Source organism: Klebsiella sp. K5-306 (assembly GCF_051835185.1).
Classification (GTDB): Bacteria; Pseudomonadota; Gammaproteobacteria; order Enterobacterales; family Enterobacteriaceae; genus Klebsiella; species Klebsiella oxytoca.
The window spans coordinates 228,668-286,338 of sequence record NZ_JAIFJY010000005.1 but is presented as its reverse complement, the minus strand read 5'-3'; the positions used below and the strand labels follow the sequence as shown (position 1 = coordinate 286,338).

Here is a 57,671-nt window from a genome sequence, read left to right as displayed (position 1 = left end):
CATCGCATGCGGCAGTAAAGCTAAGCAGGTGCACAACTTTACGCTCAATTTTAGGCAGACAGACAAAAGTCCCCTTCCCCTGCTTTTTCACCAAATAGCCTTCGGCTACCAGCTCTTTCACTGCGTTGCGCACCGTAATGCGGCTGATATTGTAAAGTTCGCTGAGCTCAATCTCGGTGGGGATTTTCTCTCCTTCAGCGAGTTTCCCGGACGAGATATCGCTGAGGATTTTATCTTTAAGCTGCCTGTATAACGGTACGGAAGTATTCTGTTGCAGTCCAAAATTCGACATAAAAGAGGTACCAGCACGGCCATTGATGCGAAGCAGGATTATAATCGAAGCGCGCCCATCAAACTACGACGGCGCGCATATCCCTTAGACCCAGGCCGAAATCGCAGCAAACACGGCGCTGACTATCCACAGCACCGGAAACAGCGGCGCAATCGCCTTTAACCACTGACCAAATCCAATGCGCGCAATAGACAGCCCGGCCAGCAATACACCACCGGTAGGAGAAACCAGGTTCGTCAGGCCATTGCCAAATTGATAAGCCATTACCATCGCCTCTTTATTGATACCCACTAAATCGCCTAATGGCGCCAGCACGGGCATAGTGAGCGCAGCCTCGCCCGAAGAGGAGGGGACAAAAAAGGTGATGACGTTATGCCCTAATAGCATCAGAGTGGTGAATGCGTACTGCGGCAACCCTTCCAGCATTTCCGACAAGCCAAAGAGCAACGTGTCGATAATTCGTCCGTTCTCCGCCACCACCAAAATACCGCGCGCGAGTCCTATCACTACGGCGGCGTAAACAAACTCTTTACACCCTTCGACAAAGCTGTCGGCCATCCCGCTAATACCCATGCGCCCGACGATCCCAGAAAATAGCCCCAGAGCCAGGAACACGGAGCCGATCTCAACCATGTACCAGCCACGCGTGATTAACCCCCATGAGATGATGGCCAGCGCCAGCACAAAAGCGATGATAATCACTCGATCGGCGATGGAAAAATGGACCGACGTATCCTGTATCGACAAAAACTGCTCACGGTTGCGGCAATCACTCTCATATACCGGCGACTTTTGTGGAGTGCGTTTAACACGATGTGCGTACCACATGGTGTAAGTCATCGCCAGCAATGTGAAGACCAGCCATGCGATGGCACGCAGCCAAAGCTGCGGATTTCCCTGAATACCCGCTACGCCCTGGGCAATGAGTACAGAGAACGGATTGGTCATTGCGCCAACATAGCCAATCTGGGTTCCCAGAAAAAGAATCAGGATCGCGGTCATTGAGTCATAACCCAGCGCGAACATGAGGGATATAAAGATCGCATAAAGCGGGATCACCTCCTCGCTCATACCAAAAGTTGCGCCCCCCAGGCTAAACAAGGTCATTGCGATAGGGATAACCAGAATCCCTTTACCAGCCAGACGTTCAGCCAGCGCCACCAGCCCCCGCTCAATAGCGCCAGTACGTAAAATAACGCCAAAAGCACCACCAACAATGAGTACAAACGCCACTACGTCGGCGGCCTTGATAATTCCCTCCATCGGCGCGGCCAGTACGGCGGCAATACCCTGACGTAAATCGCCCTCGCTGCTGACTTTTTCCAGCAGATGATAAGACCCCGGGATCACTAATGTTTTCGTTTCACCGCCGGGTAAAGTCACTGAGTGATAATCAAAACTGCCGCTGGGAATACACCATGTCAGCAGCGCTACTAATATAATAATGAAGAAAATCAGAGCGTAGCAGTGTGGCATCGCCCACTTTATTTTTGCAATACGCATAATCCGCCTCGGTAAGATGTTTATATTATGTTCGCCGTCATTCGGCATTTTTAGAGTCACAGAAGTTCATGGGTAATACGGCCATCCACCAGGGTCAGTACAACGGTGGAAGTCCGTAACTCATCATTCGGGCAGCTCAACAAATTACGGTCAAAAACCGCGATATCCGCACGTTTTCCCGGCTCAAGGCTACCGGTCATATCTTCCATGCCGTGATGTCGAGCACTATTCAGCGTCCAGGCCGTTAAGAGCTGCTGTCGCGTCATTCCGCGTTCGCGGTACCAGCCATTCACGGGTGAACCATCAGGGAACTGGCGACAGCAGGCGGCATACATCGCGTCAGGAACAGAAGGAATAAACAGGGGCAGATCGGTACCAATAGTGACCGTTACGCCAGCCCCGAATAGTGCGGCATAATCGTAGAATTGCGCTTCGCGCTCTTCGCCATAGCGTTCGCGCATATAGGCTTCGGCTTCGCAGGGGTTAAGGAGCAGAATTTGTGCATAAACTTCGGCAAAGAGGCCGAGCTCAGCCATTCTGGGAATATCGTTTGGATGCGGGCATTCCAGATCGCTCAGAGAATGTCTGATCACACTCTGCGGGTGACGCTGACGGCATTCGGCAAAAATATCTATACAGCGGCGAATTGCGGCATCGCCCTCCGCATTCATACAGCAGTTGAATCCACGAGCATCAGCCAGCAAAACCTGCTGGCGCAGGGCATCATAGTCAACGGGCCTTTCATTGTTCGTGCCGGGACGATCGGCATAGGGGTAAATCATATCGCCGGTATGATCGGCAATAACGCCATCGACCATAAATTTAAAACCATGAAACCGCAGCCATGGCGAATGAAAGCGGCGTCGGGCCTGTTCACCGAAAGCAAGATCGACAGGCGCAGATACGGGCTGAGAAACAATGCTCACCCTCAGCGACAGCGCATCCTCTTTTTCCAGTTCATCCCAGGCATTCATCAACCGCGGCGCATCGTTGAAACAAACGTCTTTTATCGCCGTGATTCCCTGTCCGGCAAGTCGGGTCATAAATGCCCGCATTTCTTTTTTTAACTGTGCGGTATCAGCCAGCATCTCATCCAATAATGCGATTCTCGCCTCCGCGCTGCACTCTTCAGCGGTAAAGCCATAAAGCTCCACGGCGGCACGGTTCATCCAGCAATAGCTTTTGTCATCGTTAATGGCGACAACCGGCCTCTGCGGGAAAGCGTCATCCAGTAACCTGGCATCAGGCACCGCTCCCCAACGGGCAACAGACCAGCCCCAGCCATAGAGGCTTTTCCCCTCAGGGAGAAGATTTTCTGCAGCCTGTAGTAGTTCAAGAGCATGATTACTGTCGCGGGCGGCATGGAGATCGACGCCACGCCGCATGCTCATATAGCCGGTAAAAAACGTGTGATTATCGCAAAATCCCGGACAAATCAGGCGATCGCCAAGTTCGATAAAGCGAGTACTTTCACCTCTCCAGGGTTGAATATCTTCCCCATTCGCTATCATCGCCGCGATAGCGCCATTTTTAATGACGACATATCCGCTAAATAGCTCATTTCTGGCAGCAGTAAAAATAGCATCAGAACGTAAAATCAAATCAGCAGCTTCACTATGCATATTTCTTTCCTCACGGAAAAAGCGCACAAATCCCCGTTTCCGCCCGGCAAGCGGACGGAAATCAGTACGGAAAAATGAGAGAGGGCGTTATAGGTTAGTAGTGAGTCCCGTAGCCAAACGCCCCTTCTTTCAGGCAAATTTGTGCCGAGAAAGCTGCTGCTTTTTGCAGGCTATTGGTAATCGCTTCGCGCTTGTTACCCGTAGGTTGGGCCAGAAAATGGCAAACGAAAGCGGTAATAAAAGCATCACCTGCGCCCATTGTATCGACTGGAGTGACGTAATCGGGCGCCTGCTGATACCAATCCTGCCCGTCAAATAAAATCGCGCCTTCATCCCCACGCGTCGCGCAGACAATGCGACTCCCGCTGGCCTGCGCCTGTTGCACAATTTCACGCGTTTGCGCCAGGCTGTAGTCAGCGCATGAGAAGAATGCGAAGTCGACGTAGCGGCACAGCAGCAGCGCCTGCTCCAGTACAAAGTCATCTGAAAAATCGAAAGAGACAGGAATGTTGAGCTTGCGTAACTGAGGTAATTGCATCTCCATGTAGCTGTAACAACCGCTATGGATCAGATCAAACTCACGCAGGTATTGCTCATGCTGAAAAATAAAATCCATCGAAGTTGTCTTACGAATCCCCCCGGCGTTCGAACCAAGAAATATCCGTTCTCCCTCTTCGATTTTCAGCTGCGCACAGCCGTTCTCCCCGGCCACCTGCAGACAGTGGGGCCACTTGACGCCAACTTTATCCAGCACCTGCATAACGTGCTCCGCAGCGGCATCATTACCAAAAATCCCCAAATAGGCCGCATTGTGTCCCAACATGGCCGCATAAGTGGCAAAGTTCAACGCATTTCCACCGGGATACATGGTCTGAGTATGGGCGTATTTATCGACGACGTTATCGCCAATTCCAATCACATTCATCATAATTCCCCTTAGTATTCCACCAGCCCCATATAGCGGCGGGTATCCAATGGATGCTGACGAATGTCGGCAAGCGCAGAACGATATTCACACATGATGCTGTAAAACAGCACCGGGTTGAAAAACTCCACGACTGACGGAGGGAGAACCCCGATACCCAGTTCTTTAGCATCAACGACTTCCACTTTCTCTGCGTACTTGGTGAGGAAGACCAAAGCTCGCTCATCCATCGCCCGCGTACGGCCTTCGTTCATTAATAAAATAAACGGCGTCTCTTTATCCGTAACTTCGAAAGGCCCGTGGAAGTACTCACCGGAGTGAATAGGTGCGGCATGTAGCCATTGCATTTCCATTAGTGAGCAGATAGCAAAACCATAAGCATGGCCGTAAGAAGCTCCGCTGGAGAGGATATAGAAGAGTTTTTCATCCTGATATTTTTGGGCAAAACGCTGGCAGCGATCCGCAACCTGCTGACGGCCATGAGCAATGACGCCGTTAATTTGGGCCATTCCCTGTTGGAAATCAGCGTAATTATCGAAACCTTCAACCTGCTGCAGCGTATCAACGCACAGATTGAGGATAATCGCCATCGGATTATCGACCACATTGGTATCGTTACCCCAGGCATAGAGAATGTTGTGGCTGGCGTATTCGATCAGCTGTGCCTGAGCGTTGTGAGTCAGCGTAATAGTATGCGCTTGATGCTGCTGTGCAAGCTTAGCCGCAGCGACGGATTCTGGCGTGTTGCCCCCGTGCGAACAGACGATAACCAGCGAATTCACCCCCAACGTTTTTGGCGTCGCGTAGACAAACTCATTGGCGGTATACATGCCGACATGAAGCGTTGTCGCCTCGCTATCAAGAAAGTATTTAGCCGGATACATATCCACTAATGACCCGCCGCAGGCCACAAGGAACACCTGGCGGATTCCGCCTTTATCTTCTATCTCTTTCGCAACGGCATTAATTATTTCTTTAGTATTCATATAGTAATAACTCCACATCTCACTATTGATTGTTCAAATTAACGGAAACAACATTAATACGTTATATAACGTATTAATGAGATCGCCATCAAAATTTGCACAATGCGCGCGGTATGAGCATTTGGCTGAAGCATCAAATGAGAGGGAATAAGAAGTAAAAAATTGGGAATAGCTAGAAAAAACAAAGGCTAACAATGGTCACAAGACGACAATTGCTAGCCTTGGGTAAAAATACGCTCGTCAACTAAACCATCAGCATCTTCACAACCGCTTTGCGCACCTTCGCCGGTGCGCCAACCGCGCATAGCGGCTTATGCACTTCGCCGGGATAGAACACGACAAAGTCGCCTTCGCTGAGAATCACGGTTTTTTCCTGCGCCCCTTCAGCCAGGAAAGCGATGTCTTTATCCGCCAGCCAGTCGGTATCCGGCTCGCCGGCAGGGAGAACGCTAAAGGTCATGCCCTCCTGACCTTTCAATACAATCTGGATGTCCAGGTAGCGGGCGTGATACTCGGCGCGGCGGTCGGCCATCGGCTCGGTAGTATCTTCAGAAATGAGATAAAACAGATTGTTACCGTCAATATCATGTTTACCCAGCGGCGTCGCGTCGGTGACATGGGCTTTCACGTATTCAATAGCTTTGCGCAGAGGCTCCGGCAACCCGCTTTGCAGATGGTGAATATTTCCAACGATCATAGTAACCTCAAATGTAAAACAGCTTTTCATTTTCAGGTTTTATACCCCCCTTCTGACTGCCATACCACCACTTTTTACGGGTTTTTTGCGTTAACGCATGATTACCCAGGCAAACGTTTACCTGTTTGTGGATTAATCGCTTGATCCGAAAAATGAGCTGCGTATAATGCCACCCGTTTTGCCGGGAGGAATTATGGTTCAGTGTGTACGACATCGCGTCTTACCGCGTCTGAAAACAGACGCTGGCCTGCCGTTTTTCCTTTCCGTTGCATCCGTATTCGTAAAGCCCCTTTTTTAAGGGGCTTTTTTTTTGCCCAGGCGTCAGGAGATAAACATGGCTAACCCGCTATTCCAAAAACATATCATTTCCATAAACGATCTCAGCCGCGAAGACCTTGAACTGGTACTGGCGACCGCTGCAAAACTGAAAGCAAATCCACAGCCGGAGCTGCTCAAGCATAAAGTGATTGCCAGCTGCTTTTTTGAAGCGTCGACCCGCACACGCCTGTCTTTTGAAACCGCCATGCACCGCCTGGGCGCCAGCGTGGTCGGTTTCTCAGACAGCAGCAACACCTCGCTGGGCAAAAAAGGCGAAACCCTGGCCGACACCATCTCGGTCATCAGCACCTACGTCGATGCTATCGTGATGCGCCACCCGCAGGAAGGCGCGGCGCGCCTGGCGACCGAGTTCTCCGGCGGTATTCCGGTACTCAACGCCGGCGATGGCGCTAACCAGCATCCGACGCAGACCCTGCTCGATCTCTTCACCATTCAGGAGACGCAGGGCCGTCTGGAAAATCTTAACGTGGCGATGGTCGGCGACCTGAAGTATGGCCGTACCGTCCACTCCCTGACGCAGGCGCTGGCGAAATTTAACGGCAATCGCTTCTACTTTATCGCGCCGGACGCGCTGGCCATGCCGCAGTACATTCTCGATATGCTCGACGAAAAAGGCATTGCCTGGAGCCTGCATAACGCGATTGAAGAGGTGATGGAAGAGGTGGACATTCTGTATATGACTCGCGTACAGAAAGAGCGTCTCGACCCGTCAGAATATGCCAACGTCAAGGCGCAGTTTGTTCTGCGCGCCGCCGACCTGGAAGGCGCCCGTGAGAATATGAAGGTGCTGCATCCGCTGCCGCGCATTGACGAAATTACCACCGATGTTGATAAAACGCCGCACGCCTGGTACTTCCAGCAGGCGGGCAACGGCATCTTCGCGCGCCAGGCGTTACTGGCGCTGGTACTGAATAGCGATCTGGCGCTGTAAGGGGAAATAAAGATGACACACGACAATAAATTACAGGTAGAAGCCATCAAACGTGGCACCGTTATCGACCATATCCCGGCGCAGGTCGGTTTTAAGCTGCTGACGCTGTTCAAACTAACCGAAACGGATCAGCGCATCACCATCGGCCTGAACCTGCCGTCAGGCGAAATGGGCCGTAAGGATTTAATCAAAATTGAGAACACCTTCCTGACCGATGAGCAGGTCAACCAGCTCTCCCTGTATGCGCCTCAGGCCACGGTGAACCGCATTGATGAGTATGAAGTCGTTGGTAAATCCCGACCGAATCTGCCGGACCGTATCAATAACGTGCTGGTATGCCCGAACAGCAACTGCATCAGCCACGCCGAGCCGGTGTCCTCCAGCTTTGCGGTGAAGAAACGTGAAAACGATATCGCGCTGAAGTGCAAATACTGTGAAAAAGAATTTTCACATCATGTCGTGCTGGCAAACTAAATTTATTAGCGTCATCAGGAGCAGCCCCGAAAAGGGGCCTGTTCCTGAAAGCATCATATACATTAAACGCGCGGCTGCCATTTCAATGTTCGTTTAAAAAGGCATCACTCTGTCTCAGTTTATTATCATTTACGATCGTTTCACCTCATTGCTAAAATGAGTCATTATTTATATTCATCATTAAATATCATCGATATTGCTCCGGTATTTTTCGCTTTATACACTGCATAAACGCTTTCCAATAATTAATCATTGTTCACTGGATGAATTATGCAACTGAAGAAATTATCGATATATACCGCCGCATTATTATTTACCTCCTCGGCGTTGGCTCATGGCTACGTGGCGTTTCCGCCCAGTCGGGCCTATCAATGTAATACAGGCAAAAACAGCGACTGCGGCTCAGTACAGTGGGAGCCGCAAAGCGTTGAGCAAGCGAGCGGTTTTCCTGAAGGCGCAATGCCGCCGGACGGTCAACTGGCCAGCGCGGGTAAAGCCAACTTCTCGCAGCTTGATAGCCAGAGCCCGACTCGCTGGGCTAAAAGCGCAATAAAGAGCGGGGAAAATAACTTCATCTGGCACCATTCTGCCCCCCATAAAACTACCAACTGGCGTTATTACATAACCAAACAGAACTGGGACCAAAATAAGCCGCTGACGCGCAGCGATTTTGAAAGTAAGCCCTTCTGTCAAATTGACGGTAACGGCATGACGCCGGCTATTGAGGTCACCCACTCATGTAATGTGCCAGAGCGTACCGGTTATCAGGTTATTTATGCAGTCTGGGAAATCGCCGATACGGCAAATAGTTTTTATCAGGCCATTGACGTCGATTTTGGCGGTACCGGCGATGACGCTGAGAACAGTTCCCTCTGGACAACGCAGCTTACCGGTCAGCTGAGCGGAAAAGATCTTCATGCTGGTGATAAAGTCATTGCCCATTTCTTTAATGCCAGCGGAGAGGTTCATTCGCTGCAAACGGAATTGACTATTGCCAGCGAAGCGCAAGGGAAATCCAGCCAATGGTCTTACGATTTGGCGGAAGTCATTAATACCGCACACCATGATAGCCTGCGTGCCGGAGTAAAAGACGGCAGTGGCAACATTAATCCCATCTATGGCGTTAACCAGGTGTATGCGCCGCAAGGCAGCGCGTTGCAAAGCGTCACGCTGAGTTATAGCGAATCGCAAGCGGACGATACCGCGAAAGAATCCCTGAGCCTCAGCAACGTCGCCGTAACCCCCATCGAAAACGGCAAAGCAACGGTGACTTTCAACGCCGCGGCCAAAGGCGAAATGCATCTCACCGCCGTCGTCAGCGATCATGCGGGTGCAGAGAAAGGGAGTCTCCAGCAAACGATAGATAATCGCTCTCTGCCGTTATCGATTCCACTGACCAACGTTCAGGCAGGCCATCATATGCTGCGCTACTCAGCCAGTAATGCGCAGGGCGCCATCATCAGCCAGGGTGTGATCAACCTGATGCTGGAAGAGAAGAGCGAGCCAACGCCAGCGCCTGCGGGAAACTACGATTATACCTTCCCGGATAACATGAAAAGCTATACGGCGGGGACGAAGGTCATGCAGCCTAAAAATGGCAAAGTGTACCAATGTCGTCCGTTCCCCTACAGCGGCTACTGCGTACAGTGGAGCCAACACGCCAGCCAGTACGAGCCGGGGGTTGGCTCTGACTGGGCGATGGCCTGGGCCGAAGTCGCCCAATAATTTCTCCCGGCGGCTCACGCCTTATGCGGATAGCGCCCTGCGTTATCCGCTTTTCTCCTTCGCAAAATGCGGCCTGCTTAATGATAAAGCAGCCAGCACTCTTTATAATGGCCCACGCCAGTCTGATTACATTTAAATATTTCAGGAGAACTCATGTCTAAAACTATCGCGACGGAAAATGCGCCAGCAGCCATCGGCCCGTACGTTCAGGGCGTTGATCTGGGTAACATGATCATCACTTCCGGGCAGATCCCGGTAGACCCGAAAACCGGCAGCGTGCCGGAAGAGGTTGCTGCTCAGGCGCGTCAGTCGCTGGAGAACGTGAAAGCTATCGTCGAAGCCGCGGGCCTGAAAGTGGGCGATATCGTTAAAACCACCGTTTTCGTGAAAGACCTCAACGATTTCGCAACCGTTAACGCTGCGTATGAAGCCTTCTTCACCGAGCACAACGCCACCTTCCCGGCGCGCTCCTGCGTAGAAGTGGCGCGTCTGCCGAAAGACGTGAAGATTGAGATTGAAGCGATCGCCATTCGCCGCTAATCATAGACAGTATGAACAAAGGCAGCCCGTGGCTGCCTTTGTTGTTTCTGCTCTTAAAGCGCCTCGCTCACTGCCAGCCGTAGCGACGGCTGTAAAAGCCCTTAACCATTTGGGTCAGGGTCATATAGCCCGCCAGGATAGCAATCAGCCATGGGAAGTAGCTTAACGGCAGCGCCTGAAGCTGTAGATACCCCGCCAGCGGTGAGAACGGCAGCGCTACCCCAACCACCATGACCAGCAGCGTCATCACGATCAGCGGCCAGGCCGCGCGGCTCTGGATAAAGGGGATCCGCCGCGTGCGGATCATATGCACGATCAGCGTCTGTGACAGCAGGCCCACCACAAACCAGCCGGACTGGAACAGGGTCTGATGTTCCGGCGTATTGGCGTGGAACACCCACCACATCAGGCAGAACGTCAGAATATCGAATATCGAACTGATCGGCCCAAAGAAGACCATAAAGCGCCCGAGATCCGCCGGGTTCCAGCGCTGCGGTTTACGGATCTGCTCATCGTCAACGTTATCAAACGGAATGGCGACCTGGGAGACATCGTACAGCAGATTCTGGATCAGCAGATGCAGCGGCAGCATCGGCAAAAACGGCAGGAAGGCGCTGGCCACCAGCACGCTGAACACGTTGCCGAAGTTGGAGCTGGCGGTCATTTTGATGTATTTGAGCATATTAGCGAAGGTCCGGCGGCCTTCAATAACTCCCTCTTCCAGCACCATCAGGCTCTTCTCCAGCAGGATGATATCCGCCGCTTCACGAGCAATGTCCACGGCGCCGTCGACGGAAATACCGATATCCGCCGCGCGCAGCGCCGGGGCGTCGTTAATGCCGTCGCCCATAAATCCCACCACGTGTCCTTCGCGTTTCAGCAGAGTCACGATACGCTCTTTGTGCAACGGCGCCAGGCGCGCAAACAGGGTGGTACGTTTTGCCAGCTCGGCCAGTTCATCATCGCTCAGCGCTTCAACCTGGCTGCCGATCACCACGTCCCCCGCATCCAGACCTACTTCGTGGCAGACTTTGGCCGCCACCAGCTCGCTGTCTCCGGTCAGGATTTTGACCGTAATACCGCTGGCCTTCAGCGCTTTCAGCGCCGGGGCTGTGGTCTCTTTAGGCGGATCCAGAAAGGCGATATAGCCTTCAAGGATCAAGTCGGATTCATCCGCGCGCTGGTAGTCGCCTTCGCGGGCGGGCAGATACTTCGTCGCCACCGCCACCACGCGCAATCCCTGACGATTGAGGCTGTCGGTCACCCGACGGATGCGCCGCAGCATGGTGTCGTCCAGCGGTACGATGTCGCCGTTATAGCGCACTTGGGTCGAGACGTTGAGGATCTCCTGCAGCGCCCCTTTGCAGATCAGTTGATGAACGTTGCTCTGCTCCTGCACCACCACCGACATGCGGCGACGCTCAAAATCGAACGGGATCTCATCCACTTTCTGCCAGCGTTCCGCCAGCCCGCGCGCCGACTCCTGTTCAACGCCTTCCAGCACTGCGGTATCGAGCAGATTCTTCAGTCCGGTCTGATAGTGGCTGTTCAGCCAGGCCGTATGCAGCACGCGTTCGCTCACCTTGCCGGAGACATCGGTGTGGTTCTCCAGCACGATTTTATCCTGCGTCAGGGTACCGGTTTTATCGGTGCACAGAATATCCATCGCGCCAAAGTTCTGTATCGCGTCGAGGTGCTTGACGATCACTTTCTGTTTTGACAGCTTCACCGCCCCGCGCGCCAGGGTCGAGGTGACGATCATCGGCAGCATCTCCGGGGTCAGACCCACCGCGACGGAGAGCGCGAACAGCGCCGCTTCCCACCAGTCGCCTTTGGTATAGCCGTTAATCAGCAGCACAACCGGCGTCATCACCAGCATAAAGCGGATCAGCAGCATGCTGACCCGGCTGATCCCTTTCTGAAAGGCGTTCGGCTCGCTTTCCTGCTCGCTAACGCGGCCAGCCAGTTGACCAAACCAGGTACCGCCGCCGGTGGCGAAAACAATCGCCTGCGCCGAACCGCTCACCACGTTGGTGCCCATAAAGCACAGAGTGTCGCACTCCAGCGGGTTCGTCTGCAGCGGGTCGCGGGTGCGGGCGACTTTTTCAACCGGCAGCGATTCACCGGTCAACGACGCCTGGGCGACAAACAGATCGCGCGCCTGAATAACGCGCAGGTCTGCGGGGATCATGTCTCCCGCCGATAGCTTAACGATATCCCCCGGCACCAGCTGGTCGATGGGCAGCTCGCACCAGCGGCTTTCACCCTGCTCATTCACCACCCGCAGTACCGTCGCGGTATTGCTGACCATCGCCTTCAGGGCGTCCGCCGCTTTGGTCGAGCGGGCTTCCTGGATAAAGTTCAGCAGCGTGGAGATCCCCACCATCAGGGCGATGACCGCCGCGGCAAACAGATCTTCCGTCGAGTAGGAGACGATACCCAGGACGGTCAACAGCAGGTTGAAGGGGTTGCGATAGCAGCTCCACAGATGCACCCACCAGGGTGACGGCTTCTGCGCCGGGATCTGGTTTTCGCCATACCGGGCGATTTTCTGCGCCACTTCGCCTGCATTGAGCCCTTCCGGATGGCTGGCGAAAGCGCGCCAGATTTCATTCTCATCCATTGCCGCGACGTTCAGGCACTGCTTGCCAAGAGAATCGGGGATTGGCGCGCTCGCCATATTGCGGGCATCAGGAAGCGGATCGCGCTGGACTAAACGATGCGGTAAATGGCGGCCAAGCTGGGCGAACAGCTGGCGGGTAAAATTTTTCAACATAAACGGTCCCTCCGCGCTCGCACGAGCGAACGCAGCGCTAACGACAGGCGCAAGTCAACCTTACCTGTCAGGCATGTTATTTTTATGGCAGGGACATCAAAGACATCGCTGCTTTACGCTTCCGGTAAAGCAGCGCTAAGCAGATTTACCGGAAAAAGTGGTAGCTCCATCGAGGATGAGGAGTGGGATCGGGGTCCATAAAATCTCCGGTAAATGAATACAAACGGCGCGAATTATAACGTCACCGATAATCTATTTGTGGCTATTATGGCGATGATACCCCCCGGCAACTAAACCAGACGTAAACCAGACTTTGCTCATTGTGGTTTCGTTGAGTAGCATTAGGCTCACTTTAAGCGGACGACAACGAGAACCCTGCATGCAAAACCGGCTGACCATCAAAGATATCGCGCGCTTAAGCGGCGTCGGGAAATCGACGGTATCGCGCGTGCTTAATAACGAAAGCGGCGTTAGCGAACGCACTCGCGAGCGAGTCGAAGCGGTGATGCAGCAGCACGGTTTTTCACCCTCTCGTTCTGCCAGGGCGATGCGCGGCCAAAGCGACAAAGTGGTGGCGATTATCGTCACGCGTCTGGATTCATTGTCGGAAAACCTTGCCGTCCAGACCATGCTGCCCGCCTTTTACGAGCAGGGCTACGATCCGATTATGATGGAAAGCCAGTTCTCCCCGGCGCTGGTAGAGGAGCATCTCGGCATGCTCGCCCGGCGCAATATCGACGGCGTGGTGCTGTTTGGTTTTACCGGCATCCATGAAGAGATGCTCACCCCGTGGCGGGAGACGCTGGTGCTGCTGGCCCGCGACGCGCCGGGCATCGCCTCCGTGTGCTATGACGATGAAGGGTCGATCAGGATGCTGATGCAGCGCCTGTACGATCGCGGGCATCGCCACATTAGCTTCCTCGGCGTTCCGCACAGCGACGTCACCACCGGGCAGCGCCGCCACCAGGCCTACCTCGATTTCTGCCGTCAAAAGCACCTCTCGCCCCTTGCCGCGCTGCCAGGCCTGGGCATGAAGCAGGGCTACGAAAACGTCGCCTGCCTGCTGTCGGCTGAAACCAGCGCGCTGGTCTGCGCCACCGACACCCTCGCGCTGGGGGCCAGCAAATATCTCCAGCAACAGGGTATCGATCATCTCCAGCTTGCCAGCGTCGGCAGCACGCCGCTGATGAAGTTTCTCCACCCGGAGATCCTGACCGTCGATCCCGGCTACGCCGAGTCCGGACGCCAGGCGGCTAAGCAGCTGATCGAGCAGATCGCCGGCAGTCGGGAGCCTCGTCAAATCGTCATTCCCGCCGTACTGAATTAAGCCTGTCTTAACGATTTATGTGATCTTCGCTGCGTTTCGGGAACGTTCCCATTTTGCAATTCAAACGGAGCGAGTAGGATCCACTGCAAGTTAAATGCAACCTCTCCCCTCGGTCATGAGGCCTCATCATGAGTAAAGTAAATCAGCAGGACATCGATAAACTTATCGAACTGGTGGGCGGACGCGATAATATCGCCACCGTCAGCCACTGTATTACCCGTCTGCGCTTTGTGCTGAATAATCCAGCCATTGCCAAACCGAAAGAAATTGAACAACTACGCATGGTGAAGGGCTGCTTTACCAACGCCGGTCAGTTCCAGGTGGTGATCGGTACCGAGGTTGGCGACTACTATAATGCGCTACTGGCGACCACCGGCCAGGCCAGCGCGGATAAAGAGCAGGCCAAAAAAGCCGCACGCCAGAATATGAAGTGGCATGAACAGCTCATTTCACATTTCGCGGAGATCTTCTTCCCGCTGCTACCTGCGCTGATCAGCGGCGGCCTGATCTTAGGCTTCCGCAACGTGATCGGCGATCTGCCAATGAGCAACGGCCAGACGCTGGCGCAGATGCATCCGTCGCTGAAAACCCTTTATGACTTCCTGTGGCTGATTGGCGAGGCGATCTTCTTCTACCTGCCGGTGGGTATCTGCTGGTCTGCGGTAAAGAAAATAGGCGGCACGCCGATCCTCGGCATCGTGCTGGGCGTTACGTTAGTTTCTCCGCAGCTGATGAACGCCTACCTGCTGGGTCAGCAGGTGCCGGAGGTATGGAACTTCGGCCTGTTTACGATTGAGAAAGTCGGCTACCAGGCGCAGGTGATTCCGGCCTTGATGGCGGGGCTGGCGCTCGGCTTTATTGAAACGCGGTTGAAACGCATCGTGCCTGACTATCTTTACCTGGTGATCGTGCCGGTCTGTTCGCTGATCCTGGCGGTCTTCCTCGCGCACGCCTTTATCGGACCGGTTGGCCGCATGATTGGCGACGGCGTGGCCTGGGCCGTGCGTCATCTGTTAACCGGCAGCTTTGCGCCGATTGGCGCCGCGCTGTTCGGCTTCCTGTACGCCCCGCTGGTGATCACCGGAGTCCATCAGACCACGCTCGCCATCGATATGCAGATGATTCAAAGCATGGGCGGTACGCCGGTATGGCCGCTGATTGCGTTGTCCAACATCGCTCAGGCGTCGGCAGTGGTGGGGATAATCATCGCCAGCCGTAAACAGAACGAACGCGAAATCTCCGTTCCGGCCGCCATTTCCGCCTATCTCGGCGTGACGGAACCCGCTATGTACGGTATCAATCTGAAATACCGCTTCCCGATGCTTTGCGCGATGGTCGGCTCCGGTCTTGCCGGGCTGCTGTGCGGACTGAACGGTGTGATGGCCAACGGCATCGGCGTCGGTGGCCTGCCGGGCATTCTCTCTATTCAACCCACCTACTGGCAGGTTTACGCACTGGCGATGGCCATTGCCGTGATTGTGCCGATTGTCCTGACGACGGTCGTTTACCAGCGCAAATTCCGCCAGGGCACCTTACAGATTGTCTGACATCTTATTTTCGGGGCGCGCTGTCGCCCCCCTTTTTTGTAGCAGGAACGCAATATGAATACCCTTCCCCTCTGGTGGCAAAACGGCGTTATTTATCAAATCTATCCGAAGAGTTTCCAGGATACGACCGGCACCGGTACCGGCGATCTGCGCGGTGTCACCTCCCGCCTCGACTATCTGCAAAAGCTTGGCGTTGACGCTATCTGGCTGACGCCGTTCTACGTCTCACCGCAGGTGGATAACGGCTACGATGTGGCCAACTATACCGCTATCGGCCCCGCCTACGGCACGCTGGACGATTTCGACGAGCTGGTGGCTCAGGCGAAGGCGCGAGGAATTCGTATCGTGCTGGATATGGTGCTGAACCACACTTCGACCGAGCATGCCTGGTTCCGGGAAGCGCTCAGCAAAGAGAGTCCGTATCGCCAGTTCTATATCTGGCGCGACGGCGAGCCGACCACCCCGCCGAACAACTGGCAATCTAAGTTTGGCGGCAACGCCTGGCAGTGGCACGCCGAAAGCGAGCAGTACTATCTGCATCTGTACGCCGTTGAGCAGGCGGATCTGAACTGGGAAAACCCTGCCGTGCGCGCAGAACTGAAAAAAGTCTGCGAATTTTGGGCCGATCGCGGCGTCGACGGCCTGCGCCTGGACGTGATCAATGTTATCTCCAAAGACCAGTCCTTCCCGTCCGATACCGCTGGCGATGGCCGCCGCTTTTATACCGACGGTCCGCGATCGCACGAATTTTTGCAGGAGATGAGCCGCGATGTCTTCACCCCGCGAAATCTGATGACGGTGGGCGAAATGTCCTCCACCACGCTTGAACATTGCCAAAAATATGCGGCGCTCGACGGCAGCGAACTCTCGATGACCTTTAACTTCCACCATCTGAAGGTGGACTACCCCGGCGGAGAGAAGTGGACGCTGGCGCGACCGGATTTTGTGGCGTTGAAATCGCTGTTCAGGCACTGGCAGCAGGGAATGCACAATCGCGCCTGGAATGCGCTGTTCTGGTGTAACCACGATCAGCCGCGCATCGTCTCCCGTTTCGGTGATGAAGGGGAATACCGCGTCCCGGCGGCGAAAATGCTGGCGATGGTGCTGCACGGCATGCAGGGCACGCCCTATATTTATCAGGGCGAAGAGATTGGCATGACTAATCCGCACTTTACGCGCATCACCGATTATCGCGACGTTGAGAGCCACAACATGTATATCGAACGTGCGGCTCAGGGCCGGGACGCGAATGAACTGTTGGCGATTCTGGCCAGTAAATCGCGCGATAACAGCCGCACGCCCATGCAGTGGAACCGCGGTGAAAACGGCGGATTCACCGCAGGCGAGCCGTGGATTGCGCTGTGCGACAACTATCGCGAGATTAACGCCGAAGCAGCGCTGGCGGACCCGGAATCCGTGTTTTATGCCTATCAGCAGCTGATTGCGCTGCGCAAGAGCACGCCGGTGCTGACCTGGGGCGATTACCAGGACCTGCTGCCGGAACATCCGTCGCTGTGGTGCTACCGCCGTCAGTGGCAGGGACAAACGCTGGTCGTCGTGGCGAACCTGAGCCGCGAGTTCCAGCGCTGGCAGCCGGAAGCCATGAGTGGCGACTGGCGGACGCTCATGAGCAACTACGCGGAAGCGGCGAACCGCCCTGCCGATATGACCCTGCGCCCGTTTGAAGCGGTATGGTGGCTGCAGGAGTAACCCCCTCCCCGGCTTGCGCTACGCTTAGCCGGGCTACCGATTCACAGCCGTCTGCGGGCCGGTAGCCCGGGCAGGCGCGTCAAGCGCCGCCTCCGGGAATACGCTTTAAATACGGTCAGCCGCCGACAGCGTCGCGCTGGCCTCCGGCTGCGCGGACGCCTGCTCTTCTTTCGCCTTCAGGCGATCCCATACCCGGAAGAACGGATAGTAGATCACCAGCGAGATCGCCAGGTTCACCACCTGCAGCACCGCGCCGGAAATATGCCCTCCGGTCGCCAGATAGCCGCTCATAAAAATAGGCGTGGTAAACGGTAGCGCAATCCCCGCCGGCTTCATTACCAGCCCGGTGGCCATCGCGGTATACGAGACAATCACCAGCAGGACCGGCGTCAAAATAAACGGCAGGAAAAAGTACGGGTTCATTACCAGCGGAATGCCGAATACCATCGGCTCGCTGATATTAAACAGCGCCCCCGGTGCGGCGATTTTCCCCAGCTGTTTCATCTGCTGGCTACGGCTGCGCAGCAGCATAAAAATCACCAGCCCCAGCAGCGCACCGGTACCGCCGGGCGCAATCCACAGATCATAAAACTGCTGGGTAATGATATGCGGGATCGGCAGTCCATTCTGAAACGCTTCCAGGTTTTCCGACATATTCGACAGCCAGACCGGGCGAATAAACACCAGCACAATGGTGTCGCCGTGCAGCCCCAGGGTCCACAGGATACCAATCAGGATCACCGAGATAATCATCCCCGGCAGCGAACCGCCGACGTGCGACATGGGAATACCGATAAGGGTGGTAATCATGCTATTGATATCGCCGAACGGCGAAGCTTCAACGATCAGGCGCAGCGCCAGCACCACGGCCAGCACGCAGAAACCGGGGATCAGGGCGAGAAAAGATTTCGCCACCGCGGGCGGTACGCCGTCCGGCATGCGGATCACCAGATTACGGCTGGCCACCAGGCGATAAATCTCTGTAGAGAGCAGCGAAATCACAATCGCCACAAACAGTCCCTGGCTGCCAATCATCCCCACCGGCAGCACGCCTTTGACGATTTGCGCCGCTGAACCGTCTGCCGGCGTAAAGAGCGTCACCTGGGGGATTGTCATCACAAACGCCACCAGCGACATCGCCCCGGCGCTTAGCGGATCCAGGGTGCGATATTTCTCCGCCAGCCGGTAGGCAATGCCGAAGGCGGAGAGCAGCGCCATGATGTCATAGGTCGCTTTGACAGGGTACAGCATCTTATCGCACCAGGCACCGCCAAACACGCTGGCCATCAGCTCACCGTAACCAGGGATCGGCAGATAAGCGAATATCAGGAAAAACGAACCGATCAGCATAAACGGCATATTAAGGATAATGCCGTCACGTACCGACAGGACATGCTTCTGCCCGCCGATTTTCAGCGCGGCGGGCATGACATAGCGTTCAATAAATGAAGTACGAGACATAGTGGTATCCCCGAAGGCGGAAAAGTTTAGTTAAACTGCGTTAACCAGGGGCGGTTGATGGTTAACACCTCATCAAGCAGCGCCCGGGCATCGGTCACATTCCCGACCAGCGGGTTACTCACCAGCGCCAGCAGCGCGCTATCCCGGCAGCCGTGGACCGCGGCCTCAATCGTCAAGCGCTCGAAGGCTTTCACCTGTTGCGTCAGTCCGTTCATGATCGGCGGCAGCGCGCCAAAGGCCAGCGGTCGTGCGCCCTGCGCGTCAATAATGCTGTTAATTTCCACCACCGCATCATCATCGAAGCCGTGAATCGCGCCGTTGTTGCGGGTGTTGACGACCATCTCCTTGCCAAGATTGTTGTAGATGGCGTTAATCAGCTCCACCGCCACTTCGGAGTAGTACGCACCGCCGCGGAAGCTCAGCTGTTCGGGCTTTTCATCCAGATCGGGCCGGGCATAGATATCAAACAGCTCCTGTTCCACCTTCATCACCTGCTCTGCGCGGGTGCCTTTGGTTTTTGCCGCTTCAATCTCTTCCGCCAGCATCGCCGGCGTCAGCCAGTAATAGCGATGATAGGGACAGGGGATCGCCTTCAGGGCCCGCAGAAACTCCGCCGGCCACGGCAGCGATTGAATATTGTTCATCGAGAGCGATTGACCGTCACACAGCATGTCGATGACCTTGCTGGTCACCTCTTCCCGCCCCTGCATCACCTTGTGTACCCAGACCATATGATTCAGCCCGGCGAAGCTCAACCGAACCTCCTCTTCTTTTGCGTCCAGCATTCCGGCAATCATATGCTGCATATTGATGGGCACGTTGCACAGGCCGATGATTTTGGCGCTGCTGTAGCGACTCACCGCTTCCGTCACAATCCCGGCCGGATTGGTAAAATTGAGGATAAAGGCATCGGGCGCCAGCGCTTCCACCTTGCGGGCAACCTGTAAAATCACCGGAATAGTGCGCAGCGCTTTGGCAAATCCGCCGACGCCGGTAGTTTCCTGGCCCAGCAGCTGATACTTCAGCCCCAGACGCTCATCCGCCGCCCGCGCCGCCAGCTGACCAACCCGCAGCTGAGTCAGCACAAATTTAGCGCCGCGAATGGCCTCATCCAGGCTGAAATGCACGCTGACCTTAACCTGTTCGAGGCCATGGCGCTTAAACATACGCTGGGTCAGCGCGGCGATAATCGCCACTTTCTCGCGCCCGGCGTCAACATCGACCAGCGCCAGCTCCGTGACCGGAATCTGCTGATGGCGAAGGATGATGCCTTCGATAAGTTCCGGCGTATAGCTGCTGCCGCCGCCGATTACAGCTATTTTCAATGCTTGCATAGTGGCCTCATTTTTGGCGTACAGATCCCCGCGCAAGGCCGCAGTGGCTTTGCGAAATGAACGCGTTGATGGGAAAGCGTTAGTGGTTCAGCAGAGCGAGCGCTTTATCCAGTACGGCGGCCCCGCGCATCATGCCGTAATCCGCCATGTCGATCACCGCCACGGCTTTTCCGTGCGGGGCAGCAAGCTCCGTCAACCGGGCCGCTTCATACTTCACCTGCGGCCCAAGCAAAATCACGTCGGCATTGGGCAACTCGCGCTCAAACTCGGCGACGGGTACAGCGTAAATCTCCAGCGCCAGCGCGCGCTGTTGCGCCTCGGCTTTCATTTTGTTAACCAGCATGCTGGTGGACATTCCGGCGGCGCAGCACAGGACAATACGTGGCATAATTCCTCCCCATGGGTTTTGCTTGAGCGAGTGCTAAACAGGCACCATCGACTATAGGGCGAGGTGCGGGTACAGAAGAAGGCTATATGAAAATTTTTTTCACGTACGTGATCGAGGCGTTATTTTTCATCCTTATAATTGCCCATAAAAAGCCGAACCAGCAATAATCCCAGGCATTACGCGTGATTAAGTGGTATAAAAAGCCATCATTATTTGAAAAATATTTTCAATCTGGCGGTGGCAGAGAGAGGCTGAAAGCATGGATATCGTAGGACAGTTACAGGAAGGCATGACTCGCTTAAGCGCTCAGGAATCGAAGGTCGCGGCATTTATTCTGCAGAATTTAAGTTTTACCGCCAGCGCCTCGATTGATGAACTGGCGGCGCGCGCTGGCGTGAGCGCAGCCACGATTACCCGCTTTGCCCGCTCCGTAGGCTGCGAGGATATTCGTGATTTGCGTAAGCAGCTGGCGCAGGCTTGCGAACGGCGCACCGGTTGGCTAAACGAAGAGAGCGCCGCGCTGCCCGCCGCGTGGCGCGACAAATTAAGCCTGATTAGCACAAGTCTGGAACAACAGCTGGTAAGCACCCCCGAATCTACGCTGCAAAAGCTGCGCACGCGTCTGCAAAATGCCCGCGCCGTACACTGTTTCGCCCTTGGCGCACAGGATATTGCGCTGGCCACGCTGCTCCAGCACCAGCTGCTCTCCATCGGGATCGTGATGAATCTCTGCCAGGACAGCGCCCTGATGCGCATGATAGCCAGTACCCTTAGTGACGATCATCTTCTGCTGGTGCTGGCAACCGGCGAGGCCGATGCGATTTTGCAGGGCGCGACCCTGCTGGCCCGGGTACAAGAAGCGACAATTTTCGCCCTCACTCCCGCCGACCATTCATTAAGCAATATGGCCTCCGCGCTGCTGCCCCTGCCCGAGAATGCACAAGCCGCCCGCTACGCCCTGCTGCTGCTGGTCGACCTGCTTAACGACGCGCTGCTCGCCTGACGTTATCCCTATCGGGCCTGAATTTCCTGCGTTCAGGCCCCATTTTTGCTTATTTTATAAGCGGATAAATTTACATTAAGCGCAAGCGCCCATCATTCCTGCTCTCCTCTTTTTACTTTGTTCTGCATCAATAAAATTGCAAACATCTTTGATGCAAAGCACTACATATAGAACTTAAAATGCGCCCCGGCCCCACATATTGTATTAATAGTCTATTATGTCACCACAACCCATCGTACCCGGGCGGTGATGGGATGTGGATAAAAAGGGCCGGGATCGGAGGGAAACGGCGGCAGCTATAGCGCCCCGGGACTTCGGTTAACCTTCCGCCTCTGTGGATAACCTGTTCTATAAAAAGTATGGAGTGATCATGACACCGCATGTGATGAAACGCGATGGCTGTAAAGTGCCGTTCAAGTCAGAGCGCATTAATGAAGCAATTCTACGTGCAGCTAAAGCAGCGGGAGTCGATGACGCAGACTATTGCGCCACCGTCGCAGAAGTCGTTAGCCAGCAAATGCAGGGCCGTACCCAAGTTGATATCAACGAGATCCAGACCGCCGTTGAGAATCAGCTGATGTCCGGCCCTTACAAGCAGCTGGCGCGTGCCTACATTGAATATCGCCACGACCGCGATAGCCAGCGTGAAAAACGCGGTCGTCTGAACCAGGAAATTCGCGGCCTGGTTGAGCAGACCAACTCGGCGTTACTCAACGAGAACGCCAACAAAGACAGTAAAGTTATTCCTACCCAGCGCGATCTGCTGGCGGGTATCGTGGCTAAACACTATGCGCGTCAGCACCTGCTGCCGCATGATGTAGTGATGGCGCACGAGCGCGGCCTGATCCACTATCACGATCTCGACTATTCGCCATTCTTCCCGATGTTCAACTGCATGCTGATCGATCTTAAAGGCATGCTGACGCAGGGTTTTAAAATGGGCAACGCCGAGATTGAGCCGCCGAAGTCCATCTCTACCGCCACCGCGGTAACGGCGCAGATTATCGCGCAGGTCGCCAGCCATATTTATGGCGGCACGACCATCAACCGCATCGATGAAGTGCTGGCGCCGTTTGTTACCGAAAGCTTCAATAAGCACCGTAAAATTGCCGAGGAGTGGCAAATCCCCGACGCCGAAGGTTATGCCCGTTCCCGCACCGAGAAAGAGTGCTACGACGCCTTCCAGTCGCTGGAATATGAAGTGAACACCCTGCATACCGCCAACGGTCAGACGCCGTTCGTCACCTTCGGTTTCGGCCTCGGTACCAGCTGGGAATCGCGTCTGATTCAGCAGTCCATTCTGCGCAATCGCATCGCGGGACTCGGTAAAAATCGCAAAACGGCGGTGTTCCCCAAGCTGGTCTTCGCCATTCGCGACGGCCTGAACCATAAGTTTGGCGACGCGAACTACGACATTAAACAGCTGGCGCTGGAGTGCGCGAGCAAGCGCATGTATCCGGATATCCTCAACTACGATCAGGTCGTGAAGGTGACCGGCTCGTTCAAAACCCCGATGGGCTGCCGCAGCTTCCTCGGCGTGTGGGAAAACGAGGACGGCGAACAGGTGCACGATGGCCGCAACAACCTCGGCGTTATCAGCCTCAACCTGCCGCGTATTGCCCTGGAAGCCCGCGGCGACGAAGCTGTGTTCTGGAAACTTCTGGATGAGCGTCTCCAGCTGGCGCGTAAAGCGCTGATGACCCGCATCGCCCGTCTGGAAGGAGTGAAGGCTCGCGTTGCGCCGATTCTGTATATGGAAGGGGCCTGCGGCGTGCGCCTGAAAGCGGATGACGACGTTTCGGTGATTTTCAAAAACGGCCGCGCGTCGATTTCTCTTGGCTATATCGGTATCCATGAAACCATCAACGCGCTGTTCGGCAATAAGCCTATGTACGATAGCGAAGCGCTGCGTGAAAAAGGCGTCGCCATCGTTCAGCGTCTGCGCGAAGCGGTAGACCAGTGGAAAGACGAGACCGGCTACGGCTTTAGCCTGTACAGCACGCCGAGCGAAAATCTCTGCGACCGCTTCTGCCGTCTGGACACCGCTGAGTTCGGCGTGATCGAAGGCGTCACCGACAAAGGGTATTACACCAACAGCTTCCACCTCGATGTGGAGAAGAAGGTGAACCCGTACGATAAAATCGATTTTGAAGCGCCTTACCCGCCGCTGGCTAACGGGGGCTTTATTTGCTACGGCGAGTACCCGAATATTCAGCACAACCTGCGGGCGCTGGAAGACGTGTGGGATTATAGCTATCAGCACGTGCCCTATTACGGGACCAATACGCCTATCGATGAGTGCTACGAGTGCGGTTTTACCGGTGAGTTCGAGTGTACCAGCAAAGGCTTCACCTGCCCGAAATGCGGCAACCACGATGCCTCTCGCGTGTCGGTAACCCGCCGGGTATGCGGTTATCTCGGAAGCCCGGACGCCCGCCCGTTCAACGCCGGCAAGCAGGAAGAAGTGAAGCGCCGCGTGAAGCATCTGGGCAACGGGCAGATCGGTTAATTCCAGGTGGTTTAACCCCTTCCCCTCTCCCCAACGGGGAGAGGGGGCCGGCCCCGTAGCCGTTTGGCCACTAAGGAGCCGTTCCCGGATCGCGGCGCAAAGCGCCTTATCCGGGCTACAACCCCGTATGCGGCTCTTCGTAGCCCGGCCGAGCGCAGCGACGCCGGGAGCCGTTCCCTTTACAAATGCACAGCCCCTCCGTTTTCACAAAGCAATTAGCGTCAGAGCAAGGCGGTAAACGAGGGAATCCCCGGGAGCGTACATTAAGTACGTGACTGGGGTGAGCGAGCGCAGCCAACGCGGCTATGGCGTTAATTGAGAAGCGAAAAATGAATTACCATCAGTACTACCCGGTAGATATTGTTAACGGTCCGGGCACCCGCTGCACCCTGTTCGTTTCCGGCTGCGTTCACGAGTGCCCCGGCTGCTACAACAAAAGCACCTGGCGGCTGAACTCCGGCATGCCGTTTACCGCCGAGATAGCCGACCGCATCATTGCTGACCTCAACGATACGCGCATCAGGCGCCAGGGGATCACGCTTTCCGGCGGCGACCCGCTGCACCCGCAGAACGTGCCGGAGATCCTTAAGCTGGTGCAGCGCGTTCGCGCCGAGTGCCCCGGCAAAGATATCTGGGTATGGACCGGCTACAAGCTGGACGAACTTAACGACGCGCAGATGCAGGTGGTGGATCTCATCAACGTACTGGTTGATGGCAAATTTGTGCAGGATCTCAAAGACCCGGCGCTAATCTGGCGCGGCAGCAGCAATCAGGTTGTGCATCACCTGAGATAGCCTCTCGCGACAGCCGTTTATTGACGTTCCGATAGACGGCTAGTTTTTCTCGTTTTCCCACAGGAATAACCTAAGCCTTCAATCACCACCTTATCCCGAACCTGATACACCAGTCGGTATCCCGCTGATTTCAGCTGAATTTTATAGCAGTCGGGTCAGCCGCGAAGATTCAATATGAAGGTTCTCCAGCACGACCGCCAGCTGACTTTTGAACTGCTCTTTTACGGTTTCACCCAGCTTATACCATTCTCTGGCAGCGCATCTCAAAACCGGCTGACGCACTCCATGGCCACCGCTTTAAACTCAGCAAAGCTGCGGGTGGCAGCCAGGCGGGGCATTGCGCGCTCGCGCAGGAAGGTGACGAAAATATCGTAGATCGCCATCGCCTCTTCATACTCGCTTTTACTGATGGCGAGCAGGAAGATGATATGCGCGGTTTCATCGCCCCAGGCGATGCCGTGCGGCGCAATCACGGTATAAACCACGGTCTTTTTTGCCAGCAGCCCGAGGGCGTGAGGTAGCGCGATCCCGTCGCCAAGCATGGTACTGACGATAGCCTCACGCTCCGCGACCGAATCATGGAACTCCGCCCCGACAAACCCCTCCTGCTGCAGCTGCTGGCACAGCGTAGCAAACAGCGCCTGCTGATCCATCGGGGTATCTATCACCTGAAAGTGAGTCTCATCAAAATACTTATTCAGCATCCAGGGACGGGTGCGGTCCACCAGCACCAGCTTGCCGATTTGGTCGAGCTGGTAGTCGGTAGGAAATGGCGCAATGGTAACTACCGGCTTATCTTTCTCGCTGATGCGCACGGTGGAAATGACAAAATCTTCCGCGATCTCTTCCCGCTGTTCATATTCGCGCTGCGAGAGGGTGGCGGCAATTTCCAGCTGCGGATACTTACGCTGCAGGATGGCTTCAATCATCCTCACCATCGCATTGCTGGTATCGCAGACCAGCAGCACCTGAGGCTGGCGCTGGTAGCCGATATTGTAATGGCGCTCCAGCCCGACGCCGATATGCAGCACCAGAAAGCCGATCTCGTTTTCGCTGATGGCGTAGGGGGTATATTTTCCCCAGCTGGATACCGCCGCCAGGGTCATGTCCCACGCCATGGGGTAGTGCTGTTTGATATTTTCCAGAAGCGGGTTGGGGATCATTATCTGGTAGCGCACGCGGGTGATCATGGTCTTAATATGGGTCAGCAAATCCGCATGCAGCTGGGCATCCTCCAGCAAATTATAGTTATATTGCTGATTGATATAGCGCAGGATGTAGTTCACCAGCGCTTCGTCGTCGTCGGCGCTGATAGTCCCCGGATCGACATCCTGCACCTGGCGGGCGGCAAGGTGGACGCACAGCCACTCCTCTTCCGCCGGAGCAAGCGGTTTGCCCGCCAGCTGCTGCATCGTATTTGCCAGCTCGCGGGCGGCATCGCGTACGTTTTGCGCGACATCCTCGGCGCTAAAATCGGCTAAAGGATATCCTTCGCTCACTCGGCGCACGGCAACCGCGCCGTACAGGCAAATAAAGCGCTCCCCGGCGTCGGTCAGGCGAACGTGATGGCGGGTTAGCGTTTCCTGCAGCACGCCAGCCAGCAGCGTCGGTACGCTGGCATCAAACGCTTCTTCACCGATAAGCGGGTTCAGCGGCCCCTGCTGACTTAGCTCCCACAGCAGATCGGTCAGGCAGGCGCGAATGGAGACCTCGCTGCCGAACAGCTTCATACCGTGACGCGGCCGGGTCTCAAGGGTGAGCTGATAACGCTGAAAGCGCTCGCGTACGTCAACCATATCGCCCTGTAAGGTGGCGCGGCTGACGAACCACGCATCGGCCAGATCCTCCAGCTTGATTGAGAAAGCGGAAGTTAAAAAGCGCACCAGCAAAAAGTGGATGCGATCCGCCGCGGTTCGCGGGATATGCTGCGCTTTCGGCGCACTCTCTTCCAGCGTCTGATAGCGCGACGAATCGTGAATCACCAGCTGATAACCGCTGCCGCGGGTGAGGATAAACTGCGCGCCATAGTGCTGCAGCAGCGCGTTCAACGCGGTGATGTCCGCGCGCACCGTGCGAGTAGAAACCGACAGCCGCTGCGCCAGCTCCTCCTGGGGCAGCGTTTCGTTTTGCAACAGGGTAAACAGCTGCGCTAAACGTTGATTGGGAAATCGCATGTCAGTTCCTTTTTCTTACGGCTCAGGGTTGAGCGGATATCACCATCTGCGACGGGCTGCCAACCGGGGTATAGTCCGGAGAGAACGTCAGCCTGCCATCCTTCGGCGCGACGCGAAAGCGGGTGATGTTGTCGCTACGCTGGTTCATGACGTACAGCCACTGCCCCTGACTGTCGAGCGTCAGCGTGCGCGGATAGTCGCCGCGGGTCCAGATATCGTCCTGATGGCGCAGGCTGCCGTCGGCCAGCACCGTAAAGTGGCCGATGCTGTTATGCAGTCGATTAGCAACGTACAGCTGCTTGCCGTCGCGGCTCAGAACCAGACCGGCGGCAAAACTGGTGCCCTTATACGCTTCCGGCAGCGCCGAGACCGTTTTCCCCTCGCGCAACAGGCCGCTTTGCTTATCGAGATGATAGAAAGTGAGCGTCGACGCCTCTTCGTTAATTAACCATAGCCCGTCGCCCTGCGGCGTAAACACAAAATGGCGCGGTCCGGCGCCGGGAGATGAGGCCGCAATAAACGGCGGATCGTTCGGCGTTAGCTTCCCGGTGGCGTTATCCAGCCGGTACTGATAGATCCGATCCAGCCCGAGGTCGGTGGAGTAAACGAACTTACCGCTGGGATCGGCGGCGATCATATGGGCGTGGGGGCCGTTATGATCGCTAATGGCAAAACTGCCTTCGACGGCTGCCGCCGGGCGTTCCGCACCCGCAGGGCCTTGATCCTGATGCACGTCCACCGCCTCGCCCAGGTTACCATCTTCTTTCACCGGCAGCACGGCGATACTGCCGCTGACGTAGTTTGCCACCAGCAGATGGCGTCCATCGGGAGTCAGGGAGAGATAAACCGGCCCGGCGCCGCCGGAAGCGACCTGATTCAGCTCACGCAGTTCGCCGTTACTGCCGATGCGCCACGCCTGCACCACACCCTTTTCCACTTCGCTGGCGGCGTACAGGGTTTTGCCATCCGCCGAAACGGTGAGCTGGGCCAGGTTAGGTAGCTTAGCGACCAGCGCTTTATCGCGCAGCTCCCCAGTCTGGTTATCGACGGTAAAGCGATACAGGCCTTCCCCATTGGGGTTGTAGGTACCGACCCAGGCGTACTGGGTTTGCGCAGCGGCGCCGGCGGCGAGCAGAGAGAGTGAAGCAACAAGCAGGTGACGAGCGGTTGGCATGGTGACTCCTTGATGGTTCGGTGGAGGTTTCCCCTTACCCTAATCCTCGCCCATAGGGCCGAGGGCGCAGTTCGGTATTTCTTCGCGCGATCGGCGCAAAAGGCTCCGTCTCTGCTTTTCTCCCTCTCCCTGTCAGGGAGAGGGCCAGGATGGAGGGGCAATCGGCGCTATTGTACTAACTGTTTGGTGATCGAAAGCAGCTGACGCACGTCCGCCGGGCGGGTATTACCGCTGGCTTTATCAATAATCGAACTGTAGATATGCGGGATAATTTTACTCACGCCGGCGTCCAGCGCGATCTGCAGGATCTCGCCGTAGTTTTCCAGATCGATCCCGCCGGTGGGCTCCAGCCAGAAATCATGACGGGCGCAGGCCTCGGCCACCGCAATAAACTCGTCACGATGCTTTAGCCCGCCCATCGGAAAGTATTTAATTGAACTGCCGCCCATATCTTTCAGCAGGGCAATCGCGGTTTCCAGCGGCACGATGCCGTCCGGCGCGCCGCTGCTGAGCGGGCCGGTGGAGATCTTCACCCTTCCCGGCGTACCGGTTGGCGACACCAGGCCGTTAACCACGGTTTCGTTCTGGCCCAGCAGCGCGCGGCTGGTCGCCACGCCGGTAAATACCTGGTTGACGTGCTGCGGCTGCACCTGACGCGAAATTTCGCTGACCATCGCCGACTGGTTCGGGTCGCCCGCGCCCAGCCCCACGGAGAGCGCGTTATCAATCCGCTGCGCGTATTCACGCATATCGGCAACCGCGCTGGCGACGTCCGGGTAATTTTTGGAGAGCACGCCCACCAGTACATGACCTTCCGCCGCCTCATAAATCTCGCTGGCGTTCTCTTTGCTTACCGCCAGCACGTTCAGGCAGACGCGGTCACGATAAAAATTAGGGGTCAGTTTCATGCGTTTTTCTCCTTGTTCAAAACCTCTGCGATGCGACGGGAGACAATCTCCAGTTGCTGCGCGTTCACGCTGCGGACATCAGCTTCAATAATGCCTTCATTTGCTTTATAGCCACGGAAGTAGATGGCGTATTCGCCCTGCTTCAGCGCATTGACCAGATCGCCGGTGTTGACGCCGGTCACCGCTTCATCAAACTTAATCTCCGCCCGCGCGATATCGCGGCCGGCGCTGTCCCAGACCACGCGCGCGGTGACGCCATCGAGCGTATTAAGCTGCTGAATAAACGGCGTCATCTTCGCCACCATCTCTTCACCGCTCTCTTTGCTCGCCGTCAGATAGTGTTCAATGGCGCAGGTCAGGCCGAGGATCCCCTCTTTACCCACCTTCATCGCCCGGCCAATGCCGTTCGACTGGCGTTTGACCCACTCAACGTATTGGGTTTTGCCGATAACCAGCCCGCTGGTCGGCCCTTCTATCGCCTTCGCGCCGCTATAAATCACCAGATCCGCGCCGGCGCGATAGTAGGCCTGGAGGTCTTCTTCCGCCGCCGCATCGACAATCAGCGGCAGATTATGGCTCTTCGCCACCGCTGCCGCCTGCGCCACGTTGAGCATGCTTTTCTGCACGCAGTGGTGGGATTTGATATACAGAATGGCCGCGGTGCGCGGGGTGATAGCCGCCGCCAGCTGCCCGGCAGAACATTCGTTGGCGTAGCCCGCTTCCACCAGCCTGCCGCCGCCCAGCGCTACCATGGTGCCCACCGGCGCGCCAAAGTTGACGTTGTGGCCCTTAGGCAGCACGATTTCGTTGTTTTCAATCGGCGTCACGTGCAGGTTTTCCAGCAGCCAGTCGCTGTCTTTTACCAGCACCGCCGCCACCGACTGGGCGATGCCCGCCGAGGCGCAGGAGACCACGGTCGCCCCTTCCACGTCCAGCAGCTTCGCAATATACGCGCCGGTTTTATTGACCAGATCTTTCATCTCGAAGTACTGGTTCATCCCCGCCATCGCGGCTTCCACGACTTCCTGTCGCGGCGTCGAGACGCCGAGAATGGTCATGCGCCCGGAGGTGTTAATGACCCGCTTTAAATCATATTTCTCAAAAATCGAAGGCATTTTCCGCGCTCCCTTGTTCGGTCAGATAGCCCTTGCCCGCGCGAATGGCGGCAAGCGGCAGCAGAATCTTGTCGGCCTGAAGGCTCTCTTTTTCAGCATCCACCAGCACCGTTGGCATCTGCGCGAGAGTAAACAGCGTCAGGTCGGCGTCATAGCCCACTTCCAGCCGCCCTTTATGGGAAAGATGCAGGCCTTCCGCGGCGTTGGCGGTCACGCAGTCGATAACCTGCGGCAGCGACATCCCTATAGCGAGGAATTTCGACATCACCAGCGCCAGCGAGCGCACCGGACCGTCGATACGGTTGCGGCAGTAGATATCGGAGCTGATGGTGTGCGGCAGAATGCCCATGGCAATCGCCCGGCGCGCCACTTCGAAGCTGAAGCTGGCGGTGCCGTGGCCGATATCAAGGCGCACGCCGCGCTGTAGCGCGCGGGTAATCGAACTCTTCAGCTCGCCGGACGGCGTCAGAATGCGATTGGGCTTGCCGTTATAGCAGTGAGTAATAATGTCGCCGGAGGTCAACAGATCGGCGATTTCATCCAGATCGGGCGGATTGTTGCCGATATGCACCATCAGCGGCAGGCCGCAGTTTTCCTGCTGAATTGCCTTTGCGCGCGCCAGCGGCGTAATGCCGTTTTCACCCACCACGCTGCTGCTCATCCGCGCCTTCAGGCCGACGATAAAGTTCGGGTAGCGGTTGACCGCCTGCTTCACCGCCTCTGCGTCGATATTCGCCATATTGGCCAGTTCATTCTGGGCAATCAGCCCGACGCGGGAAATGTTAAGCAGGGCATAAACCTCGGTCGCGGCTTTGCGGGTCAGTTGGTAGAAGTCATCAACGTCGTCCGCACCGGTGCTGCCCGCGTCAATCACGGTGGTCACGCCGGTAGCAACCCCCACGCTGTCCGGCTCATCATGGTAAATCGGCGAGTTCGGATAGCAGTGAACGTGAGAGTCAATCCAGCCTGCGCTGACGTAATAGCGGCCGTCCAGTTCAAGGGTTTTGCGCGCAGGCGCGCTAATCTCGCCAAGCGCCGCGATTTTACCGTCCCGGATGGCGATATCGGTCAGGGTATCGTCGACGAGGCGCGCACGGCGCAGGAGTAAATCAAACATATCTCTCTCCTGTTAACGCGGGCGCCGAGGCGCCCGCAGGACTTAACTAATCGCCACCGGGAAGATTGACCCAAGAAGCATGGCGCCAAGGATCGCGCCGCCGGTGATAGGCTTCTGCCAGATGTAGAACAGCAGCGCGCCCACCAGGGAACCGATGCCGATTGGAATAGAAGCGGTCATGGCGCTGAGGATAATCAACGGTCCGAGGAAGCGGCCTGAGGCGTTACCGGCCCCCATCATGACGTCCGCGCCGTAGGTGGAGTCGCTCTGGTTGATGGTGAATTTGCGCGCCAGGATAATGATGTAGCCAATGGCGAGCCCCAGCACCAGGCCAGTGACCAGTGAGGCGGCAAAGTTGGCGACCGGGAAAACAAAGCCCGCGCCGAGCAGCAGCGCCGGAACGCCTAAGCCGACGCCGGTCTGGATCGCCCCGCCGATATCCAGAATCCCCACCAGTGAGCCTTCGATAATACGCGCGAACAGGAAGCTGGCGCCGAACGCCGCTACCGCGCCGTAGGCACCGGTATCAATTCCCGCTTTCAGCATCGCCACGAAGGCGACTTCGTTAAACGCGCCGATGCCGTAGAGGTAGTACATATGCGTCCCGGCAAAAACGCCGGCGGAGAGCAGACCAACAAAGATCGGGAACGACCAGTCGGCATACCAAAAACCTTTATTTTGTTCCATGAGAGGCCCCTGTTATTTACCGCTGAGCGAGTTGTGGATCAGTTCCAGCCAGTTCGGCACGGTCAGATGGAAGGATTCAATCATCTTCATGTCGAAACCGCGGAAGAAGCCGCTCAGAACGAACAGCGCAACGATTGCTACCATCATCACTTTGGTGACGCGGTGCCAGCCGCTCTCTTCCACGCCTTTCCCGATCAGGATGCCCAGCACCAGGCCCGGGACGGCGTTACCCATAATCAGCTGCGCCGCGCCGCCGAAAATCGTCGCCCAAAAGCCCGACTTTTTGCCGGCATCAATCGCCGCCAGCCAGAAGATGACCGGCATCACCGTGTTCACCAGCAGGTTTGCCGCCGGAACCAGCACTTTGACCGCCGTCACCTGTAGCGCTTCCGGTACTGAAGAGGCGGTCAGGTTGAGGAAAGCCACAACGATCATGCCGATAATGCCGCAAGCGATGGCCATCTTTTTCGGATCGTGCAGCGTCTCGCCGACGTTGCGGTTTTTGATCATCAGCGCTGCCGCCCCCCAGTTGGGGATGATGCGGTGGTCAACGTCCTGAGTGAAGGAGCCTGCCGCGACGGAAGAGGCCCAGGCGTTGAAGAAGAAGCCCAGACCAAAAGAGAAGTGTGAAGCCGGATCGCCTTCACATGAATTCAGCTCGCCCAAGGTACGAAACGCCCCCATCCCCTGCGTGGTGGGCGCATGAAACATGCGTGCCGCTCCGGCGCCTACGCCGACGCCGACCAGGCCGCCGATGATGAGCGATTTTATTAAAATTATCAGGAACATAGTCTGACCCTTTGGTGAAAATCAGGTTTGCGTGACGAAATCCACTTTATCGAGATTAATGGCGGTCACGGTGACGGTAACGTTCAGCTCCACGCTGTAGGTCCGTCGCTCACGGCGCAGAAAGAAGAATAAAAATGCCTCTTTCCGTACCGCTTCACGCGCATGAACAACCTCCACATCCTGTGGTTCAATACGCAGTAAGATGTGCGGCGACGTTTTCATCACCGCCGCCTGGACATGGTTCAGGGCATCGGCGAAAGCACGCGTTTTGCTCTCGCCTTTGCCGGTAACGCTCACCGTGGTGGTGAATTGCTCTTTCATACTCACGCGCCGTATTTCTTCTTCCAGGCTTCCACCAGGCGTTCGCCCAGTTCTTCTTTATCCATAAAGCCGAAGCCCAGTACGTTGTAGCCTTCGTTAATCGCGGTGACGCCCTCATCAACGGAACGCATGCCATATTTTGCTTTGTAGCCATGCTTATTCTGCGCGGTGATTGCCCCTGCGCCGCCGCTGCCGCAGAAAGAGATACCGAAGGTAGCGTTTTCGGCTTTCATCATGTCGCCCAGCTTCATATCCGCAGCAACGCCCGGAACGACAACGGCGCGAGCGCCAGCTTTTTCCGCCCCTGCGGCAACTTTTTGACCTTTACCCAGGCGATCGCCAATAACAACGGTGATTTGTTCCATTTGTATGCTCCTTACAGGTTATCTTTCGCGACTTCGAAGTGGACGGACAGCAGCCAGGCTTCTTCATCTGGCAGATTGCCGAACTGCGCGACCACTTCGCGGGCCAGCATCATTGAATCTTCTGAGATCTCTTCGAACAGGCTGGCATCCACTTCCGGCAGCGGCTCGCCGCTGATTGACCGATGGGCCATCGCCCGAACGTGGGAAGTCAGCATTTGCTCCTGAACGTCGTTGGGAACGATGTTGCGGCGGCTTAATAGCGCGAAAACCTGCTGCAGCATCCTGTCGGCCAGCTGTTCGGTTAGCGTGGCCTGCTCCTCTGGGACGTGTGTTACCGCTCCGTTATTCACTTGAATTACCCCGTTGATGTCTCTGGGGATAACACTAATGCCGGGGGATAAGAGTTTGTAGCGAGTTGTTTTCCACTTCGAAGTGGAAAGAACGACGGCATGTGTGATTCATTTCACATAACCACAGAGAATGTGTTCACTTAGCCAAATTCGCGTGATGGATATCACATAATCGCAGCGCTGGCGGCGCGGAACGACCTGAAGAGAAAAACGCAAAAATGTGATGGAACAGGTTTTTTATCCGCCCGCCAGGCTGCCGGGAAAGCGGAAAGGGTTGGGATCAAGGTTGAGGATGGGAACAGGGCTTGAGGTTACCGTCCGAGGATTCAGGTTTAGATTTGGGGTCTGGTAGGCCGGGCAAGGCGTCAGCCTCCGCCCGGCAGAAATACCCGAAATCTGCAGACGATTAACGATACTTCTTATGATACGTATTGCGGGTGGTTTTAAACTCTTCCGCTGCGGCCTGAGCCTCTTTGACTTTACCTTCGTCAGCCAGCTTCAGCGCGCCGTCAATCTGGCCGATCAGCACATCAAAACCGTGACGATAGTCCTTCATTTCCGCGCTGTCATCCGCTTTACCTTCCAGCTTCGGCGGCGTCTCTTTCTGGGCGTCAACCGCCGCTGTACGCATCTTATTCAGCGCCGCTTTCAGCTCACCGGCATCTGAAGTTTTCTGCACCACTTGCAGGTTCTCGGCAAGGGTATCCATATCTTCGCCCAGATCGGCGAAAGCCGATGCCGAACCAAGCGCAAAAGCCGATACGGCCAGCATCGCTAACAGTTTTTTACGCATTGCTCACTTCCTTTTTTATTATTAAGCACACAGGTGTTATTGACCGGCGATCTTCATCTCCGGCAGCAGTACAGAACCGCACTGAATGTTGCTGCGCGTTTCGATATCGTCGCCGATGGTCACGATATTACGCCACATATCTTTCAGATTTCCTGCAATGGTTATCTCACTGACCGGATACTGAATTTCGCCGTTTTCTACCCAGAAGCCGGATGCGCCGCGTGAGTAGTCGCCGGTGACGCCGCTTACACCCTGCCCCATCAGTTCCGTGACGACAAGACCGGTCCCCATCTCTTTAAGCAACTTTGCAAAACTCAGGCCGCGACCGTTAATACGCCAGTTATGAATGCCGCCCGCGTGGCCGGTGCTCTTCAATCCCAGCTTGCGCGCCGAGTAGTTGGTCAACAGCCACTGGGTTAGTATGCCGTCTTTAATGATATCGCGGCGTTCCGTACGAACGCCTTCGCTATCAAACGGCGTAGAGGCCAGCCCCTTCAGCAGATGCGGATGCTCTTCAATGGTCAGCCAGTCCGGCAGGATCTGGGTTCCCAGCGCATCAAGCAGGAAGGTGGATTTACGGTAAACCGAACCGCCGGCAATCGCCCCGACCAGATGACCAAACAAACCGGTAGCCACTTCATTGGCGAAAATCACCGGCGCTTTCATCGTCGATAGCTTACGCGGGGCCAGGCGCGACAGGGTGCGGCGGGCGCACTCTTCGCCAACCCACTCCGGCGATTGCAGATCGCCAATCGCCCGGCCAATGGTGTAAGCGTAATCGCGCTCCATATCGCCATTCTCTTCAGCAATCACGCAGCTGGAGAGCGAATGGCGAGTCGAGCAGTAGCTCTGCAGCATGCCGTGGCTGTTACCAAACACTTTGATGCCGTAATGGCTGTTAAAGCTACCGCCTTCGGTATTGCTGATGCGTTTATCAGCTTTCAGCGCCGCCTGTTCCGCGCGGGAGGCCAGCTCAATGGCTTCATCCGGGGAAACATCCGCCGGATGGAACAGGTCCAGATCCGGGGCATCAAAAGCCAGCAGTTCTTTATCCGCCACGCCCGCGCACGGGTCCGGCGAGGTGTAGCGGGCAATATCCAGCGCCGCCTGCACCGTGCGGGCAATGGCCTGCGGGCTAAGGTCGGTCGAAGAGGCGCTGCCTTTACGATTCTGATGATAAACGGTGATGCCTAGCGCACCATCGCTATTGAATTCTACGTTCTCCACTTCGCCGTAGCGGGTGCTAACGCCGATACCGGTGGTTTTGCTGACGGAGACTTCCGCGCCGTCGGATTTGCCTGCCGCCAGTTCCAGCGCCGTGGTCACGGCCTCTTCCAGCGTCTTACGCTGTTGTGCAACTTGAGAGATGACTTTCATCGCTAATGCCATAATGTAAGAAGGAGTTAACTGAAGTCTAACAGAGAACCGTTTTTCAGTGCGCGCCTTAACTGGTAACATTAGTCTCTTTTTTAAGGAGCCTGAGATGACAAAGCAGCCCGAAGACTGGCTCGACGACGTCCCTGGTGATGACGTCGAAGATGAAGACGATGAAATTATCTGGGTCAGTAAAAGTGAAATTAAGCGCGACGCCGAAGAACTGAAGCGTCTTGGCGCGGAAATGGTCGAGCTGGGTAAAAACGCGCTCGATAAAATCCCGCTGGATACCGACCTGCGCGACGCGATTGAGCTCGCCCAGCGTATCAAGAAAGAAGGCCGCCGCCGCCAGCTGCAGCTGATTGGTAAAATGCTGCGCAGCCGTGACGTCGAGCCGATCCGTCAGGCGCTGGACAAGCTGAAGAACCGCCACAACCAGCAGGTTGCGCTGTTCCATAAGCTTGAACAGATCCGCGATCGTCTGATTGATAATGGTGATGACGCCGTTGCGGAAGTGCTGAACCTGTGGCCTGACGCTGACCGTCAGCAGCTGCGTTCGCTTATCCGCAACGCGCAAAAAGAGAAAGAAGGTAATAAACCGCCGAAATCCGCGCGGCTTATCTTCCAGTATCTGCGTGAACTGGCCGAAAACGAAGGCTAATTCTGCATAACTCCCCCGGATTACGGCGCTTGCCCGATCCGGGCGACCCGCCCTCCCGTACAAGCGACATCATCGATCTCTCCCTTCTTCTTTCCTCTGTATGCTGATTGGTTTTAATTTTTCATTTTAATTTCAAATAAGCGTTTAATTTTAACTTTTATTTCACAATAAAACCTGACACGGCAAGACAGCCAACCGCTCTCTTTTCACCACTCTTGAAAAATTAAAATTATAATCACCTGATTTTAATGAATTAAGTCATATCAACTCGCCTTTAACAGGCTGCCTTTAACAGCAGTTTGCTTATCTTTGATCCATCTCTCAAAACGGTTTTTGTATTTCATACATAATTATAATGAAAAATTAATTTCATTAGCGAGCGAATAAACGCAACGGTACCCGAGAAGTTTCTGGTCAGTCAGTTCTGTTAATTAAAACCAGGCATCTGCAGTGGCGGAAGGTTTGGCGTCATTACAGGAAAGGCACATGTTTTACTTAAGAGAATTCAATCCCTTACGGAGAAAACTTATGTCACTCATCACCAGTAATGACGACCTCGATGCCCTGGTCGCGCGGGTACGAAAGGCGCAACAGGCCTATGCCAGCTTTTCTCAGGAGAAGGTCGATAAAATCTTCCGCGCCGCCGCGCTGGCCGCCGCCGATGCCCGCATTCCGCTGGCCAAAATGGCTGTTGCCGAGTCCGGCATGGGCATCGTGGAAGATAAAGTCATCAAAAACCACTTTGCCTCCGAATATATCTACAACGCCTATAAAGATGAGAAAACCTGCGGGGTGCTGTCTGAAGATGACGCCTTTGGCACCATGACCATTGCCGAACCCATCGGCCTGATCTGCGGCATTGTCCCCACCACCAATCCGACCTCCACCGCCATTTTTAAGTCGCTGATTAGCCTCAAAACCCGCAACGGCATCGTTTTCTCCCCGCACCCGCGGGCGAAAAACGCCACCAACCGTGCGGCGGAGATCGTGCTGCGCGCGGCGGTAGAGGCCGGCGCGCCGCCGGATATCATTGGCTGGATTGACGAGCCGACCGTGGATTTGTCCAGCCGCCTGATGCACCACCCGGACATCAACCTGATCCTCGCCACCGGCGGGCCGGGCATGGTCAAAGCGGCCTACAGCTCCGGTAAACCGGCGATTGGCGTCGGCGCGGGCAACACCCCGGTGGTGATCGATGAAACCGCCGACGTGAAGCGCGCGGTAGCTTCGATTCTGATGTCAAAAACCTTCGATAACGGCGTCATCTGCGCCTCCGAGCAGTCGGTGGTGGTCGTGGATGCGGCCTACGACGCGGTACGCGAACGTTTCGCCAGCCACGGCGGCTACCTGCTGCAGGGGCAGGAGCTGAAGGCCGTGCAGGGGATTCTGCTGAAAAATGGTGCGCTCAACGCGGCTATTGTCGGGCAGTCAGCGGTCAATATTGCCGGAATGGCCGGGATCGCGGTGCCTGCGGACACCAAAATCCTGATTGGCGAAGTCCGGGACATCGACGACAGCGAGCCTTTTGCCCACGAAAAGCTGTCGCCCACGCTCGCCATGTACCGGGCGAAGGATTTCGCCGATGCCGTGGAGAAAGCGGTGAAGCTGGTGGATATGGGCGGCATCGGCCACACCTCCTGCCTGTATACCGACCAGGATAACCAGGCGGATCGCGTCAGGCTGTTTGGCGAGAAGATGAAAACCGCGCGCATCCTGATCAACACCCCGACCTCCCACGGCGGGATCGGCGACCTCTACAACTTCAGCCTCGCCCCTTCCCTGACCCTCGGCTGCGGCTCCTGGGGCGGCAACTCGATCTCGGAAAACGTCGGGCCGAAGCACCTGATTAACAAGAAAACCGTGGCTAAGCGAGCTGAAAACATGTTGTGGCACAAACTTCCGAAATCTGTCTACTTCCGTCGGGGCTCACTGCCAGTCGCGTTGGACGAAGTGATCACCGATGGTCACAAACGCGCGCTGATCGTCACCGACCGCTTCCTGTTTAACAACGGCTACGCGGATCAGATCACTTCCGTACTGAAAGCGGCTGGCGTTGAAACAGAAGTTTTTTTTGAAGTGGAAGCTGACCCGACTCTGACCATCGTCCGTAAAGGCGCTGAGCTGGCGAACGCTTTCAAACCGGACGTGATTATCGCCCTGGGCGGCGGCTCCCCGATGGACGCGGCGAAAATCATGTGGGTCATGTACGAACATCCGGAAACCCACTTCGAAGAGCTGGCGCTGCGCTTTATGGATATCCGTAAACGTATCTACAAGTTCCCGAAAATGGGGGTTAAAGCCAAAATGGTGGCGATCACCACCACGTCTGGTACCGGCTCGGAAGTGACGCCGTTCGCCGTTGTTACCGATGACGCCACCGGGCAGAAGTACCCGCTGGCTGACTATGCCCTGACCCCGGATATGGCGATTGTTGATGCCAACCTGGTCATGGAAATGCCGAAGTCCCTGTGCGCCTTCGGTGGTCTGGACGCGGTGACCCATGCGCTGGAAGCTTACGTTTCCGTACTGGCTTCCGAGTTCTCCGACGGCCAGGCGCTGCAGGCGCTGAAGCTGCTGAAAGAAAACCTGCCGGCGTCTTACCATGAAGGTTCTAAGAACCCGGCAGCGCGCGAGCGCGTACACAGTGCTGCAACGATCGCCGGTATTGCGTTTGCTAACGCCTTCCTGGGTGTATGTCACTCCATGGCGCACAAACTGGGTTCTCAGTTCCACATTCCTCATGGTCTGGCGAACGCGCTGATGATTTGCAACGTCATTCGCTATAACGCCAACGACAACCCGACCAAACAGACGGCATTCAGCCAGTATGACCGCCCGCAGGCCCGTCGTCGCTATGCGGAAATCGCCGACCACCTGGGTCTGACTGCACCGGGTGACCGCACCGCAGCGAAAATCGAAAAACTCCTTGGCTGGCTGGAAGCACTCAAAGCTGAACTGGGCATACCAAAATCCATCCGCGAGGCGGGGGTGCAGGAGGCCGATTTTCTCGCCCACGTCGATAAGCTGGCGGAAGATGCGTTCGATGACCAGTGCACCGGCGCCAACCCGCGCTATCCGCTGATTTCTGAATTGAAACAGCTGCTGACAGACAGCTTCTACGGCAATCAATACGCTGAAAAATCACCGACCGCAGCCGGAAAATCGCAAAAAGCGGAGGCCGTTGTCCGGAAATAAGCGCTTATTCAATATTCAAGAAAGTGGCTGACCCGGCGGTAAGTGATTTACCGCCGCTCAGAGGCTGATTATGAGAGAAAGTCGACAGATATTATCATGGAGAAAAATATGACTACTGTACCAAGACTGAAATATTTCGTTGATGGTCAATGGCGCGTTTCGCAGACCGAACGCTATATGGACGTCTATAACCCAAGTACCGGGGAAGTCATGGCTCAGGCCCCCTGCTGCACCGAGCAAGAAGTGCTGGATGCCGTTGCCGCGGCGCGCAAAGCCTTTCCGGCGTGGTCAGATACTCCGGCGATTAAACGCTCGCAAATTATGTTTCGCGTTCGTGAATTATTAATCCAGCATCAGGATCGCTTAACCGAGCTGGTGGCGAAAGAAAACGGTAAAGCCTGGGGAGATGCTCAGGGCGATGTATTAAAAGCGAAAGAGGGCACCGAGCTTGCCTGCTCTATCCCGACTCTGCTGGCGGGTGAAAATCTGATGGACGCGTCAGCCGGGATCGACACCAACCTTTACCGTGAGCCGATTGGCGTGTTCGCCGGCATTGTGCCGTTTAACTTCCCGGCGATGATTCCGATGGGATGGATGGCGCCGCTATGCGTCGCATCCGGTAACACCATGGTGATTAAAGCGGCCAGTATGACGCCGATGACCTGTATGGAAATCACCAAACTCTATCAGGAAGCGGGCGTACCGGATGGCGTGATTAACATCGTGACCTGTTCACGTAACGAAGCCGATATTCTGCTGACCCATCCGGACGTTAACGGCGTCTCATTCGTCGGCTCGACGTCCGTCGGCCTGCACGTATACTCCAAAGCCGCCGCCCACGGCAAACGCGTCCAGGCGCTGTGCGAAGCAAAAAACCATGCCCTGGTGCTGGCCGATGCGCCAGTTAACCGTACCGCCGCCGGTATTATCAACGCCGCGTTCGGCTGCGCGGGCGAACGCTGTATGGCGCTGCCGGTCGTCGTGGTGCAGGAAGAGATTGCCGACAGGCTGATTGCCGCCGTCGTCGAAAAAGCCAAACAGCTGAAAATCGGCCCCGGCTATCTGCGCGATACCGACATGGGTCCGGTGATTTCTAAAGACCATAAACAATCCGTCATCAACTGGATTAATAAAGGCATCGAAGAGGGTGCGAAGCTGGTGCTCGATGGTCGCGATATTAAGGTGCCGGGCCAGGAAAAAGGCTTCTATGTCGGGCCGACTATACTCGATGGCGTGACCGAGGAGATGAGCGTCGGGACGCAGGAAATTTTCGGGCCGGTCCTGTGCTTTAAGCGGGTAAAAACCTTCGAAGAAGGTCTGAAATTAATGAACAATAACCCGTTTGCCAACGGCTCGGTTATTTTCACCCAAAGCGGCTACTACGCCCGCGAGTTCCAGAAACGCACCCACGGCGGTATGGTCGGTATTAACGTCGGCATCCCGGTGCCGGTCGGCGTATTCCCCTTCTCAGGTCATAAACAGTCATTCTTCGGCGACCTGCACTGCCTGGGCAAAGATGGCGTTCGTTTCTATACAGAGTCCAAATGCGTGACTTCGCGCTGGTTTGATGAAGAAGAAGCAAAACGCGAAAAAGTCGACTCCTGGGACGGTACGATTTAATAGCCATTTAAACCCAACATATAACGAGTTGCGGGACAGGTAGCAACCCAGCGAATCCTCAGTCATTTACTGGCGTAAATGGCTGAGGTCAACAAATGCGGGCAACGTACAAGCAGCTTGAAATATGACGGTCAGCTCCCTCCAGATATTGCTCCGGCAGTATCTGGAGCATTAATTCGATTTTTTTATTCTGCACGTGTCGCTGAATCGTTAATAACGACTGCACACTAAAAAAATCCTTAATATTAAATGGAGTTTCCTATGACCCAGGCCTTCTCAATTCCTCGCAGTATTATTTATGGCGAAAATGCTTTAGAGCATCTTTCCACCCTGAGCGGAAAAAAAGCCGCATTAGTCACCGGCGGCAGTTCAATGAAGCGTTTTGGCTTTCTGGATAAAGCCGTCAGCGAACTCAATAAAGCGGGTATAGAGTGCATTATTATCGATAATGTTGAACCCAATCCGTCCATTAAAACCGTCTGGCGCGGAGCCAAAGCGATGCTGGCCTTTGAACCTGACTGGATAGTGGCCATTGGCGGCGGTTCCGCGCTGGATGCCGCTAAAGTTATGTGGTGTTTCTATGAACATCCGCAGCTGAAGTTTGAGGATATTATTCCCGTCGGTGCCATGCCGCCGCTGCGCAGCAAAGCACGGTTTGTGGCGATCCCCTCCACCAGCGGCAGCGCGTCCGAAATCACCGCCTTCTCGGTGATCACCGATACGGCAAATCATATCAAATACCCGATTGTTGCCGCCGATCTGGTGCCGGATATCGCCATTCTCGACCCCACTATTCCGGCAAAAATGCCGCCTCACGTGACGGTTCACACCGGCATGGACGTTTTGACCCATGCGATTGAAGCCTACGTCTCCACTGCAGCCAACTCGTTTACCGACCCTTATGCGGTAGAGGCCATTCGGCTGGTATTTAAGCATCTGGAAACCGCCTGGCGCTCACCCGATGATTTAAATGCCCGCATGCATATGCATAATGCTTCCGCGCTGGCGGGAATCGCCTTCACCAATGCGTCACTGGGATTAGTGCATTCGATGGCGCATAAAATTGGCGGCGAATTTGGCATTACTCACGGTCTGGCGAATGCGATTATGTTGCCGTATATCATTCAATATAATGCGAAGTTCACCAAAAAATATCGTCAGCTGGAAGCCGCATTAGGTATGGATAATTTAATTGCCGCGATCAATGCGCTGAATCAACGGCTGGGCGTCCCGAAAACGCTGAGCCAGTGTGACGAAGTGGAAATCAATGAAGTGACCTTTGTTAATGTGCTCGACCGAATGAGTCGCCATGCCGTCGACGATCCCTGTACGTTAACCAATCCTAACTATCCGTCAGTTCAGGACGTTAAAGGGTTGTACACCCTGGCATTCTACGGCGCTTGATAGCCTCAGCGCTGCGATGTTGTGAACGGTAAAGCCACGTTGCCTAAGGCTGCAGGGAATAGCGACTCCCTGCAGCCATCCCTTTTATCCCGCCTCGGTATTTCTGCAATGAACCCAAGCTGAATCGTTAAAGCAAAAGACGATAGTAATCACATAATTTCAGCAACGAAATTCAATATCACTGACGAAAAGAGATTTATATCTCATTTAAAAATATAAAAACGCCTGTTTTCTCACCAGGTGAGACACTTCACATTTTCATAATCCACTTGCAACTAAATTCCCTGCATCAGTGACACAATCGATTCAGCAAAAGGGATGAAAAATGAAAAAGACATTAGCTTTGACGGCCATTGCCGCGCTTATTTCTACGCCGGCAATGGCAAAAACGTGGGTGCTGACAAGCGCTGAAAGCGGCATAGATAAAGGAAACTGGCAAATAACCAGCGATCAGCTGAAGATAAAAGAGCATAACTTCAGCATTGAGCAAAAAGTCCTTCACGGCGGTAAACAAGAAGGCAGTAAAATCCTTGTGATCCATAGTAAAGACGGCCTGACCATCGCGCTTAGCCCGACCCGCGGCATGAACCTGCTAAAAATCGAAGGCTTTGGATCGCGAATGGGCTGGGATTCGCCGGTCAAAGAAGTGGTTAATCCCGCCTTTATTAACCTCGAAAGCCGTAACGGACTGGGATGGCTGGAGGGTTTCAATGAAATGATGGTACGCTGCGGCTACGAATGGACAGGCCACCCGGTGACCGCCGATGGGCAGATTTACACCCTGCACGGCAAAGTCGGCAACACGCCGGCTTCCCAGGTAGAAGTTGAAGTGGCGGATACCGCGCCATATGAAATTCGCGTTCGTGGACTGGTGAAGGAGAGCACCTTCAAAAAAGCAGATTTGCAGACCATGACCGAACTGCGCTACGTGCCAGGCAGCAATAGCTTTAGCCTGCACGATGTCCTGACCAACCATGCCGACTATCCGCATGACTATCAAATTATCTATCACAGCAACTTTGGCAAGCCGATCCTCGAAGAAGGCGCCCGCTTCCTGGCCCCGATCGCCAGCATCAGTCCATTCAACGACTACGCCAAAGCGGGCTTAAAAAGCTGGCAAACCTACGCCGGACCAACGAAAGATTTCGATGAAATGGTGTTTAATATGCAGCCTCTGGCGGATGAAAATCATCAAACGCTGGCCGCAGTGGTCAACAAAGCCGGCGATAAAGGAGCATCTATTCAGTTTGATACCCGCCAGCTACCGGTGCTGACCCTGTGGAAAAATACCGATACCGAGAAACAGGGTTACGTCACCGGTATTGAGCCAGGCACCAGCTACGCCTATCCGGTCACTATCGAGCGGGAGCAAAAACGCGTTAAGCAGCTTCAGCCCGGGGAAAGCGCCCAGTTTGATCTGACCTATACGCTGCTGCACAGCAGCGAGCAGGTTGCCGAGGTGGAGAAGAAAATCGCGGCTATTCAGGGCGATAGCAAAGTGGCGGAAAACGAAACGCCTATCGCGAAAGAGTAATTTAACGCGTTAAGCATGTTCCGGGCGACAAAACACGCAGACGGCGGTGAACTTGTCGTCCGGCTAAGCGCAGCGCGAACCGGAAGAAAAGCGGAGGCCGTATTACGCACGGCTTCCCGGAGGCGGCGCTTGACGCGCCTTGTCCGGACGACAAAAACTCAAAACACGCGGACCTTTAGCCCAGCTCAGGCATCAGCCGCAACCGGGGATTTTCCCGGAGGCGGCGCCTGGCGCACCTTGTCCGGGCGACAATACCTCGATCGCACCAGCCTGAGCCATGACCACCAAACGCAAATCCCGCGCAAAGCGCTGATACCGCGCCTCATCAATCGGCTGCGGGTAGCTCAACACGATCAATTCATGATCGGCAATACCCTGATGATAGGTCGGATGGCGATGCGCCCAGGGATTCGCGCAAAACCCCATGGTTTCATAAAAGCGCAGACGCTTATGGGCAATCTCGCTGGTCAGCGGATCGATTTCGAGAATGGTCAGCGGCGCACGCTGAAGTATTTCAGCTAACAGCCGCTTGCCGTAGCCACGCGATCGTAACGTATCGTCGATGGCCAGATGTTCAATGTAACTATAGTCAGCAAACCGCCAGCAGCCGCTCAGGCCGATAAACAGACCATCATCGAACCAGGCTTCCAGTACATAATGGGGATTATCAAGCGCCTGCTGTTTAGCCTCTGCTTCACGCTGTTCGTGCCACGGGAAGGCTCTGCCGTACAGGGCATCCAGCGCGGGAAAATAAGCGGAATCGGTAGAGGTCACTCTTTGTGAAATCAACATGAACCATCCGTAACTATCCGCCCTCACGCGGAGGGCGGATCAACGCGGAGAATGGCCTATTCGGCCGCCTCGGCTTTTTTCGCCAGCTTATCGAGCAGCTTCTGATGAATGCCGCCAAAACCACCGTTGCTCATGACCAGAATGTGGTCGCCAGGATGCGCGGTCTTCACAATCATATCCACCAGCGTATCGACATCGGCGCTCCAGTGCGCGGGCTGTACGCAGGCGTCAGCTACTTCAGCTACCTGCCACGGAATATGCTGCGGCTGCAGCAGAAAGACCTCGTCGGCACGACCGAGAGACGGCGCCAGGTCATCTTTGCAAATGCCCATTTTCATGGTGTTGGAACGGGGTTCAAGCACGGCAAGAATTCGCGCGGTACCGCCAACTTTGCCGCGTAGCGCCTGCAGAGTCGCCAGAATCGCCGTCGGGTGGTGGGCAAAATCGTCGTATACGGTGACGCCGTTGGCTTCGCCGCGTAGTTCCAGACGGCGGCGGGCGTTGATAAAGCTACCCAGCGCATTGGCCGCATCGGCAGGCAGCACGCCGACATGACGGGCGGCGGCAATGGCCATCAGGCCGTTATGCATATTATGTTCGCCGACCAGCGCCCACTTCACCTCGCCCACTTTCTCGCCGTCCAGCCACACTTCCCATGAGGAAGCATCGGTGGTCAGCTTTTTCGCTTGCCAGTGGCCCTGTTCGCCGACCAGTTCCTGCTCGCTCCAGCAGCCCATTGCCATCGTCTGTTTCAGGTTGATGTCGTTCTCAGGCAGAATGATTTTGCCCTTGCCCGGCACAATGCGCACCAGATGATGGAACTGTTTCTGGATGGCCTTCAGGTCGTCAAAAATGTCCGCATGGTCGAACTCAAGGTTATTGAGAATCAACGTACGCGGGCAGTAGTGAACGAACTTAGAGCGCTTATCGAAGAAAGCGCAGTCGTATTCATCGGCTTCAATCACGAAGAACGGGCTGTCGCCAAGGCGCGCGGACACCTCAAAGTTGCCCGGTACGCCGCCGATGACAAAGCCCGGCTTGTAGCCGCAGGCTTCAAGGATCCAGGTCGCCATTCCGGCAGTGGTGGTTTTACCATGCGTCCCGGCAACCGCCAGCACCCAGCGATCGCGCAGGACAAAGTCGTGCAGCCACTGCGGCCCGGACATATACGGGATGTTATTTTCCAGCACCGCTTCCACGCACGGGTTGCCGCGCGTCATCGCGTTACCGATGATCACCAGATCCGGCTGAGGATCCAGCTGGCTGGCATCATATCCTTGAATTAACTCAATTCCCTGGGTTTCCAGCAGGGTACTCATTGGCGGATAGACGTTTGCATCCGACCCCGTTACCTCATGACCGAGGGAACGCGCCAGCATCGCCAGCCCCCCCATAAACGTGCCACAGATTCCTAAAATATGAATGCGCATTCGTCATTTCCTTCTCTTATCTGAAGCACAGTTTACCGGGATGTTGGGGCTGAAAGAAATGCATTTCAGGGGAATCCGTATTTTGCTGGCGCGATTCACCTGTGCGAACTTTTTTTATTCTTTGTTAAGATTGTTTTGTTCGTTTTACTTCACATAAACATGCAGGGAACGGGTTATGAAAACGTTAGGTGAATTTATTGTCGAAAAGCAGCACGAGTTCTCTCACGCAACGGGCGAGCTGACTGCTTTGTTGTCGGCGATAAAGTTAGGCGCCAAGATCATCCACCGCGATATCAACAAGGCCGGTCTGGTCGATATCCTGGGTGCCAGCGGTGCTGAAAACGTTCAGGGCGAGGTGCAGCAAAAACTCGACCTGTTTGCCAATGAAAAGCTGAAAGCCGCACTGCGAGCACGCGATATTGTTGCCGGGATCGCCTCTGAAGAAGAAGATGAAATCGTCGTCTTTGAAGGCTGTGAACACGCCAAATACGTGGTGCTGATGGACCCTCTGGATGGCTCCTCTAACATCGACGTTAACGTCTCCGTCGGGACGATTTTCTCTATCTATCGCCGCGTCACGCCGGTGGGTACTCCCGTCACCGAAGAAGACTTCCTGCAGCCGGGTAACCGCCAGGTCGCCGCCGGCTATGTGGTTTACGGTTCCTCGACGATGCTGGTTTATACCACCGGCTGCGGCGTCCACGCCTTTACCTACGACCCGTCCCTTGGCGTGTTCTGCCTGTGCCAGGAACGCATGCGCTTCCCGGAAAAGGGGAATACCTACTCGATTAACGAAGGTAACTACATCAAGTTCCCGATGGGCGTGAAAAAGTACATCAAGTACTGCCAGGAAGAAGATAAAGAGACCCAGCGCCCGTATACCTCGCGCTATATCGGCTCGCTGGTAGCGGATTTCCACCGCAACCTGCTCAAAGGCGGCATTTACCTCTACCCGAGCACCGCCAGCCACCCGGATGGTAAACTGCGTCTGCTGTACGAGTGCAACCCGATGGCGTTCCTCGCTGAACAGGCGGGCGGCAAGGCCAGCGACGGTAAAGAGCGCATTCTGGATATTATCCCGGAAAGCCTGCACCAGCGCCGCTCTTTCTTCGTCGGCAATAACCATATGGTCGAAGACGTCGAGAACTTTATTAAAGAGTTCCCGGACGCGTAATATTCAGACGCCGGATAATTCCGGCGTCTATTTGCTTTAGTTCACGAAGGTGAGTTTGACGCGTTTCGACAGGCGGAAATAAGGTATCCAGATGATTATCTGCAGCGCGCATGAGGCCAAAATTTTTATATCTTCAACCTCCAGCCCTAAACCATAAAAATGCGCAGCAATCCAGCAGTCGATGGCGTAGAGAATCGTGGTGAACAGAACCCAGACAGTATAATAATTTGGCAACTGACGTTTCTTCCTGAAAAACAACATCGTCGTATAAACTACCAATAACCAAAGAAATAGTGCCCCAGCCGCTTCAAACAGCGCAAACGCTCTAAACTCCTCTTCAACATCCAGAAAAACCGTCACCGTATTACATATCCCGACGATCTGTAAAAGCGAGCTGAGCGTCAGGGTTAAAGCCGGCAGATAAAGCCAGCCGCCGATACCGGTATATTTTTTATCCTTACAGATTTTACAATAACGCGCCGGAGGCAATACCTTTTGCCCACAGCTGGCGCACTTGCCTGATAATCCTTCACCTTCAACCATATCCATTAATAGCGTTCCTTTGCTCAAAATATCCCTTTTCAGGGGGCCTGTTGCATCAGGCACCTATCATGGATGAACGTGGCGAGTACGTACATAAGTTGAGCGAAAAACCAGAATACTACTCAGCAGTCGCACGCACATTTACCCTTGTCACCGGCGAACTCTGCCGATTCTCCCACAGCACCGTCAGGCCGCGCTGCAGCGCGATAAAGATGAACAGCAGAATACCGATGGCGATCTTGGTCCACCATGAACTAAGCGTACCGTCGAAGTTGATATAGGTTTGAATCAGCCCCTGAATGGCGACGCCAAACAGGGTGCCGAGAACCGTGCCCACGCCACCGCTTAACAGCGTGCCGCCGATCACCACCGAAGCAATGGCGTCCAGCTCGACGCCAACCCCTGCCAGCGCATAACCCGCCTGGGTATAAATAGAGAAGACGATCCCCGCCAGCGTCGCCAGACCGGTAGAGAGCATATAGATGCGAATCGTCGTACTCCGCGTGGAGATCCCCATCAGGTTGGCCGACGTCGCGTTGCCGCCAATGGCGTAAACCTGATTGCCAAAGCGGGTGCGGTGGGCCATAAAAATGCCACCGATCACCACCAGCAGCATCAACAGCCCCATGGCGCTCAGACGACCGCCGCCGGGGATGGTCCATGCCAGTCCGGAAAGCGCGTCATACACCGGATGATTGATGGGAATCGACTCCTCCGAAACCAGATAGCTGACGCCGCGCAGAAAAAACATCCCGGCAAGCGTGATGATAAACGCCGGGATCTTCAACGCATCGATGAGCAGCCCCATAAAGGCGCCAAAAGCGCAGCCCATCACCAGCACTAGCGGAAATGCCACCAGCGGCGAGATCCCCCAGAAACCGATCGCTTTGGCGAGGAATACCCCGGTGAAGGCGATCACCGACCCCACCGACAGATCGATCCCGCCGGAGAGGATCACGAACGTCATGCCGACGGCGATGATCCCGAGAAAAGCATTGTCGGTCAGGATATTGCAGATCACCCGCGTCGAGGCAAAGCCGGGAAACTGCGTCAGGCAGTAAAGGTATCCCAGTACGAAGACCGCGAGGGTAATCATTAACGGTAAATTACGTTTTATCATGGCCGCGCATCCCCTTCAGTATGCTGATAAAGCGCGGCGACTGGACGATCAGTACGCACAGCACCACCACCGCTTTGACTACCTGATTAAGCTCCGGCGGGAAACCGGACAGCAGGATCCCGGTATTCATGCCCTGGATAATCAGCGCCCCGACAACCGAGAGCAGCAGATTAAAGCGCCCGCCCATCAGCGAGCCGCCGCCGATAACGACCGCCAGAATGGCATCCAGCTCCAGCCATAGCCCGGCGTTATTGGCATCCGCGCCGCGAATATCCGCCGCGACGATAATGCCGGCGATGGCCGCGCATACTCCGCTCAGCACGTAGGCCAGCATCACGACGATGCGGGTATTTACCCCAGCGTTTTTCGCCGCACGAATGTTAATCCCCACCGCTTCGATAAACATCCCCAGCGCGGTTTTGCGGGTAAACAGCCAGAACAGCACCAGCGTAACGATGGCGATTATCACCGGCGTCGGGAACAGCAGCAGCGATCCGCTGCCCAACCAGGCCAGCGGCGGGGAGTCAAAGGTGACGATCTGCCCGGAGGTGATCAGCTGCGCCACGCCGCGTCCGGCGACCATCAGGATCAGCGTGGCGACAAACGGCTGGATCTTCAGCACCGCCACAAGGATACCGTTCCACAGGCCCGCCAGCGCGCCGGCTCCCAGCGAAGCCAGCAGCACAACCGGCAGGCTGTGTCCCGCCACGGTCATCGACGCTGCCGTTGCGCCGGCAATCGCCATCACCGCCCCGACCGAGAGGTCAATCCCGCCGGTGGCGATAACCAGCGTCATGCCGATCGCCAGCAGCGCCACCGGCGCGGCGCGGTTCAAAATATCAATCGGGCTGCCGAACAGTCGCCCCTCCTGGAGCACGATCTGGTAGAAATGCGGGGCGACCAGGCTGTCAACCACCAGCACCAGCAGCAGCGCAACGATCTGCGGCATCCCTTTGGGCCAGTTAACGCGCCGTTTCGGCTGGCCGGTTTTCGGAACAGATTGAGGCATCATCGGTTACTCCTTATGCCGCAATAGCGTTCATGATCGCCGGCACGGAGAGCTCGCTCAGAGCCAGCTCCGCCACCTGCTGGCGATCGCGCATGATAATCACCCGATCGGCGTAACCCACCAGCTCTTCCAGCTCTGAAGAAATAACCAGCAGCGCCAGACCATCGGCGCACAGGGTTTCGATCAGGCGGATGATCTCGGCGTGGGCACCCACGTCAATACCGCGGGTGGGTTCATCGAGGATCAGGAACTGCGGTTTCGTCAGCAGCCAGCGGGAGAGCAGTACCTTTTGCTGATTACCGCCGGAGAGAAATTCGATCGGCTGTTCGGCGCTGGGGGTACGAATACCCAGCTGACGAATAAAACGTTCGGCAATCTCATTTTGTTCGCGCCGCCCAATCGGCCGCAGCCAGCCGCGCTGCGCCTGTAGCGCGAGAACAATATTTTCCCGCACCGAGGCGGCGGCGATAATGCCGTCGGTTTTGCGGTCCTCCGGGCAGAAGCCGATCCCGAGGCTGGATGCCTGATGTGGCGAGCGCAGGGTTTGCGGCTTGCCTTTGATCCACGCTTTGCCGCTGTCGGCGGGTTTAATGCCGAAGATTACCTCCGCCGTTTCCGTGCGCCCCGAGCCTAACAGACCCGCCAGGCCGACGATTTCACCGGGACGGACCTGCAGACTAAACGGTGCAATGGTGCCTTTTTTGCCAAAATCTTCGAAGGCGGCCACCGGCTTATCGCTGAGCAGGGTGCGGCCCGCGCGCTGCAAGGCGTTATGCTCCAGCTCGCGGCCCAGCATCATCTTCACCAGCTCAATTTGCGGCAGCTCGCGGGTTTCCCGGCAGCCGACAAAACCGCCGTTGCGCAGCACGGTGATACGATCGCTGACGGCGTAAACCTGGTCGAGGAAATGGGTGACGAAAATCAGGCTGACCCCGCTATCGCGCAGCTGGCGCATCAAGGTGAAGAGCATCTCCACCTCCTGGGTATCCAGGCTGGCGGTCGGTTCATCAAGAATTAATACTTTTGCTGACAGGTCGATCGCCCGGCAGATGGCGACAATCTGCTGCATCGCCACTGAAAAGCGGTTCAGCGGCTCGCGTACATCAAGGGAAAAACCGTAGGATGCCATCAGCGCGGTGGCGCGCTTTTCCATCTCTTTACGCCGCAGCAGGCCAAAACGCCGGGGCTCACGGCCGATAAACAGATTGTCCGCCACCGACATGTTAGGCAGCAGGTTCACTTCCTGATAGACGGTACCAATCCCCAGCTGTTGAGCATGGGCGGTGTTTTTCGGCGAAATCGCCTGGCCTTCCAGCCAGATTGTCCCGCGGTCGGCGTGATAGACGCCGGTCAGCGCTTTAATCAGAGTAGATTTACCCGCGCCGTTTTCGCCTAGCAGAGCCATGATTTCGCCCCGGCGCAGGCTGAAATTAACGTTATCCAGCGCTTTCACGCCGGGGAAAAACTTGCTGAGCCCTTCCGTACGAAGGATTTCCTGATGCGATTCGCCGTTCATGCTCCCCCCTCACCTTTGCCCTCTCCCCGAGGGGAGGAGAGGGAAATCAGCCGTGTTATAGCGACCGGGGAAATCCCGGAGGCGGCGCTGCGCGCCTGTCCGGGCTACCCGCTCCGCAGACGGCGGTGAAACTGTAGCCCGGTCAGCGTAGCGCCACCGGGAACGTGGCCTGTTCTTAGCTACGACTCAGTAGCCCATATTTTTCTTCTTCTCTAACTCTTCTTTCGCCGTATCCGGCAGGTAGAGCGTCGATTTAGTGATGGTGACTTTTTCAGGCAGGGTGCCGTCTTTTTTGTATTTCTCCAGCGCATCGAACGCCGGGCCGGCCATATTCGGCGTCAGCTCGACGCTGGCGTTAGCTTCACCGGCCATCATCGCTTTATAAATATCCGGCACGCCGTCGATAGAGCCGGTGAGGATATCTTTGCCCGGCTTCAGCCCGGCTTCTTTAATCGCCTGAATAGCGCCAATCACCATGTCGTCGTTATGGGCGTAAACCATGCAGATGTTCTTGCCGTTGTTCTCCGCTTTGATAAAGCTTTCCATCACTTCTTTGCCCTTACTGCGGGTAAAGTCGCCGGACTGGGAACGGATAATTTTGATATTAGGGGCTTTAGAAATGGCTTCGGCGAAGCCTTTCTTACGGTCAATCGCCACGCTGGCGCCTACGGTCCCCTGCAGCTCAACAACGTTACACGGTTTGCCATCGACGGTTTTCACCAGCCACTCGCCGATCAGCTGGCCTTCCAGCACGTTGTTGGCGGTCACGGTGGTCATGTAGAGGTCTTTATCTTTAACATCAATGGAGCGGTCGAGCAGGAATACCGGGATTTTGGCCTCTTTCGCTTCTTTCAGTACCGGTTCCCAGCCGGTCGCCACCACCGGAGCGATGAAGATGGCATCGACGCCCTGAGCGATGAAAGAGCGGACGGCTTTAATCTGGTTTTCCTGTTTTTGCTGCGCATCGGCAATCTTCAGAGTGATACCGCGCTTCGCGGCTTCCTCCTTCGCGACGTTGGTTTCTGCCGCACGCCAGCCAGATTCAGAGCCGACCTGTGAAAAACCCACGGTCAGAGGGGCAGCCATGGCCATAGACGACATAGCTGCGGAAACTGCGGTGACAAGAAGTAAGCGCTTCCACATAAGAGGATCCTCGTAGGGTTATTGTTGGATAAAGCCTCACCAGCGGACAAACTATAGACAATCGGAGATGTAACTGAATGCGTTACATCACACTTCAAAAAAGTTAATTAGATGTTAATCGGTGCGTTACTCTTCAGCGGAGAGCCGGTGAGGCTTCGCGACCCGCGCGAGCTTCGCCGTTTATGACGAAATTTTGCGCGCTTTGAGATATCAAGCATATGCAATGAAAACGGTTACATAATTTTATTCAGTATGCGGCTATGTTTATGGATTTTCAGGCTGTATTACGCCGAAAAATTCGGACTCCACCCACCCGTTCTGGGGAAAAAGAAGCGAAGACATTCGATGTGAGTTGGCTATAATACCGGGCACTTGTTTGCCATACATTTTAAAGGAAACAGACATGAGCTTACTCAACGTACCTGCGGGCAAAGATCTGCCGGAAGACATCTACGTCGTGATCGAGATCCCGGCGAACGCAGATCCTATCAAATACGAAGTCGACAAAGAGAGCGGTGCACTGTTCGTTGACCGTTTCATGTCCACGGCGATGTTCTATCCGTGCAACTACGGCTACATCAACCACACCCTGTCCCTGGACGGCGACCCGGTTGACGTTCTGGTCCCGACGCCGTACCCGCTGCAGCCGGGTTCCGTTATCCGCTGCCGTCCGGTTGGCGTACTGAAAATGACCGACGAATCCGGTGAAGATGCGAAACTGGTTGCGGTACCGCACACCAAGCTGAGCAAAGAATACGATCACATCAAAGATGTGAACGACCTGCCGGAACTGCTGAAAGCGCAGATCACCCACTTCTTCGAGCACTATAAAGACCTCGAAGCAGGCAAATGGGTTAAAGTTGACGGCTGGGACAACGCTGAAGCGGCGAAAGCCGAAATCGTGGCTTCCTTCGAGCGCGCTAAGAAGTAATTCTGCCGCACTCAGGTTCGCAAAAACACCGCCTCCGGCGGTGTTTTTTTTGGGCGTTGCTCTATTGCTGAGCGGCGGCTGATGCCTTAGCGGGCCGACAACATCCCCCCATAAAAAACAACGCCACCCGAAGGTGGCGTTATCGTTATTAATACTGGTCTTTGTCCAACCAGTTGCCGCTTTCTATCAGCGTGAAGCCCTCAACGGGGCGCTGATAGACATACATCCAGGCGCTACCGTAGGGCGTCTGGATCAGGTGACGAGCATACTCGCCGCCTTTAGTACGCAGCGCATCCAATTCAGCCAGCGTCGATGCGTCAATACGATAGACCTCACCATGTACCGTGCCATCGCCGGGCACCGCGCCTGGATAGTGGCCCAGGCTGTACAGTTGATAATCATTGACACTATGATCGCCCAGCCACTGAGCGTTGGTCATCCAGTGGCTGTTGCCTTGTTTGCGTCGTAAACTGCCGTAAACAAATATTCGCATTGCTAAAACTCAAACTGATAGAGCAAATCGAGAGCCTGGTCTACGCCAGACACGGCTTCCATATATAGCTTAGGCATCAGGCGATAACGTAACGTCAACGTCGCCAGGGAGTCAAAGATCCCTACCCCATATTTTACCTGCAGACCCGGCAGCACGTAGCCGCTGACCACCACCTGGGAGGAGTCGCCCACCCCTTCGGTATCCAGCGCCAGATTACTTACGCCAAACGTCTCGCCGATTTTACCCACAACCTGACCACTTTGTGCAACCCCCATACCAATAAGCATGGAGGTCATTGCCGCACTATCGCTCTGTCCGCTGCCCAAACCCTGCCCGCGCAGCAGGTAAGAGAGCGCTTCCTGCTGCGACATGGCCGGATCGGAGAAAATTTCCGCTTTCGGCTGATCGGCCGAACCGGTCACGCGAACGCCGGCGATCACGTCGTCTTCCGTGGCATCCGGACTACGAATGGCTTCGATGTTCAGCAGCGGCTGATCCGGCGGTCCGGAGAACAGCAGTTCGCCTTTACGCACGATCAGATCCTGGCCGTAGGCATGGAAGCGGCCTTCCGGGATATTAATCTGCCCGTTGAGGCCCAGCCCCTGTTTATCCTGAGCCACTTTCAAATCGCCGGTCAGACGCGCTTTCAGACCAAAGGCGTCGAGACGAACGTTGTTGCCTACATGAATCGTCAGGTTGCTGTTAATCGGAATACCGGCGCTCTGCTGCTTAATCGGCTGCAGATTTTTATCCAGCATGACTTCGTCAGAAGAGACCCCAACGGCGCTTTCCGGCACTTCATTGACGACGATTCTTGCCCAGGGCACGTCAACGCTACCATCCAGGTTAAACAGGCTTGGCGTGGCGGTAAAGACGACATCTGGCGAAACATCCAGGCGCACCATCGGCGGCACGGTTATCCGCACACGGCTGCCCTTCGCGGCAATCTGCGCGCGCCAGTTGTCAATCTGCGTCCAGTCGGCGTTACCGCTGAGCGCAATATGGCCCTGGCTGGTATTCACCGTCCCTTGTAGGGTCGAGCGGGTACCGGTGAAATTCATCGCCAGCTGGCTCGGCTGCATATCGAACGGCATAAAGTTGCCGTCAATATCCACGCCATTCAGCTGCATCTGCCCGTACAGCTGCGGGCTCTGTACGTTGCCGCCCAGCGTCAGACGCGCATTGAGCCGCCCTTCCGCCTTTTCACCGCGCGAGAAGATAGGGTTGATCATCGCCAGCGAGAAGTTGCTGATATTCACGTTCCCGCCCAGATTACGTCGGCCCTGCGGATCGGTGACCTGCACCTGCCCATCCAGTTGACCATTGTTGGTCAGGCGAATCAGCCAGCCCAGCTGGGCGCGATTGTTGTGCAGATCGGCCGTAAGATTCAGGGTATCGAACGCCACCGGCAGCGGCGCGTCGTTGACCGTCTGGGTCACCTTCACGTTACGTCCGCTCAGGGTGACCTTGCCCTGCGGTAGCCCCTCTTTGGTGGTGTCCCAGCTCACGTCGGCATTGCCGCTAAACACGCCGCTGGCCTGCGTCTCTTCCGGCATAAACGGCTTCAGCATCGCCAGGTCGAAACGGTTGAGATTCACTACCGCGCGCCCGCTCGCGCCGGCGTCAATGGTCTGCGGTACGCACAGTTCGGCATTCGGGTTAGTCCAGCAGTGCGGTCCAATGCTGATTTTCTGCTCGAGGTTACGGTAATCCAGCGCGATGTTGCGCGTCAGCGCCACCGGCCCTACCGGCGTCTGGAAGCGGGTATTGCTCAGCGTGCCTTTCCAGCGCTCCTCTTTGCGGTCAAAACTGCCTGCCAGCGACAGCTGTCCGGAAACCGGATCGCCCTGCACCCGCAGCTGCAGGTCGTGCTGTTTCTCGTTGCCCTTCGCGTTGAGCTGCACCAGGCTGATATTCACGCCCGGCTGGCTAATGCGGTCCACGCGTACGTCAAGATGACCGCCAATCTGGTCGGTGGATTTCACATCGCCCTTCACGTTCACCTGAGCCACCGATAGCTCCTGCCAGCGCAGCGCCCGGGCGGTGATATCCGCCAGCAGCTGCGGTGCATCGACGGTGCCGCGAACTTTTACTAATCCCTTCGCCGTCCCGCCCAGGCCCGGCAGGGCGTTATCGAGATGCGGCGCGTCAATGGTGGCGTCGAGGTTAAGATCTTTAACTCCCAGCTCGCCTTTCACGTCGGCGCTGTTGGGGCCCAGAGCCAGATGCAGGCCGGGGATTTTCCACTGCATATAGCTGTTGCCCTGCAGCGAACCGCTCACGTCGACTTTGTTTTGCTTCACGTTACCGGTGATTTTCAGCTCCGGTACCGACATCTGCCAGCTGCCGCCGTACAGGCTGCCCTGGGTCTTAATCAGTCCGTTGAGCTTCGACGGCCAGTCCGGTACCTCTTTAGCGGTGTTGATACTGTTAAGCGTCAGTTCGCCGCGCCAGCTGATCGCCTGCTGCCAGTCGAGCAGCGCTTTCAACTCGGTTTTTCCTTCGAGGGCGGCGACGGTGAGCTTGTCGAGATTCACCTGCTGCTCGTTGCCCTTCGCGTTCAGGCTAATTTTCGCTGGCGGCAGCGACTGCCCTTTCACCGCGGTGCTGAAGGCCAGCGTGTAGTCGGTCATCTTGCCGTTAAATTTCAGCAGTAGGTCGTCAGCCTGATACGCTTTCTCGCCGGTAAATGGCCAGTAAAGCTGCTTGCTTTTCACCTCCATATCCAGCGGCAGGCCGGCCTCCGCCAGCTGCGTTTCGGCGCGCAGCGTCATGGCGACAGGGCCGTTCAGATCCACGCCGAGCGTGAGCTTTTTACGCACTTCGCCGCCCACTTTGAGCTGCACTTTCTCGCCCTTGAGCGGGTCTACATTCAGCGTACCGTTGAGGGTGATATCGACCGGCCAGTTATCCTGCAGTTGTGCATTACCGGAAGCCGTCACTTTGCCCTGGTCAGAATCCACGTCCAGCGCGTCCAGCTTCATCTGCCCATCAATGCTGCTGACTTTGAGCAGCAGCGAGTAGATGGTCATATCGGTATCGCCGGTCAGACGCAG

Annotated in this window: 50 protein-coding genes and 1 pseudogene (2 of these 51 running past the window's edge); 18 read left to right on the top strand and 33 right to left on the bottom strand. The window is 55.7% G+C overall.

Annotation, left to right across the window (positions count from 1 at the left end):
- From K2184_RS10720 to K2184_RS10695, 6 genes are all read right to left on the bottom strand, one after another.
- Positions 1-292: the start of a GntR family transcriptional regulator gene (locus tag K2184_RS10720; protein ID WP_001727696.1), read on the bottom strand. 434 nt of this gene lie to the left of the window's left edge; only the first 292 of its 726 coding nucleotides appear in the window; the start codon lies at positions 290-292; its stop codon lies beyond the left edge, outside the window.
- Between the two features lie 84 nt (positions 293-376).
- Positions 377-1,795 (bottom strand): YfcC family protein, encoded by a 1,419-nt coding sequence (locus tag K2184_RS10715; protein WP_049591351.1) that lies wholly within the window; start codon positions 1,793-1,795, stop codon positions 377-379.
- A gap of 56 nt (positions 1,796-1,851) precedes the next feature.
- Entirely contained in the window at positions 1,852-3,417 is a 1,566-nt protein-coding gene (locus K2184_RS10710) for an amidohydrolase (protein ID WP_064372672.1), read from the bottom strand.
- A gap of 94 nt (positions 3,418-3,511) precedes the next feature.
- On the bottom strand, positions 3,512-4,342 hold the full coding sequence (locus K2184_RS10705; protein ID WP_163525038.1) for a PfkB family carbohydrate kinase: 831 nt from the start codon (positions 4,340-4,342) through the stop codon (positions 3,512-3,514).
- An 11-nt stretch (positions 4,343-4,353) separates the two neighbouring features.
- The gene (locus K2184_RS10700; protein ID WP_004108909.1) at positions 4,354-5,328 is read right to left on the bottom strand and encodes an SIS domain-containing protein; all 975 of its coding nucleotides are present in this window, start codon (positions 5,326-5,328) and stop codon (positions 4,354-4,356) included.
- Positions 5,329-5,572: 244 nt separating this feature from the next.
- Positions 5,573-6,025: a YhcH/YjgK/YiaL family protein gene (locus K2184_RS10695; protein WP_024273633.1), complete on the bottom strand. Its 453-nt coding sequence runs from the start codon at positions 6,023-6,025 to the stop codon at positions 5,573-5,575.
- 193 nt (positions 6,026-6,218) lie between these two features.
- Here K2184_RS10695 and K2184_RS10690 point away from each other — a divergent pair, with 193 nt between their 5' ends.
- The 5 genes from K2184_RS10690 (at position 6,219) to ridA (ending at position 10,034) form a co-directional block, all read left to right on the top strand.
- Complete coding sequence (locus K2184_RS10690) at positions 6,219-6,323, top strand: pyrBI operon leader peptide (RefSeq protein WP_100214958.1); 105 nt, start codon at positions 6,219-6,221, stop codon at positions 6,321-6,323.
- A 36-nt stretch (positions 6,324-6,359) separates the two neighbouring features.
- Complete coding sequence (pyrB, locus tag K2184_RS10685) at positions 6,360-7,295, top strand: aspartate carbamoyltransferase (protein WP_004108911.1); 936 nt, start codon at positions 6,360-6,362, stop codon at positions 7,293-7,295.
- A gap of 12 nt (positions 7,296-7,307) precedes the next feature.
- Positions 7,308-7,769 (top strand): aspartate carbamoyltransferase regulatory subunit, encoded by a 462-nt coding sequence (gene pyrI, locus K2184_RS10680; protein WP_004098115.1) that lies wholly within the window; start codon positions 7,308-7,310, stop codon positions 7,767-7,769.
- A gap of 270 nt (positions 7,770-8,039) precedes the next feature.
- The gene (gene gbpA / locus K2184_RS10675; protein WP_163525006.1) at positions 8,040-9,494 is read left to right on the top strand and encodes an N-acetylglucosamine-binding protein GbpA; all 1,455 of its coding nucleotides are present in this window, start codon (positions 8,040-8,042) and stop codon (positions 9,492-9,494) included.
- Between the two features lie 153 nt (positions 9,495-9,647).
- Positions 9,648-10,034, top strand: coding sequence for a 2-iminobutanoate/2-iminopropanoate deaminase (ridA, locus tag K2184_RS10670; RefSeq protein ID WP_023320223.1), 387 nt, complete (start codon positions 9,648-9,650; stop codon positions 10,032-10,034).
- A gap of 67 nt (positions 10,035-10,101) precedes the next feature.
- Here ridA and mgtA read toward each other — a convergent pair whose 3' ends face one another.
- Complete coding sequence (gene mgtA, locus K2184_RS10665; RefSeq protein ID WP_053064551.1) at positions 10,102-12,810, bottom strand: magnesium-translocating P-type ATPase; 2,709 nt, start codon at positions 12,808-12,810, stop codon at positions 10,102-10,104.
- A 145-nt stretch (positions 12,811-12,955) separates the two neighbouring features.
- Positions 12,956-13,009: a mgtA regulatory leader peptide MgtL gene (mgtL, locus tag K2184_RS10660; protein WP_139025212.1), complete on the bottom strand. Its 54-nt coding sequence runs from the start codon at positions 13,007-13,009 to the stop codon at positions 12,956-12,958.
- A gap of 180 nt (positions 13,010-13,189) precedes the next feature.
- Here mgtL and treR point away from each other — a divergent pair, with 180 nt between their 5' ends.
- The 3 genes from treR to treC all read left to right on the top strand — a co-directional run bounded on the left by treR (position 13,190) and on the right by treC (position 17,394).
- Positions 13,190-14,137, top strand: a complete 948-nt coding sequence (treR, locus tag K2184_RS10655) for a trehalose operon repressor TreR (protein ID WP_032728794.1) — start codon at positions 13,190-13,192, stop codon at positions 14,135-14,137.
- A gap of 128 nt (positions 14,138-14,265) precedes the next feature.
- Positions 14,266-15,684 carry a PTS trehalose transporter subunit IIBC gene (gene treB, locus K2184_RS10650; RefSeq protein ID WP_064372682.1) on the top strand — a complete coding sequence of 473 codons (1,419 nt, stop codon included), beginning with the start codon at positions 14,266-14,268 and terminating at the stop codon, positions 15,682-15,684.
- A gap of 54 nt (positions 15,685-15,738) precedes the next feature.
- Positions 15,739-17,394 carry an alpha,alpha-phosphotrehalase gene (gene treC / locus K2184_RS10645; RefSeq protein ID WP_163525008.1) on the top strand — a complete coding sequence of 552 codons (1,656 nt, stop codon included), beginning with the start codon at positions 15,739-15,741 and terminating at the stop codon, positions 17,392-17,394.
- Between the two features lie 105 nt (positions 17,395-17,499).
- Here treC and celB read toward each other — a convergent pair whose 3' ends face one another.
- From celB to K2184_RS10630, 3 genes are all read right to left on the bottom strand, one after another.
- Positions 17,500-18,855: a PTS cellobiose transporter subunit IIC gene (gene celB / locus K2184_RS10640; RefSeq protein ID WP_163525010.1), complete on the bottom strand. Its 1,356-nt coding sequence runs from the start codon at positions 18,853-18,855 to the stop codon at positions 17,500-17,502.
- 26 nt (positions 18,856-18,881) lie between these two features.
- On the bottom strand, positions 18,882-20,189 hold the full coding sequence (locus tag K2184_RS10635) for a 6-phospho-beta-glucosidase (RefSeq protein ID WP_004117522.1): 1,308 nt from the start codon (positions 20,187-20,189) through the stop codon (positions 18,882-18,884).
- Positions 20,190-20,268: 79 nt separating this feature from the next.
- The gene (locus K2184_RS10630) at positions 20,269-20,577 is read right to left on the bottom strand and encodes a PTS sugar transporter subunit IIB (RefSeq protein WP_016809334.1); all 309 of its coding nucleotides are present in this window, start codon (positions 20,575-20,577) and stop codon (positions 20,269-20,271) included.
- 259 nt (positions 20,578-20,836) lie between these two features.
- Between K2184_RS10630 and K2184_RS10625 the strand changes: the two genes are divergently transcribed.
- From K2184_RS10625 to nrdG, 3 genes are all read left to right on the top strand, one after another.
- On the top strand, positions 20,837-21,580 hold the full coding sequence (locus K2184_RS10625; RefSeq protein WP_004108963.1) for a MurR/RpiR family transcriptional regulator: 744 nt from the start codon (positions 20,837-20,839) through the stop codon (positions 21,578-21,580).
- Positions 21,581-21,950: 370 nt separating this feature from the next.
- On the top strand, positions 21,951-24,089 hold the full coding sequence (nrdD, locus tag K2184_RS10620; RefSeq protein ID WP_023329147.1) for an anaerobic ribonucleoside-triphosphate reductase: 2,139 nt from the start codon (positions 21,951-21,953) through the stop codon (positions 24,087-24,089).
- 329 nt (positions 24,090-24,418) lie between these two features.
- On the top strand, positions 24,419-24,883 hold the full coding sequence (gene nrdG, locus K2184_RS10615; RefSeq protein WP_004108967.1) for an anaerobic ribonucleoside-triphosphate reductase-activating protein: 465 nt from the start codon (positions 24,419-24,421) through the stop codon (positions 24,881-24,883).
- 10 nt (positions 24,884-24,893) lie between these two features.
- On the opposite strand, the pseudogene K2184_RS10610 reads toward nrdG, so the two are convergent.
- From K2184_RS10610 to pmbA, 13 genes and pseudogenes are all read right to left on the bottom strand, one after another.
- Positions 24,894-25,165, bottom strand: a pseudogene (locus K2184_RS10610) (type II toxin-antitoxin system RelE family toxin); the annotation flags it as partial.
- Entirely contained in the window at positions 25,147-27,057 is a 1,911-nt protein-coding gene (locus K2184_RS10605; RefSeq protein ID WP_049128311.1) for a BglG family transcription antiterminator, read from the bottom strand. The gene K2184_RS10605 and the pseudogene K2184_RS10610, both read right to left, overlap by 19 nt.
- 22 nt (positions 27,058-27,079) lie before the next feature.
- The gene (locus tag K2184_RS10600) at positions 27,080-28,231 is read right to left on the bottom strand and encodes a lactonase family protein (protein WP_004108973.1); all 1,152 of its coding nucleotides are present in this window, start codon (positions 28,229-28,231) and stop codon (positions 27,080-27,082) included.
- A gap of 167 nt (positions 28,232-28,398) precedes the next feature.
- The gene (dagF, locus tag K2184_RS10595; protein ID WP_024273629.1) at positions 28,399-29,139 is read right to left on the bottom strand and encodes a 2-dehydro-3-deoxy-phosphogluconate aldolase; all 741 of its coding nucleotides are present in this window, start codon (positions 29,137-29,139) and stop codon (positions 28,399-28,401) included.
- Positions 29,136-30,254, bottom strand: a complete 1,119-nt coding sequence (locus K2184_RS10590) for a DgaE family pyridoxal phosphate-dependent ammonia lyase (RefSeq protein WP_024273628.1) — start codon at positions 30,252-30,254, stop codon at positions 29,136-29,138. The genes dagF and K2184_RS10590 overlap by 4 nt, the downstream gene beginning before the upstream one ends.
- Positions 30,238-31,371 (bottom strand): amidohydrolase/deacetylase family metallohydrolase, encoded by a 1,134-nt coding sequence (locus K2184_RS10585; RefSeq protein ID WP_016809339.1) that lies wholly within the window; start codon positions 31,369-31,371, stop codon positions 30,238-30,240. The genes K2184_RS10590 and K2184_RS10585 overlap by 17 nt, the downstream gene beginning before the upstream one ends.
- A gap of 42 nt (positions 31,372-31,413) precedes the next feature.
- Positions 31,414-32,058 carry a DUF4310 family protein gene (locus K2184_RS10580; RefSeq protein ID WP_016809340.1) on the bottom strand — a complete coding sequence of 215 codons (645 nt, stop codon included), beginning with the start codon at positions 32,056-32,058 and terminating at the stop codon, positions 31,414-31,416.
- Between the two features lie 12 nt (positions 32,059-32,070).
- Positions 32,071-32,847: a DUF4311 domain-containing protein gene (locus tag K2184_RS10575; protein ID WP_004098075.1), complete on the bottom strand. Its 777-nt coding sequence runs from the start codon at positions 32,845-32,847 to the stop codon at positions 32,071-32,073.
- Positions 32,848-32,868: 21 nt separating this feature from the next.
- Positions 32,869-33,168: a DUF4312 family protein gene (locus tag K2184_RS10570; protein ID WP_004108982.1), complete on the bottom strand. Its 300-nt coding sequence runs from the start codon at positions 33,166-33,168 to the stop codon at positions 32,869-32,871.
- A 2-nt stretch (positions 33,169-33,170) separates the two neighbouring features.
- The gene (locus K2184_RS10565; protein ID WP_004098072.1) at positions 33,171-33,533 is read right to left on the bottom strand and encodes an SFCGS family glycine-rich protein; all 363 of its coding nucleotides are present in this window, start codon (positions 33,531-33,533) and stop codon (positions 33,171-33,173) included.
- Between the two features lie 11 nt (positions 33,534-33,544).
- Entirely contained in the window at positions 33,545-33,883 is a 339-nt protein-coding gene (locus K2184_RS10560) for a glycine dehydrogenase (protein ID WP_004108984.1), read from the bottom strand.
- 406 nt (positions 33,884-34,289) lie between these two features.
- Complete coding sequence (gene cybC, locus K2184_RS10555; protein WP_004108991.1) at positions 34,290-34,676, bottom strand: cytochrome b562; 387 nt, start codon at positions 34,674-34,676, stop codon at positions 34,290-34,292.
- 36 nt (positions 34,677-34,712) lie between these two features.
- A complete protein-coding gene (gene pmbA / locus K2184_RS10550) occupies positions 34,713-36,065 on the bottom strand; it encodes a metalloprotease PmbA (protein ID WP_004108992.1) in 1,353 nt (450 codons plus the stop codon).
- A 94-nt stretch (positions 36,066-36,159) separates the two neighbouring features.
- Here pmbA and yjgA point away from each other — a divergent pair, with 94 nt between their 5' ends.
- From yjgA to K2184_RS10525, 5 genes are all read left to right on the top strand, one after another.
- The gene (gene yjgA, locus K2184_RS10545) at positions 36,160-36,711 is read left to right on the top strand and encodes a ribosome biogenesis factor YjgA (protein ID WP_016809342.1); all 552 of its coding nucleotides are present in this window, start codon (positions 36,160-36,162) and stop codon (positions 36,709-36,711) included.
- Between the two features lie 528 nt (positions 36,712-37,239).
- On the top strand, positions 37,240-39,906 hold the full coding sequence (adhE, locus tag K2184_RS10540; protein WP_163525014.1) for a bifunctional acetaldehyde-CoA/alcohol dehydrogenase: 2,667 nt from the start codon (positions 37,240-37,242) through the stop codon (positions 39,904-39,906).
- 108 nt (positions 39,907-40,014) lie between these two features.
- Entirely contained in the window at positions 40,015-41,526 is a 1,512-nt protein-coding gene (locus K2184_RS10535; protein ID WP_049127469.1) for a CoA-acylating methylmalonate-semialdehyde dehydrogenase, read from the top strand.
- A 261-nt stretch (positions 41,527-41,787) separates the two neighbouring features.
- The gene (locus K2184_RS10530) at positions 41,788-42,930 is read left to right on the top strand and encodes an iron-containing alcohol dehydrogenase (RefSeq protein ID WP_017145072.1); all 1,143 of its coding nucleotides are present in this window, start codon (positions 41,788-41,790) and stop codon (positions 42,928-42,930) included.
- A gap of 325 nt (positions 42,931-43,255) precedes the next feature.
- A complete protein-coding gene (locus K2184_RS10525) occupies positions 43,256-44,464 on the top strand; it encodes an aldose 1-epimerase family protein (RefSeq protein WP_017145073.1) in 1,209 nt (402 codons plus the stop codon).
- A 192-nt stretch (positions 44,465-44,656) separates the two neighbouring features.
- Here the strand turns inward: K2184_RS10525 and K2184_RS10520 are convergent, their stop codons facing one another.
- Together K2184_RS10520 and mpl are read right to left on the bottom strand one after the other, a co-directional pair.
- Positions 44,657-45,256, bottom strand: coding sequence for a GNAT family N-acetyltransferase (locus K2184_RS10520; RefSeq protein WP_047720435.1), 600 nt, complete (start codon positions 45,254-45,256; stop codon positions 44,657-44,659).
- 56 nt (positions 45,257-45,312) lie between these two features.
- Positions 45,313-46,686 (bottom strand): UDP-N-acetylmuramate:L-alanyl-gamma-D-glutamyl-meso-diaminopimelate ligase, encoded by a 1,374-nt coding sequence (gene mpl / locus K2184_RS10515; protein WP_004109005.1) that lies wholly within the window; start codon positions 46,684-46,686, stop codon positions 45,313-45,315.
- 175 nt (positions 46,687-46,861) lie between these two features.
- On the opposite strand from mpl, the gene fbp reads away from it, so the two are divergent.
- Complete coding sequence (gene fbp / locus K2184_RS10510; RefSeq protein ID WP_004109008.1) at positions 46,862-47,860, top strand: class 1 fructose-bisphosphatase; 999 nt, start codon at positions 46,862-46,864, stop codon at positions 47,858-47,860.
- Between the two features lie 36 nt (positions 47,861-47,896).
- Here the strand turns inward: fbp and K2184_RS10505 are convergent, their stop codons facing one another.
- The 5 genes from K2184_RS10505 to ytfQ all read right to left on the bottom strand — a co-directional run bounded on the left by K2184_RS10505 (position 47,897) and on the right by ytfQ (position 53,191).
- The gene (locus K2184_RS10505; protein WP_142472071.1) at positions 47,897-48,409 is read right to left on the bottom strand and encodes a DUF2569 domain-containing protein; all 513 of its coding nucleotides are present in this window, start codon (positions 48,407-48,409) and stop codon (positions 47,897-47,899) included.
- Positions 48,410-48,521: 112 nt separating this feature from the next.
- Positions 48,522-49,523 carry a galactofuranose ABC transporter, permease protein YjfF gene (gene yjfF / locus K2184_RS10500; RefSeq protein ID WP_004109013.1) on the bottom strand — a complete coding sequence of 334 codons (1,002 nt, stop codon included), beginning with the start codon at positions 49,521-49,523 and terminating at the stop codon, positions 48,522-48,524.
- On the bottom strand, positions 49,510-50,535 hold the full coding sequence (ytfT, locus tag K2184_RS10495) for a galactofuranose ABC transporter, ATP-binding protein YtfT (protein ID WP_017145075.1): 1,026 nt from the start codon (positions 50,533-50,535) through the stop codon (positions 49,510-49,512). The genes yjfF and ytfT overlap by 14 nt, the downstream gene beginning before the upstream one ends.
- Before the next feature lie 10 nt (positions 50,536-50,545).
- A complete protein-coding gene (ytfR, locus tag K2184_RS10490; protein WP_023320212.1) occupies positions 50,546-52,048 on the bottom strand; it encodes a galactofuranose ABC transporter, ATP-binding protein YtfR in 1,503 nt (500 codons plus the stop codon).
- A gap of 186 nt (positions 52,049-52,234) precedes the next feature.
- Entirely contained in the window at positions 52,235-53,191 is a 957-nt protein-coding gene (gene ytfQ / locus K2184_RS10485) for a galactofuranose ABC transporter, galactofuranose-binding protein YtfQ (RefSeq protein ID WP_023320211.1), read from the bottom strand.
- Positions 53,192-53,594: 403 nt separating this feature from the next.
- Here ytfQ and ppa point away from each other — a divergent pair, with 403 nt between their 5' ends.
- The gene (gene ppa, locus K2184_RS10480) at positions 53,595-54,122 is read left to right on the top strand and encodes an inorganic diphosphatase (protein ID WP_004109025.1); all 528 of its coding nucleotides are present in this window, start codon (positions 53,595-53,597) and stop codon (positions 54,120-54,122) included.
- 148 nt (positions 54,123-54,270) lie between these two features.
- On the opposite strand, the gene K2184_RS10475 is transcribed toward ppa, so the two are convergent.
- Both K2184_RS10475 and tamB read right to left on the bottom strand, forming a co-directional pair.
- Positions 54,271-54,615 carry a gamma-glutamylcyclotransferase family protein gene (locus tag K2184_RS10475; RefSeq protein WP_004098039.1) on the bottom strand — a complete coding sequence of 115 codons (345 nt, stop codon included), beginning with the start codon at positions 54,613-54,615 and terminating at the stop codon, positions 54,271-54,273.
- A 2-nt stretch (positions 54,616-54,617) separates the two neighbouring features.
- Positions 54,618-57,671, bottom strand: the 3' portion of a protein-coding gene (tamB, locus tag K2184_RS10470; protein WP_368082964.1) for an autotransporter assembly complex protein TamB. Its footprint extends 723 nt past the window's final position; only the last 3,054 of its 3,777 coding nucleotides appear in the window; the start codon falls outside the window, past its right edge; it ends in the stop codon at positions 54,618-54,620.

Bases quoted from the DNA above. Each gene is read 5' to 3' on its own strand.
- yjfF (WP_004109013.1), bottom strand. From the start codon at position 49,523: ATGATAAAACGTAATTTACCGTTAATGATTACCCTCGCGGTCTTCGTA.
- pmbA (WP_004108992.1), bottom strand. From the start codon at position 36,065: ATGGCATTAGCGATGAAAGTCATCTCTCAAGTTGCACAACAGCGTAAG.
- pyrB (WP_004108911.1), top strand. From the start codon at position 6,360: ATGGCTAACCCGCTATTCCAAAAACATATCATTTCCATAAACGATCTC.
- K2184_RS10590 (WP_024273628.1), bottom strand. From the start codon at position 30,254: ATGCCTTCGATTTTTGAGAAATATGATTTAAAGCGGGTCATTAACACC.
- K2184_RS10695 (WP_024273633.1), bottom strand. From the start codon at position 6,025: ATGATCGTTGGAAATATTCACCATCTGCAAAGCGGGTTGCCGGAGCCT.
- K2184_RS10525 (WP_017145073.1), top strand. From the start codon at position 43,256: ATGAAAAAGACATTAGCTTTGACGGCCATTGCCGCGCTTATTTCTACG.
- ytfR (WP_023320212.1), bottom strand. From the start codon at position 52,048: ATGAACGGCGAATCGCATCAGGAAATCCTTCGTACGGAAGGGCTCAGC.
- K2184_RS10575 (WP_004098075.1), bottom strand. From the start codon at position 32,847: ATGTTCCTGATAATTTTAATAAAATCGCTCATCATCGGCGGCCTGGTC.
- K2184_RS10705 (WP_163525038.1), bottom strand. From the start codon at position 4,342: ATGAATGTGATTGGAATTGGCGATAACGTCGTCGATAAATACGCCCAT.
- ytfQ (WP_023320211.1), bottom strand. From the start codon at position 53,191: ATGTGGAAGCGCTTACTTCTTGTCACCGCAGTTTCCGCAGCTATGTCG.
- gbpA (WP_163525006.1), top strand. From the start codon at position 8,040: ATGCAACTGAAGAAATTATCGATATATACCGCCGCATTATTATTTACC.
- ytfT (WP_017145075.1), bottom strand. From the start codon at position 50,535: ATGATGCCTCAATCTGTTCCGAAAACCGGCCAGCCGAAACGGCGCGTT.
- dagF (WP_024273629.1), bottom strand. From the start codon at position 29,139: ATGAAACTGACCCCTAATTTTTATCGTGACCGCGTCTGCCTGAACGTG.
- yjgA (WP_016809342.1), top strand. From the start codon at position 36,160: ATGACAAAGCAGCCCGAAGACTGGCTCGACGACGTCCCTGGTGATGAC.
- adhE (WP_163525014.1), top strand. From the start codon at position 37,240: ATGTCACTCATCACCAGTAATGACGACCTCGATGCCCTGGTCGCGCGG.
- K2184_RS10715 (WP_049591351.1), bottom strand. From the start codon at position 1,795: ATGCGTATTGCAAAAATAAAGTGGGCGATGCCACACTGCTACGCTCTG.
- K2184_RS10505 (WP_142472071.1), bottom strand. From the start codon at position 48,409: ATGGATATGGTTGAAGGTGAAGGATTATCAGGCAAGTGCGCCAGCTGT.
- celB (WP_163525010.1), bottom strand. From the start codon at position 18,855: ATGTCTCGTACTTCATTTATTGAACGCTATGTCATGCCCGCCGCGCTG.
- K2184_RS10580 (WP_016809340.1), bottom strand. From the start codon at position 32,058: ATGGAACAAAATAAAGGTTTTTGGTATGCCGACTGGTCGTTCCCGATC.
- ppa (WP_004109025.1), top strand. From the start codon at position 53,595: ATGAGCTTACTCAACGTACCTGCGGGCAAAGATCTGCCGGAAGACATC.
- fbp (WP_004109008.1), top strand. From the start codon at position 46,862: ATGAAAACGTTAGGTGAATTTATTGTCGAAAAGCAGCACGAGTTCTCT.
- K2184_RS10605 (WP_049128311.1), bottom strand. From the start codon at position 27,057: ATGCGATTTCCCAATCAACGTTTAGCGCAGCTGTTTACCCTGTTGCAA.
- nrdG (WP_004108967.1), top strand. From the start codon at position 24,419: ATGAATTACCATCAGTACTACCCGGTAGATATTGTTAACGGTCCGGGC.
- K2184_RS10690 (WP_100214958.1), top strand. From the start codon at position 6,219: ATGGTTCAGTGTGTACGACATCGCGTCTTACCGCGTCTGAAAACAGAC.
- mgtA (WP_053064551.1), bottom strand. From the start codon at position 12,810: ATGTTGAAAAATTTTACCCGCCAGCTGTTCGCCCAGCTTGGCCGCCAT.
- K2184_RS10585 (WP_016809339.1), bottom strand. From the start codon at position 31,371: ATGTTTGATTTACTCCTGCGCCGTGCGCGCCTCGTCGACGATACCCTG.
- cybC (WP_004108991.1), bottom strand. From the start codon at position 34,676: ATGCGTAAAAAACTGTTAGCGATGCTGGCCGTATCGGCTTTTGCGCTT.
- K2184_RS10565 (WP_004098072.1), bottom strand. From the start codon at position 33,533: ATGGAACAAATCACCGTTGTTATTGGCGATCGCCTGGGTAAAGGTCAA.
- K2184_RS10570 (WP_004108982.1), bottom strand. From the start codon at position 33,168: ATGAAAGAGCAATTCACCACCACGGTGAGCGTTACCGGCAAAGGCGAG.
- K2184_RS10710 (WP_064372672.1), bottom strand. From the start codon at position 3,417: ATGCATAGTGAAGCTGCTGATTTGATTTTACGTTCTGATGCTATTTTT.
- K2184_RS10635 (WP_004117522.1), bottom strand. From the start codon at position 20,189: ATGCAAGCATTGAAAATAGCTGTAATCGGCGGCGGCAGCAGCTATACG.
- pyrI (WP_004098115.1), top strand. From the start codon at position 7,308: ATGACACACGACAATAAATTACAGGTAGAAGCCATCAAACGTGGCACC.
- K2184_RS10600 (WP_004108973.1), bottom strand. From the start codon at position 28,231: ATGCCAACCGCTCGTCACCTGCTTGTTGCTTCACTCTCTCTGCTCGCC.
- treR (WP_032728794.1), top strand. From the start codon at position 13,190: ATGCAAAACCGGCTGACCATCAAAGATATCGCGCGCTTAAGCGGCGTC.
- treB (WP_064372682.1), top strand. From the start codon at position 14,266: ATGAGTAAAGTAAATCAGCAGGACATCGATAAACTTATCGAACTGGTG.
- K2184_RS10530 (WP_017145072.1), top strand. From the start codon at position 41,788: ATGACCCAGGCCTTCTCAATTCCTCGCAGTATTATTTATGGCGAAAAT.
- K2184_RS10475 (WP_004098039.1), bottom strand. From the start codon at position 54,615: ATGCGAATATTTGTTTACGGCAGTTTACGACGCAAACAAGGCAACAGC.
- mpl (WP_004109005.1), bottom strand. From the start codon at position 46,686: ATGCGCATTCATATTTTAGGAATCTGTGGCACGTTTATGGGGGGGCTG.
- K2184_RS10535 (WP_049127469.1), top strand. From the start codon at position 40,015: ATGACTACTGTACCAAGACTGAAATATTTCGTTGATGGTCAATGGCGC.
- ridA (WP_023320223.1), top strand. From the start codon at position 9,648: ATGTCTAAAACTATCGCGACGGAAAATGCGCCAGCAGCCATCGGCCCG.
- K2184_RS10625 (WP_004108963.1), top strand. From the start codon at position 20,837: ATGGATATCGTAGGACAGTTACAGGAAGGCATGACTCGCTTAAGCGCT.
- K2184_RS10520 (WP_047720435.1), bottom strand. From the start codon at position 45,256: ATGTTGATTTCACAAAGAGTGACCTCTACCGATTCCGCTTATTTTCCC.
- nrdD (WP_023329147.1), top strand. From the start codon at position 21,951: ATGACACCGCATGTGATGAAACGCGATGGCTGTAAAGTGCCGTTCAAG.
- K2184_RS10630 (WP_016809334.1), bottom strand. From the start codon at position 20,577: ATGCCACGTATTGTCCTGTGCTGCGCCGCCGGAATGTCCACCAGCATG.
- K2184_RS10700 (WP_004108909.1), bottom strand. From the start codon at position 5,328: ATGAATACTAAAGAAATAATTAATGCCGTTGCGAAAGAGATAGAAGAT.
- treC (WP_163525008.1), top strand. From the start codon at position 15,739: ATGAATACCCTTCCCCTCTGGTGGCAAAACGGCGTTATTTATCAAATC.